This is a genomic window from Kocuria sp. UCD-OTCP (assembly GCF_000349605.1).
Lineage (GTDB): Bacteria > Actinomycetota > Actinomycetes > Actinomycetales > Micrococcaceae > Kocuria > Kocuria rosea.
This window is the reverse complement of the sequence record NZ_AOSQ01000028.1, coordinates 1-49,026: the sequence shown is the minus strand read 5'-3', so window position 1 is coordinate 49,026 and position 49,026 is coordinate 1. Positions and strand designations below refer to the sequence as shown.

At 74.0% G+C, this 49,026-nt stretch carries 47 protein-coding genes, 2 tRNA genes and 1 other RNA gene; 35 read left to right on the top strand and 15 right to left on the bottom strand.

Annotated features, from left to right (window positions below):
- Window positions 1-325 precede the first annotated feature (325 nt).
- Window positions 326-2,893, top strand: a complete 2,568-nt coding sequence (locus H488_RS29405) for an AAA family ATPase (protein WP_017833770.1) — start codon at window positions 326-328, stop codon at window positions 2,891-2,893.
- A 25-nt stretch (window positions 2,894-2,918) separates the two neighbouring features.
- Here the strand turns inward: H488_RS29405 and H488_RS29400 are convergent, their stop codons facing one another.
- Window positions 2,919-4,154 carry an MFS transporter gene (locus H488_RS29400; RefSeq protein WP_017833769.1) on the bottom strand — a complete coding sequence of 412 codons (1,236 nt, stop codon included), beginning with the start codon at window positions 4,152-4,154 and terminating at the stop codon, window positions 2,919-2,921.
- Between the two features lie 82 nt (window positions 4,155-4,236).
- Here H488_RS29400 and ftsY point away from each other — a divergent pair, with 82 nt between their 5' ends.
- From ftsY to H488_RS29280, 25 genes are all read left to right on the top strand, one after another.
- Window positions 4,237-5,382 carry a signal recognition particle-docking protein FtsY gene (ftsY, locus tag H488_RS29395; RefSeq protein ID WP_031283150.1) on the top strand — a complete coding sequence of 382 codons (1,146 nt, stop codon included), beginning with the start codon at window positions 4,237-4,239 and terminating at the stop codon, window positions 5,380-5,382.
- Window positions 5,383-5,590: 208 nt separating this feature from the next.
- Window positions 5,591-6,904 (top strand): ammonium transporter, encoded by a 1,314-nt coding sequence (locus H488_RS29390; RefSeq protein ID WP_081615781.1) that lies wholly within the window; start codon window positions 5,591-5,593, stop codon window positions 6,902-6,904.
- 51 nt (window positions 6,905-6,955) lie between these two features.
- The gene (locus H488_RS29385) at window positions 6,956-7,294 is read left to right on the top strand and encodes a P-II family nitrogen regulator (RefSeq protein WP_017833766.1); all 339 of its coding nucleotides are present in this window, start codon (window positions 6,956-6,958) and stop codon (window positions 7,292-7,294) included.
- A 198-nt stretch (window positions 7,295-7,492) separates the two neighbouring features.
- Window positions 7,493-9,076: a signal recognition particle protein gene (gene ffh, locus H488_RS29380; RefSeq protein ID WP_017833765.1), complete on the top strand. Its 1,584-nt coding sequence runs from the start codon at window positions 7,493-7,495 to the stop codon at window positions 9,074-9,076.
- A gap of 7 nt (window positions 9,077-9,083) precedes the next feature.
- A complete protein-coding gene (locus H488_RS29375; protein ID WP_017833764.1) occupies window positions 9,084-9,569 on the top strand; it encodes an NUDIX domain-containing protein in 486 nt (161 codons plus the stop codon).
- A gap of 71 nt (window positions 9,570-9,640) precedes the next feature.
- Window positions 9,641-10,948 carry a hypothetical protein gene (locus H488_RS0118475; RefSeq protein WP_017833763.1) on the top strand — a complete coding sequence of 436 codons (1,308 nt, stop codon included), beginning with the start codon at window positions 9,641-9,643 and terminating at the stop codon, window positions 10,946-10,948.
- A 65-nt stretch (window positions 10,949-11,013) separates the two neighbouring features.
- Window positions 11,014-12,522 (top strand): sensor histidine kinase, encoded by a 1,509-nt coding sequence (locus H488_RS29370; protein ID WP_017833762.1) that lies wholly within the window; start codon window positions 11,014-11,016, stop codon window positions 12,520-12,522.
- Window positions 12,519-13,208, top strand: coding sequence for a response regulator (locus H488_RS29365; protein ID WP_017833761.1), 690 nt, complete (start codon window positions 12,519-12,521; stop codon window positions 13,206-13,208). The genes H488_RS29370 and H488_RS29365 overlap by 4 nt, the downstream gene beginning before the upstream one ends.
- A gap of 160 nt (window positions 13,209-13,368) precedes the next feature.
- Entirely contained in the window at window positions 13,369-14,310 is a 942-nt protein-coding gene (locus H488_RS29360; RefSeq protein WP_017833760.1) for an ABC transporter ATP-binding protein, read from the top strand.
- Complete coding sequence (locus H488_RS29355; protein ID WP_017833759.1) at window positions 14,307-15,488, top strand: ABC transporter permease; 1,182 nt, start codon at window positions 14,307-14,309, stop codon at window positions 15,486-15,488. Before H488_RS29360 ends, H488_RS29355 begins: the two co-directional genes overlap by 4 nt.
- Before the next feature lie 181 nt (window positions 15,489-15,669).
- Window positions 15,670-16,104, top strand: coding sequence for a 30S ribosomal protein S16 (gene rpsP / locus H488_RS29350; RefSeq protein ID WP_031283142.1), 435 nt, complete (start codon window positions 15,670-15,672; stop codon window positions 16,102-16,104).
- Between the two features lie 2 nt (window positions 16,105-16,106).
- Window positions 16,107-16,349 carry an RNA-binding protein gene (locus tag H488_RS29345; protein ID WP_017833757.1) on the top strand — a complete coding sequence of 81 codons (243 nt, stop codon included), beginning with the start codon at window positions 16,107-16,109 and terminating at the stop codon, window positions 16,347-16,349.
- 139 nt (window positions 16,350-16,488) lie between these two features.
- Window positions 16,489-17,127 (top strand): ribosome maturation factor RimM, encoded by a 639-nt coding sequence (rimM, locus tag H488_RS29340; RefSeq protein WP_017833756.1) that lies wholly within the window; start codon window positions 16,489-16,491, stop codon window positions 17,125-17,127.
- The gene (gene trmD, locus H488_RS29335) at window positions 17,127-17,945 is read left to right on the top strand and encodes a tRNA (guanosine(37)-N1)-methyltransferase TrmD (protein WP_017833755.1); all 819 of its coding nucleotides are present in this window, start codon (window positions 17,127-17,129) and stop codon (window positions 17,943-17,945) included. The genes rimM and trmD overlap by 1 nt, the downstream gene beginning before the upstream one ends.
- Before the next feature lie 195 nt (window positions 17,946-18,140).
- Window positions 18,141-18,545: a 50S ribosomal protein L19 gene (rplS, locus tag H488_RS29330; protein WP_017833754.1), complete on the top strand. Its 405-nt coding sequence runs from the start codon at window positions 18,141-18,143 to the stop codon at window positions 18,543-18,545.
- A gap of 16 nt (window positions 18,546-18,561) precedes the next feature.
- Window positions 18,562-19,242, top strand: a complete 681-nt coding sequence (gene lepB, locus H488_RS29325; RefSeq protein WP_017833753.1) for a signal peptidase I — start codon at window positions 18,562-18,564, stop codon at window positions 19,240-19,242.
- 62 nt (window positions 19,243-19,304) lie between these two features.
- Window positions 19,305-20,210, top strand: coding sequence for a signal peptidase I (gene lepB, locus H488_RS29320; protein ID WP_017833752.1), 906 nt, complete (start codon window positions 19,305-19,307; stop codon window positions 20,208-20,210).
- Window positions 20,200-20,973: a ribonuclease HII gene (locus H488_RS36610; RefSeq protein ID WP_017833751.1), complete on the top strand. Its 774-nt coding sequence runs from the start codon at window positions 20,200-20,202 to the stop codon at window positions 20,971-20,973. The genes lepB (H488_RS29320) and H488_RS36610 overlap by 11 nt, the downstream gene beginning before the upstream one ends.
- On the top strand, window positions 20,970-21,314 hold the full coding sequence (locus tag H488_RS37165; protein WP_017833750.1) for a DUF2469 domain-containing protein: 345 nt from the start codon (window positions 20,970-20,972) through the stop codon (window positions 21,312-21,314). The genes H488_RS36610 and H488_RS37165 overlap by 4 nt, the downstream gene beginning before the upstream one ends.
- Window positions 21,315-21,426: 112 nt before the next feature.
- Complete coding sequence (locus H488_RS29305; RefSeq protein ID WP_017833749.1) at window positions 21,427-21,795, top strand: YraN family protein; 369 nt, start codon at window positions 21,427-21,429, stop codon at window positions 21,793-21,795.
- Window positions 21,796-21,969: 174 nt separating this feature from the next.
- Window positions 21,970-23,154 carry a hypothetical protein gene (locus tag H488_RS29300; RefSeq protein WP_017833748.1) on the top strand — a complete coding sequence of 395 codons (1,185 nt, stop codon included), beginning with the start codon at window positions 21,970-21,972 and terminating at the stop codon, window positions 23,152-23,154.
- A gap of 165 nt (window positions 23,155-23,319) precedes the next feature.
- The gene (locus H488_RS29295; protein WP_017833747.1) at window positions 23,320-24,891 is read left to right on the top strand and encodes a YifB family Mg chelatase-like AAA ATPase; all 1,572 of its coding nucleotides are present in this window, start codon (window positions 23,320-23,322) and stop codon (window positions 24,889-24,891) included.
- Between the two features lie 57 nt (window positions 24,892-24,948).
- Window positions 24,949-26,157: a DNA-processing protein DprA gene (gene dprA, locus H488_RS29290; RefSeq protein ID WP_017833746.1), complete on the top strand. Its 1,209-nt coding sequence runs from the start codon at window positions 24,949-24,951 to the stop codon at window positions 26,155-26,157.
- 9 nt (window positions 26,158-26,166) lie between these two features.
- On the top strand, window positions 26,167-27,117 hold the full coding sequence (locus H488_RS29285; RefSeq protein WP_017833745.1) for a tyrosine recombinase XerC: 951 nt from the start codon (window positions 26,167-26,169) through the stop codon (window positions 27,115-27,117).
- Window positions 27,118-27,426: 309 nt separating this feature from the next.
- Window positions 27,427-27,930 carry a DUF3145 domain-containing protein gene (locus H488_RS29280; RefSeq protein ID WP_031283140.1) on the top strand — a complete coding sequence of 168 codons (504 nt, stop codon included), beginning with the start codon at window positions 27,427-27,429 and terminating at the stop codon, window positions 27,928-27,930.
- A gap of 153 nt (window positions 27,931-28,083) precedes the next feature.
- Here H488_RS29280 and H488_RS29275 read toward each other — a convergent pair whose 3' ends face one another.
- The 6 genes from H488_RS29275 to H488_RS29250 form a co-directional block, all read right to left on the bottom strand.
- On the bottom strand, window positions 28,084-29,343 hold the full coding sequence (locus H488_RS29275; RefSeq protein ID WP_017833743.1) for a beta-ketoacyl-[acyl-carrier-protein] synthase family protein: 1,260 nt from the start codon (window positions 29,341-29,343) through the stop codon (window positions 28,084-28,086).
- 111 nt (window positions 29,344-29,454) lie between these two features.
- Entirely contained in the window at window positions 29,455-29,700 is a 246-nt protein-coding gene (locus H488_RS29270) for an acyl carrier protein (protein WP_017833742.1), read from the bottom strand.
- A gap of 208 nt (window positions 29,701-29,908) precedes the next feature.
- Window positions 29,909-30,976, bottom strand: a complete 1,068-nt coding sequence (locus H488_RS29265) for a beta-ketoacyl-ACP synthase III (protein WP_017833741.1) — start codon at window positions 30,974-30,976, stop codon at window positions 29,909-29,911.
- Between the two features lie 111 nt (window positions 30,977-31,087).
- Window positions 31,088-32,002 carry an ACP S-malonyltransferase gene (locus H488_RS29260; RefSeq protein ID WP_017833740.1) on the bottom strand — a complete coding sequence of 305 codons (915 nt, stop codon included), beginning with the start codon at window positions 32,000-32,002 and terminating at the stop codon, window positions 31,088-31,090.
- 78 nt (window positions 32,003-32,080) lie between these two features.
- Window positions 32,081-33,355: a PucR family transcriptional regulator gene (locus tag H488_RS29255; RefSeq protein WP_017833739.1), complete on the bottom strand. Its 1,275-nt coding sequence runs from the start codon at window positions 33,353-33,355 to the stop codon at window positions 32,081-32,083.
- A gap of 110 nt (window positions 33,356-33,465) precedes the next feature.
- Window positions 33,466-36,468, bottom strand: a complete 3,003-nt coding sequence (locus H488_RS29250) for a pyruvate dehydrogenase (acetyl-transferring), homodimeric type (protein WP_081615785.1) — start codon at window positions 36,466-36,468, stop codon at window positions 33,466-33,468.
- Window positions 36,469-36,921: 453 nt separating this feature from the next.
- Between H488_RS29250 and H488_RS29245 the strand changes: the two genes are divergently transcribed.
- The 4 genes from H488_RS29245 to H488_RS29230 all read left to right on the top strand — a co-directional run bounded on the left by H488_RS29245 (window position 36,922) and on the right by H488_RS29230 (window position 38,972).
- Window positions 36,922-37,338, top strand: coding sequence for a DUF3052 domain-containing protein (locus H488_RS29245; protein WP_017833737.1), 417 nt, complete (start codon window positions 36,922-36,924; stop codon window positions 37,336-37,338).
- A 35-nt stretch (window positions 37,339-37,373) separates the two neighbouring features.
- The gene (locus H488_RS29240) at window positions 37,374-37,832 is read left to right on the top strand and encodes a peroxiredoxin (RefSeq protein WP_017833736.1); all 459 of its coding nucleotides are present in this window, start codon (window positions 37,374-37,376) and stop codon (window positions 37,830-37,832) included.
- Window positions 37,833-37,863: 31 nt separating this feature from the next.
- The gene (locus H488_RS29235) at window positions 37,864-38,766 is read left to right on the top strand and encodes an NAD-dependent protein deacetylase (RefSeq protein ID WP_017833735.1); all 903 of its coding nucleotides are present in this window, start codon (window positions 37,864-37,866) and stop codon (window positions 38,764-38,766) included.
- 130 nt (window positions 38,767-38,896) lie between these two features.
- Window positions 38,897-38,972 (top strand) — tRNA-Val (locus H488_RS29230).
- Between the two features lie 43 nt (window positions 38,973-39,015).
- Here the strand turns inward: H488_RS29230 and H488_RS29225 are convergent.
- Window positions 39,016-39,300, bottom strand: a complete 285-nt coding sequence (locus tag H488_RS29225) for a hypothetical protein (protein ID WP_017833734.1) — start codon at window positions 39,298-39,300, stop codon at window positions 39,016-39,018.
- Between the two features lie 190 nt (window positions 39,301-39,490).
- Here H488_RS29225 and gndA point away from each other — a divergent pair, with 190 nt between their 5' ends.
- On the top strand, window positions 39,491-40,948 hold the full coding sequence (gene gndA, locus H488_RS29220) for an NADP-dependent phosphogluconate dehydrogenase (protein WP_031283136.1): 1,458 nt from the start codon (window positions 39,491-39,493) through the stop codon (window positions 40,946-40,948).
- A gap of 73 nt (window positions 40,949-41,021) precedes the next feature.
- Here gndA and epsC read toward each other — a convergent pair whose 3' ends face one another.
- From epsC to msrA, 3 genes are all read right to left on the bottom strand, one after another.
- Entirely contained in the window at window positions 41,022-41,606 is a 585-nt protein-coding gene (epsC, locus tag H488_RS29215) for a serine O-acetyltransferase EpsC (protein WP_017833732.1), read from the bottom strand.
- Between the two features lie 158 nt (window positions 41,607-41,764).
- A complete protein-coding gene (cysK, locus tag H488_RS29210) occupies window positions 41,765-42,700 on the bottom strand; it encodes a cysteine synthase A (protein ID WP_017833731.1) in 936 nt (311 codons plus the stop codon).
- Window positions 42,701-42,837: 137 nt separating this feature from the next.
- Window positions 42,838-43,434 (bottom strand): peptide-methionine (S)-S-oxide reductase MsrA, encoded by a 597-nt coding sequence (gene msrA / locus H488_RS29205; RefSeq protein WP_017833730.1) that lies wholly within the window; start codon window positions 43,432-43,434, stop codon window positions 42,838-42,840.
- A 104-nt stretch (window positions 43,435-43,538) separates the two neighbouring features.
- On the opposite strand from msrA, the gene H488_RS29200 reads away from it, so the two are divergent.
- Window positions 43,539-44,498 (top strand): Nif3-like dinuclear metal center hexameric protein, encoded by a 960-nt coding sequence (locus tag H488_RS29200; RefSeq protein ID WP_017833729.1) that lies wholly within the window; start codon window positions 43,539-43,541, stop codon window positions 44,496-44,498.
- Window positions 44,495-45,229, top strand: a complete 735-nt coding sequence (locus H488_RS29195; protein ID WP_017833728.1) for a zinc ribbon domain-containing protein — start codon at window positions 44,495-44,497, stop codon at window positions 45,227-45,229. The genes H488_RS29200 and H488_RS29195 overlap by 4 nt, the downstream gene beginning before the upstream one ends.
- A gap of 48 nt (window positions 45,230-45,277) precedes the next feature.
- On the opposite strand, the gene rnpB is transcribed toward H488_RS29195, so the two are convergent.
- Window positions 45,278-45,671, bottom strand: an RNA gene (gene rnpB, locus H488_RS36120) — RNase P RNA component class A.
- A 69-nt stretch (window positions 45,672-45,740) separates the two neighbouring features.
- Between rnpB and H488_RS29190 the strand changes: the two genes are divergently transcribed.
- Window positions 45,741-46,514, top strand: coding sequence for a YaaA family protein (locus H488_RS29190; RefSeq protein WP_017833727.1), 774 nt, complete (start codon window positions 45,741-45,743; stop codon window positions 46,512-46,514).
- An 18-nt stretch (window positions 46,515-46,532) separates the two neighbouring features.
- Here H488_RS29190 and def read toward each other — a convergent pair whose 3' ends face one another.
- The 3 genes from def to orn form a co-directional block, all read right to left on the bottom strand.
- Window positions 46,533-47,105, bottom strand: coding sequence for a peptide deformylase (def, locus tag H488_RS29185; RefSeq protein ID WP_017833726.1), 573 nt, complete (start codon window positions 47,103-47,105; stop codon window positions 46,533-46,535).
- Between the two features lie 98 nt (window positions 47,106-47,203).
- Window positions 47,204-47,277, bottom strand: a tRNA-His gene (locus tag H488_RS29180).
- Window positions 47,278-47,407: 130 nt separating this feature from the next.
- Complete coding sequence (gene orn, locus H488_RS29175; RefSeq protein WP_109244277.1) at window positions 47,408-48,025, bottom strand: oligoribonuclease; 618 nt, start codon at window positions 48,023-48,025, stop codon at window positions 47,408-47,410.
- A gap of 156 nt (window positions 48,026-48,181) precedes the next feature.
- Here orn and mptB point away from each other — a divergent pair.
- On the top strand, window positions 48,182-49,026 hold an 845-nt coding region (gene mptB / locus H488_RS29170; RefSeq protein WP_017833724.1), incomplete at its 3' end, for a polyprenol phosphomannose-dependent alpha 1,6 mannosyltransferase MptB.

The window sequence follows — 49,026 nt, the reverse complement described above, 5'->3', positions numbered from 1 at the left end:
CCCTACACGACGCTCTTCCGATCTTTCGGGTAGTTGGCCTTCACACCGTCGTCAAGGTCGATCACGACGTTCTCGGACGCCTTCGGGAAGAGCGTGTCGTGCTCGTATTCGTTCAGCTCCACGATCACCTTGCGGAGCCTTTTCGGGCGTGTTTTGAGTTCAGACGTGTGCTCTTCCGATCTCGGACCGGCTCGACGCCCAGGCGGCCCGCACCCGCGAGGAGCAGCACCAGCTCCTCGAGCAGGTCGAGGACGCCGTCGACGCCCTCGCCGAGGCCATCCAGGAGCGCGAGGACGCGGAGGCCGCGGCGCGCGACCAGGACGGCGTGGTCACCGGTCTGCTCCGGGCGGCCGCCGACCGCCGGGAGGGCACGGCCCGGCTCACCGGCGCGGTCGCGGCGGCCCGCTCCCGGGTCGAGGCGGCCGAGAACGAACTCTCCCGCCTGCACACCACCCACGCGGACGCCGGGCGGCGCCGGGTGCAGGCCGGCGCCGAGGCGGACAGCCTGGCGCTCGCGGCCCAGGACGCCGCCGGCGCCGCCGAACGGGCCCGCGCCCGCCACGAGCAGGACGCCGAGGCCGCCGCCGGCGCCCGCGCCGCCGCTCGGGAGGCCGAGGCCGCGGCCCAGGAGCTGCTGCGCGCCCACGACGCCCAGCGCGCCCGCGCCGAGACCCTGCGCGCCGCCCTGCGCCAGCCCGACGGCTCCGCGGCGGTCCTCGACGGGCACGCCGACGCCGTGCTCGGCGCCGTCGTCGACCTCGTCGACGTCGAGCCCGGCTGGGAGCGGGCGGTCACCGCCGCCATGGGCCCGTTCGCCGAGGCCCTCGCCGTGCGCTCCCACGGCGCGGCCGTCTCCGTCTTCGAGTCCCTGCGCGCCGACGGCGTGGGCCGGGTGCACCTGCTGGTGGCCGCCGGCGCCCCGGACCGGTCCGGCCCCGCCCCGGCGCTCCCCGACCGTCCCGGGGTCCGGCCCGCCGCCGCCGTGCTGCGGGACGGCGAGGGCGCCGGCCCGGGCGACGACGACGCGCGGCGCGGAGCGGCCGCCGTCCGAGCCCTGCTCGCCGCGACCGTGCTGACCGAGGACGCCGCCACGGCCGCCCGGATCGTGGCCGACCGGCCCGAGCTGACGGCCGTCACCCGGGGCGGCGACGTGTTCACGGGCAGCAGCGCCTGGGGCGGCGCCGCGGAGGCGGCCGGCACGCTCGAGACCCGCGCCGCGGCCGAGGCCGCCGAGGCGGAGCGGGCCGAGCTGGGCGCGGCCCTCGACCGGGCGCGGGCCGCCTCCGGCGCGGCGGCCGCGGCGCGGGACGCCGCCCGCCGGGCCGCCGAGAAGACCGCGGGGCTGCTGCGCGCCGCCGAGCGCACGGCGGACCGGGCCGCGTCCGAGCTCTCCCGGGTCCGGGCCGTGCTGGACTCGGCCGAGGCGGAGACCCGGCGCTACGACGAGCAGGTCGCGGCCGCGCGGGAGCACCTGGCCCGGGAGCAGGAGCGGCTGCGCGAGGCCGCCGAGCGGCTCGGGGCCGCCGAGGAGCACGGCGAGGAGGACACCGAGACCGTCCAGCTCGAGGCCGCCGCCCGCCGCGACGAGTTGCACCGGACCGCCACGACGGCCCGCACCGCGGAGACGGAGGCCCGGCTCGCCCTGCGCTCCCTCGAGGAGCAGGCCCGGGCCCTCGGCAACCGGGCCGCGTCCCAGGAGCGGGCCGCCGCCGTCGAGCGCCGGGCGCGGGAGGAGGCGGAGCGGCGGGCCCGGCGCCGCCGGATCCAGGCCCGCAACGCCGAGGCGGTGCTCGCCGGCGCCGAGCAGCTGCTCGAGCTCGTGGCGGCGTCCGCGGCGGTCGCCGCCGCGGAGCGGGACCGGGCCGAGGCCGTCCGCGCCGGGCTGGACGCGGAGCTGACGGACCTGCGCGCCGCCAACGACCGGCTCGCCGCGCGGCTCGCCGGGCTCACCGACTCCGTGCACCGGGACGAGCTGGCCCGCACCCAGCAGCGCGCCCGGATCCAGGCCCTGGAGGACCGCTCCCTCGAGGAGCTGGGGCTCACCCCGGACGCGCTCGTGGAGCACTACGGACCGCACCTGCTGATCCCCGACCCCGACCTCGACCCCGGCGCCGGCTCCGACCGCGCCCCCGGGGCGCCGCAGGACGACGCGCCGGCGGCGGCCGAGGACGGCCAGGACGCCCTGTTCGGCGTCGCGTCCGGCGACCCGGCCGAGGCCGCGGGAGGCGCCCCCTACGTGCGCGCCCAGCAGGAGGCGCGGCTGCGCCGGGCCGAGAAGGAGCTCGCCTCCCTGGGGCGGGTGAACCCGCTGGCGCTGGAGGAGTTCGCCGCCCTCGAGGAGCGCCACCGCTTCCTGGCCGAGCAGCTCGAGGACCTCAAGCGCTCCCGGCAGGACCTGCGCAGCATCATCCGCGACGTCGACGAGCACGTGGAGCGCGTCTTCGCGGAGGCCTACGCCGACACCGCCCGGGAGTTCGAGGGCGTCTTCGCCACCCTGTTCCCGGGCGGGGAGGGCCGGCTGCGCCTCACCGACCCCACGGACATGCTCAGCACCGGGATCGACGTCGAGGCGCGCCCGGCCGGCAAGAAGATCAAGCGGCTGTCCCTGCTCTCCGGCGGGGAGCGGTCGCTGACGGCGATCGCGCTGCTCGTGGCGATCTTCAAGGCCCGCCCCTCGCCCTTCTACGTCATGGACGAGGTCGAGGCGGCCCTCGACGACCGCAACCTCGGTCGGCTGCTGAGCATCTTCCGCCAGCTGCAGGAGACCTCGCAGCTGATCATCATCACCCACCAGAAGCGGACCATGGAGATCGCCGACGCCCTCTACGGGGTCGCGATGCGCGGGGACGGCGTGACCACCGTGATCGGGCAGCGGCTCGCCGAGCTGCGCTGAGCCCGCCGTGCTCGTGCTCGGGGCGCTACTGCCCGGCGCCGCGCACGGGCGGGGTCTCGGGCCGCTCCATCGTGTCCCGCACCGGCAGCCACGCCCCGGCGGCCAGCAGCATGATCGCCCCGGAGACCCCGAAGGCCCAGCCGAAGCCCGCGGCGTCCGCCAGCGCACCGGCCACCACGGGGCCGAGGATCTGCCCGGCGTCGGCGCTCATCTGGAACCGGGCCAGCACCGGTCCGCCGGCCCGGTCCGGTCCGATGACGTCGGCCACGGTCGCCTGCTGGCCCGGGTTCAGGGTCCCGGAGCCCATCCCGGCCACGAGCGAGAGGACCACGAACCACGGGACGTCCTGGACCAGGCCCAGCCCCATGGTCGCGACCCCGTTGAGCACCAGGCCCGAGAGCACGAGCGGCCTGCGCCCGAACCGGTCCGTGAGCCGGCCGGTGACCGGGAGGGTCATCGCGTTGCCCGCGGCGTAGACCGCCAGGGCCAGGCCGGCCACGGCCGGGCCGGCCCCCAGCACGGCCACCGCGAACAGCGGCACGAGTGCCACCCGGATCCCGTGGGCGGTCCACCCGTTGGCGAAGCTGGAGACCAGGGCGGAGCGGTAGGCCCCCACCCGGCGCGCCTCGGCCACGGTCATCACCGGCTGGTTCCGGCGGTCCGCGCCGGCGCCGAGCACCTCGTCCTTGAGCCGGAAGTGCACCACGGCCACGGCCACCAGGAGCGACACCGCGTAGATCAGGAACGGCGCCTGCATGCCGAAGCCGGCGAGCAGGCCGCCGACCACGGGGCCGAGCACCCCGCCCACCAGGAACGCAGAGGCGTAGTAGCCCGAGACGCGCCCGCGCATCCGCGGCGGCGCCAGCCGCACGATCAGCCCCATCGCCGAGATCGTGAACATCACCGAGCCGATCCCGCCGAGGCCCCGGAACAGCAGCAGCTGCCAGTAGGTCTGGGCGAAGGCGGTGGCCGCGGAGGACAGCGCGACGATGAGCACGCCGGTCACATAGGTCGGGCGCTCGCCGATCCGGTTCAGGATCCGCCCGCCCGCCGGCGCGAAGAGAAGGCGGGCCACGGCGAAGACGCTGACCACGGCCGAGGCCGCGGCCACCCCGACCCCGAAGGTCGTGGCGAACTGGGGGAGCACCGGGGCCACGATGCCGTAGCCGATCGCGATGACGAAGGCGGCGGCGATGAGCACCGTGATCTGCTGGGGAACGCGGTCGCGCTCGGGCGCGGCGGCGGCGGGCTGGACAGGCACCCGTCGAGTCTAGGACCCCGGGCGGCGGCCCGGCCCCGCGGCCCCCGGCCCGGGGACCGGGCGGTGTGAGAAGCTGGGCGACGTGGATTCGATACCCGTTCTCGCATACGTGCTCATCGCCGTCGTGGTCCTCGGTCTGCTCGGGCTGGTCCTGCTGCGGGGGCCCAAGGCGCCCCGCGGCGGCTACCCCTCCACCCGGGACCCCGACGACCTCGAGGGCGGCCCCGTCGCGGCCCCCGGGGACCTGGAGCCCGGCACCGCCCCGGTCCCGCCCGCCGACACCCGGCCGGCCCTCGACCGCCCCGAGTCCGCCGCGTCCCGGATGGCGCGGCTGCGCGGGCGGCTGGCCAGGTCCAACAACGTCTTCGGCAAGGGCCTGCTGGCCCTGCTCTCGCGCGACCGCATCGACCAGGACGTGTGGGACGAGATCGAGGAGACGCTGCTGCTCGCCGACCTCGGCACCGACTCGTCCATGGCCCTCGTCGAGGCCCTCCAGCGCCGGGTCAAGGTCGAGGGCACCAACGACCCCGCCCACGTGAAGGCCATGCTCCGGGACGAGCTCCTCGCGCTGGTCGACCCGTCGATGGACCGGTCCCTGGCCGTGGAGCGCAAGGGGCCGGTCCCCGCCGTCGTCCTCGTGGTGGGCGTCAACGGCGTGGGCAAGACCACCACCGTGGGCAAGCTCGCGCGCGTGCTCGTCGCCGAGGAGAAGGACGTGGTGCTCGGCGCCGCGGACACCTTCCGCGCCGCGGCCGCCGACCAGCTCTCCACCTGGGGCGCCCGCGTGGGCGTGCCCACCGTGCGCTCGCACGTCGAGGGCGCCGACCCCGCCTCGGTGGCCTACGACGCCGTGACCGCCGGCATCGAGCACGAGGTGGACGTCGTGATGATCGACACCGCCGGCCGGCTCCAGAACAAGGCGGGGCTGATGGACCAGCTCGGGAAGATCAAGCGGGTCGTGGAGAAGGCCGCCGCGGTCGACGAGGTGCTGCTCGTCATCGACGCGACCACCGGGCAGAACGGCATGACCCAGGCGCGGGTCTTCGCCGAGGTGGTCGACGTCACCGGCATCGTCCTCACCAAGCTGGACGGCACCGCCAAGGGCGGCATCGTGGTCGCCATCCAGAAGAGCCTCGGGGTGCCGGTCAAGCTCATCGGCCTCGGCGAGGGACCCGACGACCTCGCGCCCTTCGAGCCCGAGAGCTTCGTGGACGCCCTGCTCGACTGATCCGTCCCCCTTTTCCCCCACACGCCCGCCGCAGTTCACGTGCTCGTAACCATTGCGGCGGGCGTGAAACATGTCCGCAACCCCGCGCGGCGGCAGGCGAAACATCTCTCTCGGAGACTCGACAGTGAACGGTGAGCACCGGACGGCCCCTCGGGGAACGGGCCAGTGGCACCGGTGACCTGACAAGCTTCAGAGAGAGGTGCACATCGTGGAAATCACCGCTGGACACGTGTGGACGATCGTGGCGGCAGCCCTGGTCTTCTTCATGACCCCCGGACTGGCCCTGTTCTACGGAGGGATGACCCGCGCCAAGGGCGTCCTGAACATGATGATGATGAGCTTCATCTCCATCGCGTTCGTCTCCGTGGTGTGGGTCCTGTGGGGCTACTCCATGAGCGGCGGGGACCCGCTGCTGGGCGGACTCACGGGCAGCCCCGTGCCGTCCTTCGCCCTGGCCGACATCATGGGCACCGAGGACCTCCTCGGCGCCGCCTACGGCGGGACCTTCGCCATCATCACCGTCGCCCTGATCTCCGGGGCGATCGCCGACCGGGCCCGCTTCGGCGCCTGGGCCGTGTTCGTGCCCGTCTGGGCCACGCTCGTCTACGCCCCCCTGGCCTACATGGTCTGGGGCGGCGGGCTGCTCACCGAGGACGGCGCCGTGGGCTCCGCGATCGGCGAGGCCATCGACTTCGCCGGCGGCCTCGTGGTGCACATCAACGCCGGCGTGGCCGCGCTGATCCTCATCATGATCGTCGGCGCCCGCCAGGGCTTCGGCAAGGACCCGAGCCAGCGCCCCCACAACCTGCCGCTCGTGATGCTCGGCGCCGCGATCCTGTGGTTCGGCTGGTTCGGCTTCAACGCCGGTGCCGCGGGCACCGCCGAGCAGGCCGGCCTCATCTGGATCAACACCCTCGTGGCCCCCTCCGCGGCCATGCTGGGCTGGCTGCTCACCGAGCGCATCCGCGACAAGCACGCCACCTCCCTGGGCGCCGCCTCCGGCGCCGTGGCCGGGCTCGTGGCCATCACTCCGGCCTGCGCCAACGTCTCCCCGGTCTGGGCGATCGTGATCGGCTTCGTGGCCGGCATCTGCTCCGCCCTCGCCGTGGGCCTGAAGTACCGGCTGCGCATGGACGACTCCCTGGACGTCATCGGCGTGCACCTCGTCTCCGGCATCGTCGGCACCGTGGCCCTGGGCTTCGTGGCGCTGCCCTCCGAGGGCACCGCGGGCCTGTTCTACGGCGGCGGCTTCGGCCTGCTGCTCACTCAGGTCGTCGCGGTGCTCGTCTCGGTCCTGTACTGCGCCGTGCTCACCTTCGTCATCGCCATCGCGATCGACAAGACCATCGGCTTCCGGATCACGGAGCGGGACGAGATCGACGGCATCGACATCACCCAGCACGCCGAGTCCGGCTACGCCCTGGCAGGGGACGCCACGGGCTCCTTCAGCCCCGGCCGGCACGCCGCGGGCGAGGACGCCTCGTCCTTCGAGCCCGGCCGCTCCGAGCCGGTGCACAGCTGAGCCGTGCGGCGACCGCCGGCCCATCCCACCCTCACGAAAGGCATCCCTTCCATGAAACTCGTCACCGCGATCGTGCGCCCCGAGAAGTTCAAGGACATCAAGTCCGCCCTCGAGTCCTACGGCGTCCAGGGCATGACGGTCCAGAACGTGCACGGCTACGGGCAGCAGCGCGGGCACACCGAGGTCTACCGCGGCGCGGAGTACACGGTGGACCTGCTCGAGAAGGTCCGGGTCGAGATCCTCGTGGACAACCACCAGGCCACGGACATCGTCGACGTCATCGTCTCCTCCGCGAACACCGGCCGCGCCGGTGACGGGAAGGTGTGGGTCACCGACGTGCACCAGGCCGTGCGCGTGCGCACCGGCGAGCGCGACGAGACGGCGCTCTGACCCCACCCGTCCCGACGGCCGGCCCCCTCCACGGGAGGGGGCCGGCCGTCGTCGTCCCCGCACGGCGACGGGGCGGGCCCCGCGCCGCCCGGAGTTGCTAACCTTGGACACTGACCCGCCACACCGGGCCGGGCCGCGGCCCGCGGCGCAGACCGCGGGGCACCGGCCGCCTCCCTCGACGAAAGCAGCTTTCGACCCGTGTTCAATTCACTGTCCGACCGGTTGACCGCCACCTTCAAGAACCTCAAAGGCAAGGGACGCCTGACCGAGGCGGACGTCGACGCCACCGTGCGGGAGATCCGCCGCGCCCTGCTCGACGCCGACGTCGCCGTGCCGGTCGTGCGGGAGTTCACCGCCGCGGTCAAGGAGCGCGCCCTCGGGCTCGAGGTCTCCGAGGCGCTGAACCCCGGCCAGCAGGTCGTGAAGATCGTCAACGAGGAGCTGCAGAACATCCTCGGAGGCCAGACCCGCCGGATCCGGATGGCCAAGACCGGGCCCACGATCATCATGCTCGCCGGCCTCCAGGGCGCCGGCAAGACCACCCTGGCCGGCAAGCTCGGCAAGTGGCTCAAGGGCCAGGGCCACCGCCCCCTGCTCGTGGCCTCCGACCTCCAGCGGCCCAACGCGGTCACCCAGCTCAAGGTCGTGGGCGAGCGCGCCGGCGTGCCGGTCTTCGCCCCGCACCCGGGCACCACCTCGGAGTTCGACGACCCCACGGGCGACCCCGTGCAGGTCGCCCGGGACGGCGTGGCCCAGGCCCGCGCGCGGCTGCACGACGTGGTCATCGTGGACACCGCCGGCCGCCTCGGCATCGACGAGGCCCTCATGGACCAGGCCCGCGACATCCGCGACGCCGTCCGGCCCGACGAGGTGCTCTTCGTCATCGACGCCATGATCGGCCAGGACGCCGTGAACACGGCCCAGGCCTTCAACGAGGGCGTCGACTTCACCGGCGTGGTCCTGTCCAAGCTCGACGGCGACGCCCGCGGCGGCGCCGCGCTGTCCGTGGCCTCCGTGACCGGCAAGCCCATCATGTTCGCCTCCACCGGGGAGAACGTCGACGACTTCGAGCAGTTCCACCCGGACCGCATGGCGTCCCGCATCCTCGACATGGGCGACGTCCTCACGCTGATCGAGCAGGCCGAGAAGCAGTGGGACCGCGACGAGGCCGAGAAGATGGCCCGGAAGTTCACCGACCAGGAGGACTTCACCTTCGAGGACTTCCTCGCGCAGATGCAGCAGCTGCGCAAGATGGGGTCGATGAAGAAGATGCTCATGATGATGCCGGGCGCCGCCGGCATGCGCGAGCAGCTCGAGAACTTCGACGAGCGCGAGATCGACCGCGTCGAGGCCATCGTCCGGTCCATGACCCCGCACGAGCGGGTCGCGCCCAAGATCATCAACGGCTCACGCCGCGCCCGCATCGCGAAGGGCTCGGGCGTCACCGTCTCCGAGGTGAACCAGCTCATGGAGCGCTTCGCCCAGGCGCAGAAGATGATGAAGCGCCTGGCCCAGGGCAAGGGCGTGCCCGGCATGCCCGCCGGCATCCCCGGCATGCCCGGTGCGGGCGGCGGCCCGAAGAAGGGCAAGGGCAAGGGCGCCGCGAAGAAGGGCGGGTCCCGCTCCGGCAACCCCGCCAAGCGGGCGCAGGAGAACGCGGCCCTCGAGCAGCAGCGCAAGCAGAAGGCGCCCGCCGGATCGGCGTTCGGCGCGGCACCGGGGCAGCCGGACCCCGCGGACCTGAACCTGCCCAAGGGCTTCGAGAAGTTCCTGGGGCAGTGATCGCGCCGTGAGCTCCTACCTGTCCGAGACCGAGCTGAAGCAGTTCGTCGACTCGCTGCCCACCCGCCGCCTCGCCGCGGAGGCCCTCATCCGGGACCCCGAGGGCCGCGTGCTCCTCGTGGAGCCCAACTACAAGTCCGACTGGACCGTGCCCGGAGGCACCGTCGAGGCGGGGGAGGACCCCCGCACCGGGTGCTTCCGCGAGGTCGTCGAGGAGGTCGGCCTGCACCTGCCCGAGGGCCGGCTCCTCGTCGTCCACCACGGCGTGGCGATGGGCCTGTGGGGGGACTCGGTCTCCTTCGTCTACGACGGCGGCGTCATCGGCGCCGACACGCCCATCACGATCCAGGAGGAGGAGCTGCTCAGCCACCGCTGGACGGCGCCGGAGGACCTGGACCGGTACCTGCGGCCCGGACTGGCCCGCCGCCTGCGGGCGGGCCTGGCCGCCCTCGAGGACGGCACCACGGCCGAGCTCGTCGACGGGCCCCGCTGAGCGCCCCGGGGCCACCGGGCGCACGCCTCGAGCCCCCGGCCCGGCCCCGGCGACGGCGTAGCATGGACGCCATGACCTCACTCCCCGCCGACGACATCGCATCCCCCACCTCCGCGTGGGACCTGGTCCCGGCCACGGTGCTGTGCGCGACGGAGGACACCGCGTCCGAAGGACCCGGGCCGCGCCCCACCTGCGAGGGGATGCGCAAGGTCATCGCCCACCACCGCCTGATCAGCGCCTACGCCGAGGGCCCCCGGGCCACGCAGCTGATGTTCCTCGCCGACGCCGAGGGCCGGCTGGCGCAGGGGGCCGAGGACGGCTCCGTGCAGCCCGGCTGCACCCTCGACGAGCTCTCCGAGACCTTCGTGCGGATGACCGGCCAGCAGCTCCAGCCCGAGCACCCGGGGCTGCGCCGGGTGCTGCTCGTGCACCTGGACGCCCCCGAGCTGCCCGTGCTGGCGGCCCTGTCCGGCACCGGCTTCACCGCCGTGTCCCGGCACGGCTGGTCCGTGGTGGTCTTCGACGCCGAGGTCGACTTCTGGGCCGTGCGCACCGGTCTCGCCGAGACCGCCGTGGCGCTGTCCTCGGACGGGGCCACCCGCTCCTTCGAGGTCCTGCTCGCGGGGGAGGACCCGGCGTCCGTCACCGACCTCGATGCGGCCGACGCCGTGTGCGCCCTCGAGTGGGGCCCCGACTGGCTCCCCGCGGGCGGCGTGTCCGTCGAGGCCGAGCAGACGCCGGCCGCCCGGTTCGAGCGCGACCTCGTCCGGCTGTGCTCCGGCGGCACCTCAGACCTGCAGATCGAGTCCGTGGCCTCCGTCTTCGACCTGGACCCGGCCGAGACCAACCGGCTGCGCAACTACGTGCTGGGGGAGTCCACCGACCTGGTCCTGGAGTCCGTCCTGCAGCTGCTGGGCCTGCCCGTGCTCGCCGCCAAGGTCGTCGAGGGCCACCGGGAGCTCACGGCCACCGAGGGCGCCGAGCACTACGAGCCCACGGGCGTGGGCTCGGCCCTGCTGCGGGGGATGACCACCGAGCCCACCGGCGACGGGCTGTTCGCGCGGTACCAGCGGGCGCTCGTCCGCCGCCCGGAGCTGCTGCTGGCCGTCGCCGGCACCGAGACGGCCCTCGGGGTGGGGCTCGCCGGCGCGGCCCGGCGCGGCGGGGCCGGGGCGCGCGTGCTCGGCACCCTCTCCGCGGCGCTGCTCGCGGACGCCGCCGCGGAGAGCGCCTACTACGCCGCCCTGCGCGGCGCGCGCCGCCGGCGGAACGAGGAGCGGCCCGCGACCCCCGGGCCCACCGCCCAGCTCCCCGAGCCCTCCGCAGCCCCCGGCTCGCGAGCGCGCCTGCGCCGCTTCTTCGGCCTGCACCGCGGCTGAGCGCCGCCGCAGGATCCCCCGCGGGGCGGAAGTCCCGCGCCGCCGCCGCGGGCTACCGTGGGGGCGTGCACACCCGACCCACCACCGACCCGGACACCGACCCGGACGCGGGACCGGACCCGGCCCCCGTCCGGCGCGCTCCGCTCGCGGTGCGCGTCACCGCCTGGCTGAACGACCCCGAGGACCCGTTCTGGTCCCGGCCCGCGCCCACGGCGGCCCAGCGGCGCAACGACGTGCTGGCCGCCCTGGGCTTCCTGCTCGTCACCCTCCTCGCCTCCGTGCTGCTGCACAGCTACGCGGGGCTCGCCGAGGGGGACGAGCCCTGGCGCTTCTACCTCAGCACCGTGCTCATCGTGGTGCCCCTCGCCGTGCGCCGTCGCTACCCGCTGCCGGTCGTGGTCGCGTCCTCCGCCCTGTTCCTGGGCCTGACCTACGCGAGCCCCACGGCCGCCATGACGCTGCCCTTCCAGGGCGCCTACTTCGCGGCCCTCTACGCCGCCGTCGCCTGGTCGCGCGACCGCCAGGCCCTGTGGGTCGCCATGTCGGTGGTCGTGGGCACCATGGGGCTGTGGCTGCTCGGCGCCTTCACCATCACCAACGCCTACGCGGACTTCCTCTCCGGTCTGGGCGAGGTCGACGGGCCGCTGCCCCAGCTGCCGTCCTACGCGGTGTACACCCTGATCGTGAACGCCGTGTACTTCGGCGGGGCGGTGCTGGCCGGGCGCGCGTCCTGGCGGGCCGCGCTGCAGCAGCACCGCCTCGCGGCCCAGGCGCAGCGGATCCGGGAGCAGTCCGCCGAGATCGCCCGCCGCGCCGTCGTCGACGAACGGCTGCGCATCGCCAGGGAGCTGCACGACGTCGTCGCCCACCACGTGTCCGTCATCGGCATCCAGGCGGGGGCCGCGCGCAAGGTCCTGGACCGTGACCCCGCCGCCGCCACCACCGCCCTGCGCACGATCGAGACGTCCAGCCGGACCGCCGTGGGAGAGATGCGCCAGCTGCTCGGCGTGCTCCGCGCCGAGGGCGAGGAGGGCGCCCCGGGCCCCGGCGGAGGCGCCCCCGACGCCGCGCGCCGGCCGGACCCCGGCCTCGCCGACATCGCAGCCCTCGCCCGCCGGCACGCGGACAACGGGCTCGCGGTGGACGTCCGCACCGTCGAGGCCGTCCCGGGTGACCTGGACAGGATCCCGCCGGCCCTCGGCCTGTCCGTCTTCCGGTGCGCCCAGGAGTCCCTGTCCAACGTGATCCGCCACTCCACGGCCGGCACCGCGTCCGTCACCCTGCGCACCGGCCGCGGCCCGGAGGGGCAGCCGTGGTTCGAGCTCGAGGTCCTCGACGACGGCTCGCCCCGCCGCGGCACCGCCGGCACCGGGTTCGGCCTCCAGGGGCTGCGCGAGCGCGTCCGCCTGCACGGCGGCGAGGCGGAGATCGGGCCGCGCTCCGGCCGGCCCGGCTGGCGGGTCCGCACCCGCTGCCCCCTGCCCCCCGGCGGCACCGGGGAAGACGCCCCGGACGCGGCCGCCGACGCCGCCTCCGGCGCCTCGGACGGGATTCTGCGAGGATCGGAGGCATGATCCGTGTCCTGCTCGCCGACGACCACGCCCTCGTGCGCTCCGGCTTCGCCATGGTCCTGTCCGTGGAGGACGACATCGAGGTCGTGGCCCAGGCCTCCGACGGCGCGCAGGCCGTCGCCGCCGCCCGCGGCGGAGCCGTGGACGTGGCCCTGCTCGACGTGCAGATGCCGGTCATGGACGGCATCGAGGCCACCCGCCGGATCGTCGGGACCGGGTGCGCGAAGGTCGTGATCGTCACCACGTTCGACCGCGAGGACTACCTCTTCGACGCGCTCGCCGCCGGGGCCAGCGGGTTCCTGCTGAAGAACGCCGACCCGGACGACCTCGTGGAGGCCGTGCGCGCCGTGGCCGGAGGCCACGCGCTGCTCGCCCCCGAGGCCACGCTGCGCGTCATCCGGGCCCTGACCGCGGACGCCCCGGCCCCCGCCCCCGAGGCCGTTCCCGCGCCGGCCGACCCCCCGCCGTCCGACCCCGCCCGGCGCCGGGTCGTCGAGTCCCTCACCGAGCGGGAGCACGAGGTGCTGCTGCTGGTCTCGGACGGGCTGTCCAACGCGGAGATCGCCCAGCGGCTGTTCCTCGGGTCCGCCACCGTCAAGACGCACGTGTCCAACATCCTCGCCAAGACGGGCTCCCGGGACCGGGTGCAGGCCGTCGTCTTCGCCCACCGGGCAGGCCTCGTCGACTGAGCGGGCTCCGCCCCGGGACGGAGGCCGCCGGCCGCGACCCGCTCCCCGGGGCGCCCGCAATCCGCCCGGGTGGGGATCCGCCGGGGCCCCCGCGTTCGTAGGCTGACCACGAGCCGCCCGGCACCCACCGGGAGGACGCACCCCGAGAGGACCCGGGCCCATGAGCACCAGCACCACCCCCGCCGCGACCACGACCCGCTTCCGGAGCCGCCCCGAGGGGCACGTCCTGGAGGCGCGCGGCCTGAGCCGGTCCTTCGGGGGCCGCACCGTGGTCGAGGACGTCTCCTTCCGGGTCGAGCCCGGCCGGATGACCGGCTTCGTCGGCGCCAACGGCGCGGGCAAGACCACGACCATGCGGATGCTGATGGGCGTGCTGCGCGTCTCCGCCGGCGAGGTCCTGTGGGACGGACGTCCCGCCACCGCGGCGGACCGGGCCCGCTTCGGGTACATGCCCGAGGAGCGGGGGCTCTACCCCAAGCAGCCGGTGCTCGACCAGCTCGGCTACCTCGGCCGGCTCCACGGCATGGACCGCCGGGACGCCCTCGCGGAGGCCGGGCGGCTGCTGGAGCGCTTCGGCCTGGCCGAGCGCGGGAAGGACAGGCTGGAGTCCCTCTCCCTCGGCAACCAGCAGCGGGTGCAGGTCGCCGCCGCGCTCCTGCACGGGCCCGCCGCCCTGGTGCTGGACGAGCCGTTCTCCGGCCTGGACCCCGTGGCGGTGGACTCCATGGTCGAGCTGCTGCGCGAGCACACGGCCCAGGGCGTGCCCGTGCTCTTCTCGAGCCACCAGCTCGATCTCGTCGACCGGCTCTGCGACTCCCTGGTCGTCCTCTCCGGCGGCCGGGTCCTGGCCTCCGGCACGGCCGAGGACCTGCGCCGCACCGGTCCCCGCCGGCACCGGCTGCGCTGCGAGCAGGACGCCGGCTGGGTGCGGGACCTGCCGGGCGTGCGCGTCGTCGACGTCGACGGACCCGCCGCGGTGCTCGAGCTCGCGGACGCCGCCGCCCGCCGCCGCGTCCTCGAGACCGCCGTGCCCCGCGGGCTCCTGGAGTTCGCCGAGATCGTGCCCTCCCTGTCCGACGTCTACCGGGAGGTCACCCGATGAGCGCCCGCCCGCCCGCAGCCCGTCCCTGGTGGATCGTCACGTCCCGCGAGATCTCCGTCAAGCTGCGGGACCGGTCCTTCCTGCTCTCCACGGTGGTCACGGTGCTCCTCGTGGCCGCCTCGATCGCCGCCTCCGCCCTGTTCGGAGGCCGGGCCGCCGACCACGTCCTGGCGACCGCGGCGCCCGACGCGGCGCCCGTCGCGGCGCGGGCCGCGCAGGAGCTGGCCGAGCGCGGCGAGGACACCCTCACCGTGCACTCCGCCCACTCCCCGGACGCGGCCCGCGAGGCGGTGGCCGACGGGACCGCCGACGCCGCCCTGCTGCGGGACCTCGACGGGTGGACGGTGGTCGGCCAGGACGACGTCGACCCCGCCCTCGCGCGGGTCCTCGAGGACGCGGTGGCCGCGGAGATGCTGGCGGCCGGCGCCCGGGCCGCCGGGACGACCGCCGAGGAGCTGACCGCGGGTGCCGAGGTGCGCACCGAGCTGCTGTCCGGCGGACAGGACCGCGGCCCCGCACGGCTCGTGGTGGGCTTCGTCTTCGCGTTCCTGTTCTACCTGGCCGCCATCCTCTTCGGCATGGCCATCGCCAACTCCGTGCTCGAGGAGAAGCAGAACCGGGTCGTGGAGATCCTGGCCACCGCCGTCCCCGTCCGGCAGCTGCTCTACGGCAAGGTGCTCGGCAACTCCCTGCTCGCGTTCGGCCAGATCGGGCTCTACGCCGCGGTCGGCCTCGTCGGCGTCAACGTCACGGGCGCCGCCGCGGACGTCGGCTGGATCCTCGCCGCGTCCGGCTGGTTCGTGGCCTTCTTCGTGGCGGGCTTCGCCGCGCAGGCCTCCGTCTGGGCGGTCCTCGGCTCCCTGGCCTCCCGCTCCGAGGACCTCCAGACGAGCACCGGGCCGATCATGACGGTGCTCATCGGAGCCCTCTTCGTGGGCCTCTACGCCGAGGGCGCGTGGCTCACGGCCGCGTCCTTCGTCCCGGTCGTCTCCTCGGTGGCGATGCCCATCCGGATGCTGGACGGCGGCGTCGCCTGGTGGCAGCCCGTGCTGTCCCTCGCGCTGGCCCTCGCCGCGGCCTGGGTGCTGCTGCGCCTCGGGGAGCGGATCTACCAGCGCGCCGTGTTCCAGGGCGGACGCTCCCTCACGTGGCGGGAGGCCGCACGCCTCGAGCAGTGAGCGGGCAGCGCGCCGCCGGACGCCGGACTTGACGGCGTCTGGCATACTGGACGGGTACTCGATGCGTGCGGTCCCTCTCGCCGCACGTTTCTCGTGTCCACAGAACCCCTGTGACCGGCCCGCCCCACGGGAGCGAGACCAGGGCGTTCACCTCATCCAAGAACCAGGAGAGTCCACACCAGTGGCTGTTAAGATCCGTCTCAAGCGCATGGGCAAGATGCGCGATCCCCGTTACCGCGTCGTCGTCGTCGACTCCCGCAAGAAGCGCGACGGCCGCGTCATCGAGGAGATCGGCAAGTACCACCCGACCGAGCACCCCTCCTACATCGAGGTCGTCTCGGACCGGGCCCAGTACTGGCTCGGCGTCGGCGCCCAGCCGTCCGAGGCCGTCGCCGCCATCCTGAAGGTGACCGGCGACTGGCAGCGGTTCAAGGGCGAGGAGGGCGCCGAGGGCACCCTCCGGACGCGCGAGCCCAAGGCCGAGTTCGTCGCCCCCGACAAGGGCTCCGTGATCGTCCCCGAGGCGATCACCCCCAAGGGCGAGAAGGCCGAGCCGGCCGCCCCCGGTGCCGAGTCCGACGACGCCCCCGCGGCTGACGCCGAGAAGGCCGAGTAGTCATGCTCGCCGACGCGTTGGAGCACCTGGTCCGCGGGATCGTGGACAGCCCCGATGACGTCGACGTCCGTGTCAAGAGCGGGCGCCGGTCGGAGACCCTCGAGGTCCGGGTGCACCCGGACGACCTCGGGCGGGTCATCGGCCGCCAGGGCCGCACGGCCAAGGCGCTGCGCACCGTCGTGGGCGCACTCGCCGAGGACGGCCCGGTCCGGATCGACGTCGTCGACACCGACCGCACCCGCTGAGGCGCGCACCGGGCGCCCCGGCGTCCGGTCCCGCCGCCCGCACGGTCCCCGCATCCGCACCGGATGCGGGGACCGTCGGCTTTTCCCCGCCACCGCACCCCTCCCCGCGGCCACCCGGCCGCCGACCCCCAGGAGATCCATGAAGGTCCAGGTCGCCCGCGTCGGCAAGCCCCACGGCATCCGGGGGGAGGTCACCGTGCAGCTGTTCACCGACGCCCCGGAGGAGCGCTTCGCCCCCGGCGCCCGGCTGCTGCTCGAGCCGTCCGTCCCCCTCGCCCCCGAGGGCGTGGTCACCGTGCGCGGGGCGCGCTGGAACAAGGCCGTGCTCGTGGTGGCCCTCGAGGAGGTCCCCGACCGCAACGGGGCCGAGACCCTGCGCGGAGCCCACCTCTACGCCGAGGCGCTGGAGGAGGACCCCGAGTCCGACGAGTGGTACGAGCACGAGCTGGTCGACCTCGAGGTGCGCACCGGCCCCGAGGACGGGTCGGGCCCGCGGATCGGCGTGGTCACCGGGCTGCGCACCCTGCCCGTCCAGGACCTGCTGGAGATCGAGCTCGACGAGGGGCGGCGCGAGGCCGTGCTCCCCTTCGTCGAGGAGATCGTCCCGGTCGTCGACCCCGAGGGGGGCTTCGTCGTGGTGACCCCTCCGCCGGGGCTGCTCGAGCTCGGCCTCGACGACGGGAAGCCCGACGAGGGGAACGACGACGACGGGAACGGCGACGCCGTGAACCCCGGCACCGGGGACCCCGCGGACGGGGCGACGGAGGGCGGGCGCTGATGCGCATCGACGTCGTCAGCATCTTCCCCGAGTACCTCTCCGCCCTGGACCTCTCCCTGATCGGCAAGGCCCGGCAGCAGGGCCTCCTCGAGCTGACCGTGACGGACCTGCGCGAGTTCACGACCGACCGGCACCGCACCGTGGACGACACCCCCTACGGCGGCGGGGCCGGCATGGTGATGAAGCCGGAGCCGTGGGCCGCGGCGCTCGGCGCCGTCCTCGGCGGCGGACCCGCGCCGGCGGGGGAGCGGCCGGTGCTGGTCGTGCCCTCCCCGGCCGGTGAGGTCTTCACTCAGGCCACCGCCCGCGAGCTGGCCCTGCGGGAGCACCTCGTCTTCGCGTGCGGGCGCTACGAGGGCATCGACGAGCGCGTGGTCGACTGGTCCCGCGAGCACTTCGAGGTCCGCCCCATGAGCCTCGGCGACTACGTCCTCAACGGCGGGGAGGTCGCCGTGCTCGCCATGGTCGAGGCCATCGGGCGCCTCGTGCCCGGCGTGCTCGGCAACCCCGAGTCCCTCGTGGAGGAGTCCCACGCCGACGGCCTGCTCGAGTACCCCGTCTACACCAAGCCCGCGCTGTGGCGGGACCGGCCGGTCCCCGAGGTCCTGCTCTCCGGCCACCACGGCCGGATCGCCCGCTGGCGGCGGGACCGCCAGCTGCAGCGCACCGCCGCCCGCCGCCCCGACCTCGTCGCGTCCCTCGACCCCGCCGGCCTGGACCGCGCGGACCGCGCCGTCCTGGCCGAGGCCGGGTGGGTCGTCTCGGGCGGACACGTGGTGCGCGCCGGGGACGGCGCCTCCGGGGAACCTGTGGCATAATGTTCAGCTGTGTGTCTGCTGGGCACGCCCCTGCCGCAGGGGGATGAGCGACCAACAGCCGGACACCCGGGACCCCGAACAGGGCTCCCGTCACCACGTCTTGCGGATCCCGCACCCGGACCGGGCACCGCCCCGCCACCACGGATCCGTGCCGACCCACGTGAGCGACCTGCGGCGTTCACCAGGAGAGTCACCATGAACATTCTCGACCAGCTCGACGCCAAGTCGCTGCGCAGCGACGTCCCCGACTTCCGTCCGGGCGACACCCTCAACGTGCACGTCAACATCGTCGAGGGCAGCCGCTCCCGCGTCCAGGTCTTCAAGGGCTTCGTCCTCGGCCGCCAGGGCGCCGGCGTGCACGAGACCTTCACCGTCCGCAAGGTCTCCTTCGGCGTGGGCGTGGAGCGCACCTTCCCGGTGCACTCCCCGGTCATCGAGAAGATCGAGGTCGTCACCCGCGGTGACGTCCGCCGCGCGAAGCTCTACTACATGCGCGACCGCCACGGCAAGGCCGCCCGCATCCGCGAGAAGCGCGACAACACCACGGCCAAGTCCTCGAAGTCCGGCAAGGCCGTCAAGTCCGGCAAGTCCGGCAAGTAGGACAGCGCGCGCTTCGGTGTCCACCGGAACCCGCGCACGGGACCCCCGCGCCACCGGGTCCCACGCCGTTCGGCGAGAACGCCAGCCCCGTGCTCGGGGCTGGCGTTCCGTCGTCCTCGCCCTCCTGGCGGCCGTGCTGGTCACGGGTCTGCTGCGCGCCTTCGTGCTGGACGTCTACTGGATCGGGTCGGACTCGATGCAGCCCACGGTCGAACCGGGGGACCGGGTGCTCGTGGGCAAGCTCGTCGACGAGGACGCTCTCGAACGGGGCGACCTCGTGGTCTTCGACGGGCGGGGCAGCTTCGCCCCGCTGCACAGCGACGACCCGTGGCCCGTGCAGGTCCTGCAGACCCTCGGCCGGTGGAGCGGGCTCACCGGCTCGGACAGCGTGTACCTCAAGCGGGTCATCGGCACCCCCGGGGACACCGTCGCCTGCTGCGGTCCCTCCGGCCGCCTCGAGGTCGACGGCGAGGAGATCGTCGAGGACTACGTCCTCGACGGGGACCGGCCCAGCGAGGTCGAGTTCACCGCGGTGGTCCCTGAGGGCAGGCTCTGGCTGATGGGCGACCACCGGTCGGTGTCGGTGGACTCGCGCAGCCTGCTCGGCGCGCCCGGTGGCGGACTGGTCCGAGCGGATAAGGTCATCGGAGAACCCATTGCTGTTCTGTGGCCCCGGGACCGGGCCGGGCAGCTCTGACGCGATCCGCACGGATCCGGATCCGGACGCCCACAGGCGTCCGCCCAGGAAGGACGAGAGCAGTGGCCGACAGGACCCAGCCCGCCGGCGACGGCGTGCCCCAGGAGAACCACGGCGTCCACGGTGACGCCGCCGTTCCCGTCCCGGCAGCGCCCACCGCCGACGCGGAGCGCGCCAGCGCACCCCTCGACGGCGCCGAGGACGGGCCGGACCAGGCGTCGTCGCGCCGCGCGGGCCGGCGCTCCTCCGACCGGCGCTCCCGCAAGAAGCGCCCCGACACCTTCTGGGGCTCGGCGCGGGAGATCCTCCTCGTGCTGGTCTGGGCCGTGCTCATCGCGTTCGTGGTGAAGACCCTGCTGGTGCGGGGGTTCTACATCCCCTCCGGCTCGATGGAGAACACCCTCCAGCTCAACGACCGCATCTTCGTCAACGTGCTCGAGCCCACCTTCGGCCCGCTCGAGCGCGGGGACATCGTGGTCTTCGAGGACGCCAAGGGCTGGCTGCCGGCCCAGCCCGACAGCGGGGGCGGGCCGACCGACGCCGTCTACGACGCCCTGGCCTTCGTCGGCGTGCTGCCCGACCGCACCGACCAGCACCTCATCAAGCGCGTCATCGGGGTCGGGGGCGACACCGTGGCGTGCTGCGACGCCTCGGGGCGGGTCACCGTCAACGGGGAGGCCCTCGAGGAGCAGGACGCGTACCTCCACCCCGGGTCCGCGCCCTCGGAGCTCGAGTTCGAGGTCGAGGTCCCCGAGAACCACTACTTCGTGCTGGGCGACCACCGGGACGCGTCCGCCGACGCCCGGGTGCACCTGGCCGAGATCGCGGACAACGGCGCGTTCATCAGCCACGACGACGTCGTCGGGACCGCGTTCGTCATCGCCTGGCCGCTGGACCGGTTCCAGCTGCTGCAGAACCCGGACGAGGTCTTCGCCGACGTCGCCGACCGGTCCGCCGGTGGCTCCTGAGCCCCGGCCGGGCCGGCGCGCGGCGCCGCCCCGGGGCGGGGCCCCGGGGCTCGTCGTCGAGCGGTCCCTGCAGGAGCCGGACGGGCGGCTCGTCGGCGGGATGGACGAGGTGGGCCGCGGGGCCCTCGCCGGACCCGTCACCGCCGGGCTGGTCGTCCTGCGACCCGGGACCGGGCGCGGGGTCCCCGGGCTGCTGGACAGCAAGCTGCTCACCCCTGCACGGCGAGAGGCGCTCGTCCCCCGCATCCTCGCCTGGTGCGCGGCCGCCGGCGTCGGCCACGCCTCGCCGCAGGAGATCGACGGACTCGGGCTGACGGCCGCGCTGCGCCTGGCCGGACACCGGGCGATCGCGGCCGCGGCGCGGCGGGGGACGCCGCCCGACGTCGTGCTCCTCGACGGCGCGCACGACTGGCTCTCGGAGCCCGGCGCCGGGACGCTCTTCGGAGACCCCCCGCCCGCGGCGGACGGCCTCCCGGTGCACGGGTGGGAAGGACAGGTCGTGACCCGCGTCAAGGCCGACCTGACGTGCGCGTCCGTCGCCGCCGCCAGCGTGCTCGCGAAGGTCGAGCGGGACCGGGTCATGGGCGAGCTCTCCGCGGGCTGGCCGCAGTACGGTTGGGACAGCAACAAGGGCTACGGCGCCGTCCGGCACCGCCGCGCCCTCGAGGAGCACGGGACCACGCCGCACCACCGGCTCAGCTGGCGGCTCACGCAGGCGCCGCCCGCGGCCGCGCCGAGCACGATCGGAGACGGGACGACATGAGCGCCGAAGAACTCGAGAACTTCGAGACGGACCTCGAGCTGCAGCTGTACCGCGAGTACCGGGACGTCGCCGGGCTCTTCCAGTTCGTGGTGGAGACGGACCGCCGCTTCTACCTGGCCAACTCGGTCCGGGTCGAGCCGGTCGAGACGAAGAACGGGCTGTACTTCGACGTGGAGCTCAAGGACGCGTGGGTGTGGGACGTCTACCGCTCCGCCCGCTTCGTGAAGCACGTGCACGTCATGAGCTTCAAGGACGTCAACGTGGAGGAGCTCGCCCACGCGGACCCCTTCGCGGTGCCGGGCGCCGCCGGGCCCGTGCCGGAGGGGCCCGCGGCCCCCTGATCCGCCCTGCACACGGCCCCTGGGGCCCCTCGGCGGGGGACCGGCGGGGCGCACGATGAGGGCACCCGACCGGCCGCCGCCGGGACGGCGCCGCCGAGCAGGGAGGTGTCCCGTGTCCGAGGGACTGGGCGCGCGCGGCGAGCTGCTGGCGGCCGCCCACCTCGAGGCGCGGGGGTACCGCGTCCTGGAGCGCAACTGGCGCGCACGGCCCTCCCGGGACGGACTGCGGGGGGAGGCCGACCTCGTCGCGGAGCACGAGGGCTGGGTGGTCGTCGTCGAGGTGAAGACCCGCTCGAGCCTGCGGTACGGGCATCCGTTCGAGTCCATTACGCGGCAGAAGATCGTCCGTCTGCACCGCCTGGCGGCCGCCTGGGCGCGGGCCCACGACCGCGACCCCCGGGTGGTCAGGGTCGATGCCGTTGCAATTACTTTCGCACACGGCGGAGGACCGGAGATCGAGGTCCTGCGTCAGATCCAATGAGACGCGGCGCGCCCGGGCCCGCGTGACATGCCTCGTGCGACGTGCCAATGTTGAACCGTCGATGACCGGGAGTAACGACGGAGGTGTGCTGTGGTCGCTGCGGGACCGCTCGCCGCTCCACGACGCGCTGCGGCTCTCGCGGCGGCTGTCGCGCTGACCGCCACCGGGTGCGGCGTGCTGAAGGCCCCGGAGCCCGACGCGATCGCGCAGCCGGGCACCGTGACCACCGCGCCCAGCGGTCTCAGCCCGGGCCCGTACGCCCTCACCACCGACGAGGGCGCGGTCATCACCTTCGACCTGCCCACCGTGCCGGCCCCCGACGACGACGTCGAGCAGCTGCGGCGGGACCTGAACGTGGAGCCGGTGGTCTACGTGGAGCTGCACATCGACAACACCGAGGGCACCCGCACCGTCCAGATCGACGACCTCAAGGTGATCAGCCACGAGGGCGGGCAGTTCCCGTTCGAGCCGGTCGCCGAGGTCCTCTCCGACTGGGACCCCAACCGGTCCGGGGAGGGCGGCTTCTGGGGCGCCGACGGCTCCCCCCTCGACCCGCAGGAGGGCGCCCGGCTCGACGCCCGCACGCACGAGCTGATCGCCCAGTACACCGGTGCTGTCCCGGTCGGCGCCACGGGCCGGGAGCTCATGGTCGGCGACTTCGAGAGGCTGCCGAAGACCTTCGACGACATCGAGCTGTCCCCGTACCCCAACGACCGGTCACAGGACCCCGCCCCGGTCGGGCACGGGCCCGAGCAGCGCCAGTACCGGGCCGGGGTGCCGAAGCCGGCGCCCCGGGAGCGGATCGAGGCGGAACCGGCGCCGGCACCGGCGGCACCCGAACCCGCCCGTCCCGCCGCGCAGCCGCCTCGCGTGCCTGCCGCGCCGGTGCCGGCCGAACCCGCACCGGCCCCCGAGCCCGAGCCGGCGGCGCCGCAGCCGCCGGTGGAACCGGCGAACCCCCAGCAGCCGGTGGATCCGGTGATCCCTCCCGTCGTCCCTCCCGTCATGCCTCCCGCGGAGCCGACGCCGGAGCCCACGCCGCCGCCCGTTCCCCCGGTCACCCCACCGCCGGAGGAGACGATGCCTCCCGCCGAGAACCCCGACAGGGGCGAGGTCCCCACCCCGGGGCCCACCGCCGGCGCGTCGGCCTCGCCCTCGCCGAGCACCTCCAGGCGCTGGAACTGGCCCCCGCGCCCGGAGTCCACGCCGACGCCCGCGCCGTCGGCCTCGACCACCGCTCCGTCGCCCGCTCCGTCCCCCACGGCGACACCCACCCCCACGGCCTCCACGGGCGCTCCGTCACCGGCCGCGACGCCCGGGCCGTCACCCTCGCTCCCCAGCGGGGCCGAACTGGCCTGAGCCGGCGGACTTCTCCACCGTCGGGCGGGCGACACCGCCGCGCTCCGCCGGCACGGCACAGTCTGGGAACGAGGAGGTTCCCATGCACCGTCGTCGTCCCCTTCCGTTCCCCGTCCCCGGGCGCCGCCCCCGGGACCCCGTCGCGCCCGCCACCGGGGTGCGCTGATGGGCTTCGCACGCACCTGGGCGGTGGCCCTGGTCGGGCTCGACGGGTCGATGGTGGAGGTCGAGGCGGACATCGGGCAGACCCTGCCCGCCTTCTCCATCGTGGGGCTGCCGGACGCCGCGCTCAACGAGGCGAGGGAACGGCTGCGGGCGGCGGCGCGCAACAGCGGGATGCCCCTGAGCCCGCGCAAGCTCACGGTCAACCTGACCCCCGCGACGCTGCCCAAGCGGGGATCCCTCTTCGACCTCGCCATCGTGATGAGCGCCCTGCAGGCCGCCGGTGACGTGCCCGCAACCGGACGGACCGTCTTCCTGGCCGAACTGGGCCTGGACGGGGCGCTGCGGCCGGTGCGCGGCATCCTGCCGGCGGTCATGGCCGCCGTGCGCGCCGGGCACGAGCGGATCGTCGTCCCGGCGGCCAACGCGGCGGAGGCGGGGCTGGTCCCCGGCGCACGGGTGGAGGGCTTCGGCTGCCTCGCCGACGTGCTCGCCGGCGCCGGAGCCGATCCCGCCGGTCTGTGCCGGCCGGCACCTGCCGGGTCCGTCCCGGGCGGGGCAGCGCCGGGCCTGCCCGGGACGGAGGGCGCGGCGACCGACCCCGCAGCCCGCGCCGCACCGGATCTCGCCGACGTCGCCGGGCAGGCCGACGGGCGCCTGGCCCTGGAGATCGCCGCCGCCGGCGGGCACCACCTGCTCATGGTGGGCCCACCAGGATCCGGCAAGACGATGCTCGCCGAGCGGCTCCCGGGCCTGCTGCCGGACCTCGAGGACGACGCCGCGATGGAGGTGACGGCTGTCCACTCGCTCAACGGGGCCGCCGGGCGGTGCACCGCCCTGATCCGGCGCCCTCCGTTCGAGGCGCCGCACCACACCGCCTCGGCGGCCGCCCTGTTCGGGGGCGGGTCCGGGATCCCGCGCCCGGGTGCCGCCTCCCGGGCGCACCGCGGCGTCCTGTTCCTCGACGAGGCCCCCGAGTTCGACCGCGGGGTCGTCGACGCACTGCGCCAGCCCCTCGAGAACGGCCGGGTCGTGATCGACCGGTCCACGGCCTCGGCGGTCTATCCGGCCCGCTTCCAGCTGGTGCTCGCGGCGAACCCCTGCCCGTGCGGGCAGGCCGGGGGCCGCGGCGCCGACTGCACGTGCACCCCACGGATGCGCCGCAGCTACTTCGGCAAGCTGAGCGGTCCGCTGCTGGACCGGGTGGACCTGCAGATCGCGGTGCCGAAGGTCTCCTACGGCGAGCTCGCCGCCGGGGCGGGACAGGGGGAGAGCACGGCGGAGGTCGCCGTGCGCGTGGCCCGGGCGCGGGCGGCCCAGGCGGAGCGTCTGCGCGGCCTCGGGCTGCGCACGAACGCCGAGCTGGGGGGCAGCCTCCTGCACGGTGCCCTGCGTCCCCCGCGCCCGGTCACCGCCCCGCTGGAGCGGGCCATGGACCGAGGCTCGCTGACCGCCCGAGGGCACCAGCGGGTGCTCCGGGTCGCCTGGACGCTGGCCGACCTGGAGGGCCGGGGTGTCCCGGTGCTCGACGACGTCGACACCGCGCTGTACTTCCGCTCCCTCGTCCCGGCCTGAGCGCCGCCGCATCCGCCCCGTCCCGCCCCGTCCCGTCCGCGACAGGAAGGCCCCGCCATGCACTCCGCCCCGCCCGGCACACGCTCCGGCCACGACCCGCTGCTGCTGGCCCGCGCCGGGCTGTCCCGGCTCGTGGAGCCGACCGACGCCACCGCCATGCTGCTGCTGGCGGCGCTCGGACCGGTCGCCGCGCTCGAGATCGCCACGGGGACGCGCCCCATCGGCGCCGGGGAGCACCCGGTGTTCGTGCGGGCGGCCGCCGAGGCCGGGTACGGTCCCCGGCAGGTCGACCTCCGGCGCGCCCTGGCCCGCTGGGCGCCCCGGGCGGCGGACCTCGACCCCTCCGCCGACCTGGGGATCGCCGCCCGGGCGGGAGCGTGGTTCGCGATCCCCGAGGACCCCGACTGGCCCGCGGCGCTGGCCGACCTGGGCCTGTTCCAGCCGGTGGGCCTGTGGGGACGCGGCGACCGGCGGGTCCTCGGCTTCCCCGCCGCCCGCTCCGTCGCCGTCGTCGGCTCCCGGGACTGCTCGACCTACGGCCGGCAGGTCGCCCTGGATATCGCCGGCGCCCTGGCCGCCCGCGGCTGGACGGTGGTCTCCGGCGGTGCCCACGGCATCGACCAGGCCGCCCACTCGGCCGCGCTGGCCACCGGCACCGCGCACCCGCCCACGGTGTCGGTCATGGCGTGCGGGATCGACCGCCTCTATCCTCCGGGCAACCACGAACTGCTCCACCGGGTCGAGGCCGCCGGGCTGCTGCTGGCCGAGGCCGCCCCCGGGTGCACGCCCAGCCGCTACCGCTTCCTCCAGCGCAACCGGATCATCGCCGCCCTCTCCGCCGGCACGGTGGTGGTCGAGGCCCGGTGGCGGTCCGGGGCGCAGAACACGGCCCACCACGCGGACGGGCTCAGCCGCCCGGTTGGCGCGGTGCCCGGCAGCGTCCACGCCGGCACCTCCGCCGGCTGCCACCGGCTGGTGCGGGAGGGCACCGCCGTCCTGGTCACGGACGTCGACGAGGTGCTCGAGCTCGTCCAGCCCCTCGGGACGGCGCCGGCGCCCGACCGCCCCGCCCCGGCCTCCGTCGTCGACGGGCTCTCGGACCGGGACCGCGTGCTCCTCGACGCGCTGCCCCTGAGGGGGCGCAGCCGCCCGGACCACCTGTCCCGCGTCGCCGGCCTGTCCGTCCGCGAGGTGCTGGGCGGGCTGCGCCGGCTCGAGGAGCGCGGCCTGGCGGAGGGGGCGGGGGAGGGGTGGCGCCGCCGCTAGAATCGCCGCATGACCTCCGACGCCGCCCCGCTGCCCACGGCCGTGGTCCGGGCCCTGGAGCGGTACACGGACCACCTGGTGCACGAGCTGGCGCGCAGCCCCCGCACCGTGGACGCCTACACGGGCGACCTCCGTGCCCTCTTCACCTGGCTGCACGCCCGGTACGGGGTCGCCGCGCCGGCCGCCGTGGACCTGGAGATGCTCCGGGCCTGGCTGGCCGCCCGGCACGCCGAGGGGGCGGGCCGCTCGTCCATGGCCCGCTGGACGGCGTCGGTCCGCGGTTTCTTCGGCTGGGCCGCCGGCACCGGCCTGGTGGGCGCCGACCCCAGCCTGCGGCTCGTCGCCCCGCGCCGCCGGCGCCACCTCCCGGACGTCGTGCCCGCCGACGGGATGCGCGAGCTGCTGGACGATCTCGCGGCCCGCTCCACCGAGCCCGGGACCGCGGGGGTGGAGGGCGCGCTCGTCGCCCGGGACCGCGCCCTCCTCGAGCTGCTCTACGCCACCGGTGCGCGGGTGGGCGAGCTCACGGGTGCCGACGTCGACGACGTCGACCGCTCCCGCCGCGTCCTCACGGTGATCGGCAAGGGCGACAAGCAGCGCACGGTGCCCTTCGGCCGCCCCGCCGACGACGCGCTGCAGCTCTGGCTGGCCCGCCGGCCCGTGCTGGCCGCGGCGGGCAGCGGGCCGGCGCTGTTCCTCGGGTCCCGGGGCGGCCGGATCGACGCCCGACAGGTCCGGCGCGTCGTGGAGCGGGAGCTCGGCACCGTCCCCGACACCGCCGCCCGGGGTCCGCACGCCCTGCGCCACTCGGCGGCCACGCACCTCGTGGACGGCGGCGCCGACCTGCGCACGGTGCAGGAGCTGCTGGGGCACGCCTCCGTGGCGACCACCCAGATCTACACGCACGTCTCCGTGGACCGCCTGGGAACCGTCTACCGTCAGGCCCACCCCCGGGCCTGACGTGCGCCGGGGCGGAGGATCGCGGAGCAACACGGCGTCCCGGGTTGACGCCCGTGGAATGTTTGCAGTTGAATGAGTGGCGTATTGTACTCGACGTCCCGGACACGGCAACACGCTCGGAGCCGGCCGGAACGACGGGTGCGGCACCCGGGCGACCGGACGCCGCGCGGGCCTCGAATCCCCGCGGCGGGACGCGAGCCCGGACAACAGCATCGTCCGGTCGCGGCACGCTCGCCGCGGCCCGACGGGTGGGACCGCTTCCGTGCAGGGCGTTGGGGAAGACGTACCTACACGACGGAGGAACAGGTCATGTCTGCACCCACCACGCGCGGAGTGCTCTACGTGCACTCGGCTCCGCGAGCGCTGTGCCCGCACATCCAGTGGGCGCTGGAGTCGGTCGCGCGCCAGCGCACGGAGCTCGAGTGGACCCAGCAGAACGCCGAGCCCGGTTCCGTGCGCGCCGAGCTGGAGTGGTCCGGACCCGCGGGGACCGGCGCCCTCCTCGCCTCGGCGCTGCGCACGATGGGCCGCCTCCGGTTCGAGGTCACCGAGAACCCGTGCCGCGGCCACGACGGCGCCCGCTGGTCCTTCACCCCCGACCTCGGGATCTTCCACGCGACCACGGACGCCGCCGGCAACATCATGGTCTCCGAGGACCGGATCCGCTACGCCTACGAGACGGCGGCCGGCAACCCGCTGCTCGTCATCAACGAGCTCTCCCTCGCCCTGGGGGAGGCCTGGGACGAGGAGCTCGAGCCCTTCCGGCACGCTGCGGAGGGCGCCCCGGTGCGCTGGCTGCACCGCGTCGGCTGAGCCCCCGCGGCCCCGCCCCGCCTCCGGGGGCACGGGGCCCGCAGCGCGCCGGAGGGCCGTCCCGCGATCAGCGGGACGGCCCTCTTCCGTGCGTCCGAACGGTCTGCGCCCGGACGAGCTGCGCCCGACGGTGCGGGCGCGGCGGGCGTGCGCTCAGACGGTGCGGAACGCGGCGACCGCGTTGTGGCCGCCGAAGCCGAAGGAGTTGGACACGGCCACGAAGTCCCCGGAGGGAAGGTCGCGGGCGTCGGTGACGACGTCGAGGTCGATCTCCGGGTCCTGGTTCTCCAGGTTGATGGTGCAGGGCGCGGTGCGGTGGTGGACGGCGAGCACGGTGAGCACGGCCTCGACGGCGCCCGAGCCGCCCAGGATGTGGCCCGTCATCGACTTGGTCGCCGAGACGCACATGTCGTCCACCGCCGAGCCGAACGCCCGGCGCAGGGCGCCGGCCTCGGGGGCGTCGCCCTTGGGCGTGGAGGTCGCGTGGGCGTTGACGTGCTTGACGTCGGCCGGACCGAACTCACCGGTCTCCATGGCCTCCGCGAGGGCGCGGGCCGCCCCGCGGCCCTCCTCGTCGGGCGCGGTGATGTGGTAGGCGTCCGAGGTGAGGCCGGCGCCGGCGAGCTCGGCGTAGATCCGTGCGCCGCGGGCGCGGGCGTGCTCCTCCGACTCGAGGACCACGGCACCGGCGCCCTCGCCCATCACGAACCCGTCGCGGGCCGTGTCGTAGGGGCGGGAGGCGCGCTCCGGCTCGTCGTTGCGCTTCGACAGCGCCTGCATGGAGGCGAACGCCGCGATGGTCACGGGGTGGATCGCGGACTCGGCGCCGCCCACCACCACGAGGTCCGCCTTGCCGGAGCGGATGAGGTTCATGCCCTGGTAGAAGGCCTCCGTGCCGGAGGCGCACGCGGAGACGGGCGTGATGGACGCGGCCCGGGCCTTGAGGTCCATGCCGACGGCCGCCGCGTTGCCGTTGGGCATCAGCATGGGGACGGTGAGGGGCATGACGCGCCGGGCGCCGCGCTTCTGGAGGGTGTCGTAGGCGTCCAGCAGGGTCCAGACCCCGCCGATGCCGGTGCCGAAGGCCACGGCGAAGCGGTCCGGGTCGACCTCCTCGGAGGTCTCTGCGTTGTTGCCGGAGAAGCCGGCGTCGGCCCACGCCTCGCGGGCGGCGATGACGGACAGCTGCCCGGAGGGGTCCAGACGCTTGGCCTCGACCCGGGAGAGCACCTCGCTGGCGGGGGTCGAGACGGGCGCGGCGATCCGCACGCCCAGATCGTAGGTGTCCACCCAGTCGTGCTCGATGGCTCTGACACCGGAGACGCCCGTGGTGGCGCTGCGCCACAGCTCGGGGACGGTGCCACCGATCGGGGTGGTGGCACCGAGACCGGTGACGACTACTTTGCGGGTCATGACTGCACTTCCTCGTGTCCTGGGGTGATGCGGCGGGCGGCCCGCCCGGTCGCGGGTCGGTGCGGCGCGGCGGATCCTGCGGTCCGCCGCGCCCCGCACCGACCGGCCGGATCAGGCCTGGGCGTTGTCGATGAAGTTGACGGCGTCCTCGACGGTCTTGAGGTTCTTGACCTCTTCGTCGGGGATGGTCACGTCGAACTTCTCCTCGGCGTTGACCACGATGGTCATCATCGAGATGGAGTCGATGTCGAGGTCCTCGGTGAAGGACTTGTCCAGCTGGACGGCCTCGGTCTCGAGGCCGGTCTCCTCGTTGACGATCTCGGCCAGGCCGGTCAGGATTTCCTCTTTGCTCGCCATGGTGGCTTCCTTTCTCTGCGGCTGCCGGAGCAGCCGGTGGTGACGTGCGCCCCGGGCAGGTGCCGGGTGCATCTGTCCCGGTCGGGCCGTGGGCCCGGACCGGGGGACATCGGGTGTGCGGTTCAACCCTACGACGACTCGCAGGGCCCCGCGGCGGCACCGACACGTGGGCAGGACCCCGGGGGCCCGGTCCGCGTGCCGGCGGCGGTCAGGGGAGGACGACGACCTGCGCCCCGTAGACGAGGCCGGCGCCGAAGCCGATCTGCAGCGCCAGCTTCCCGGACAGCTCCGGGTGCTCGGCGAGCAGGCGGTGCGTGGCGAGGGGCACGGAGGCGGCGGACGTGTTGCCGGAGTCGGCGATGTCCCGGGCGATGACCACGGACTCGGGGAGCTTGAGCGTCTTGGCCATCTGGTCGATGATCCGCATGTTCGCCTGGTGGGGGATGAAGGCGCTCAGGTCCTCGGGCCGCACCCCGGCCACGTCCATGGCCTCCTGCGCGCGCTTGGCGACCTCCCACGAGGCCCAGCGGAAGACCGTCTGCCCGTCCTGGCGCAGGGTCGGCCAGAGGGCGGCGTCCTCGCGCACCGCGCCGGTCTCCGGGTCGAGGAGGTCGGGGGACTGGGCCCGCTCGCGCCCCTGCTCCACCGCCCGGATGTCGGTGAGCGGGTGGGTCATCCGGATGGCGTCCCACTTGGAGCCGTCGGAGCCCCACACGGACGGGCCGATGCCGGGGGTGTCGGAGGGGCCGATGACCACGGCGCCCGCGCCGTCGCCGAGCAGGAAGGAGATGGAGCGCTCGCTGTTGTCGATGACGTCGGAGAGCTTCTCCACGCCGATGACCAGCACGTAGTCGGCCGCGCCCGAGCGGACGAGCGCGTCGGCCTGGGCGACGCCGTAGCAGTACCCGGCGCAGGCCGCCGAGATGTCGAAGGCCGGTGCCGGGGTGGCGCCCAGGCGGTCCGCCAGGGCCGCGGCGGCGGACGGCGTGAGGTAGGGGAAGGAGATCGTGGAGACGATGACCGCCCCGAGCTGCGAGGCCTCGATGCCGGCCGCGGCCAGCGCCTCGCGGGCGGCGTGCTCGGACATGTCGAGGACGCTCACGTCCTCGGCGGCGCGGTGCCGGGTCCTGATGCCGGTGCGCTGCTGGATCCACTCGTCCGAGGACTCGATCCACTGGCAGACGTCGTCGTTGGTCACCACCACGTCCGGGCGGTAGACGCCCAGGCCGAGGATCCGGGAGTGCGCGTTGGTCTGTTGCTGCTTCAGGGTCACCACAGGGGTCGTTGCTCCTTCGTGCGGCCGGGCGGGACGGACGGGCCGGCTGGGCGGGGCGGAACGGCTGCTCCGGCCTCGGGACGGGCGGCGCACGAGGTGCGCGCGCGGACGTCAGTCAAGAATACTCCTGGCCTGCTCCAGCTCCGCCGCGGAGTTCACGGCCAGGGCCGGGACGCCCTTCATGCCCCGCTTGGCCAGGCCGACGAGGGTGCCCGCCGGCGGGAGCTCGACGAGCTGCTCGACGCCGCGCTCCAGGAGCGTCCGCGTGCACAGGTCCCAGCGCACGGGCCGGCAGACCTGGGCCACGAGCGACTCGAGGTTGGCGGCGCCGCCGCTCACGGGCTCGCCGTCGGCGTTGGAGAGCAGCGGGTGCACGGGGTCGGCGGGCGAGAGCCGGGGGACCAGCTCGTGCAGGGGCTCCAGGGCCGGGGCCATGTGCTCGGTGTGGAAGGCGCCGGCCACCTTGAGGGGGATCACCCGGGCGCGGGCCGGCGGGGCCGCGGCGAGGGCGGCCAGCTGCTCGAGGGTGCCGGCGGCCACGGTCTGCCCGCCCCCGTTGGCGTTGGCGGGCGTCAGGCCCGCGGCCTCGATGGCGGCGAGGACCTCGTCCTCCTTGCCGCCGAGCACGGCGCTCATGCCGGTGGGGACGGAGGCAGCCGCCCGGGCCATGGCGTTGGCCCGGGTGCGCACGAAGGCCATGGCGTCGGCCTCGGTGAGGGCGCCGGCCAGGGCGGAGGCGGTGATCTCACCCACCGAGTGCCCCGCGAAGACCAGGTCGTCCCGGCCGGGGCCGATCCGGTCGCTGAGCAGCCGGCCCGCGACGAGGCCCGCGGCGACGATCAGGGGCTGGGCCACCGCGGTGTCCTTGATGGTGTCCTCGTCGGCCTCGGTGCCGTAGTGCACGAGGTCGAGTCCTGCGGCCTCGCCCAGCTCCTCGAGGTGGGCGCGGACGCCGTCGAGGGCGAGCCATTCGGTGAGGAAGCCGGGTTTCTGGGAGCCCTGTCCGGGGCAGACGATCGCGATCACCGCTACAGCTTCGCAAGGATGGGCCCCCGCGCGGTGGCCCGGAGGCCACCAAGCCCGGCGGCGGTGTTTGTAGGGATGCTACAAGACGGGTCCCACGGCGGGGGCGGAGGTGTCGATGGGGGCGCACGAGTCCGCGAGCCGGCCCGCCACGAGGGCGCAGTGCAGCACGAACGCGTCGCGGGGGACCAGGGGGTCCCAGCCGGTGAGGTCGCTGATCCGGCGCAGCCGGTAGCGCACCGTGTTGGCGTGCACGAACAGCTCCCGGGCGGTGGCCTCGAGGGAGTGGCCGACGGAGACGTAGGCGGACAGGGTCTCCACGAGCCCGGTCGCGGAGCGCGTCAGCGGGCGGTAGACCGACTCGACCATCGCCGTGCGCGCGCTCTCGTCCCCGGCCATGGCCCGCTCCGGCCACAGGTCCTCGGAGTGCACCGGGCAGGGCGCCGCAGGCCAGGCCGGCGCCACGGACAGGGCGGCGTGGGCGAGCCGGGCGGCGCGTCCCGCCGCGAAGACCGTGGGGGACTCCGGGCCGTAGGCCACCGGTCCCGGCCCGAACGCGGCGGCGAGCTTCTCGAGGGCGAGGTCCCGGTCGGACAGCCCTCCGAGGATGAGCACGAGCCGGTCGCCCTGGATGGAGACGAGGGAGTCCTGCGCGTGGCGGCCGGCGAGCCTGCGCAGCCGGGCCACGGTGGACGGGCCGGCGCCCTCGGGCGCGGAGCCCGTGAGCACGGTGACCGGGCCCGTCGAGGTCCAGCCCAGGGCCGCGACGCGGGAGCGCAGCGCGTCGGAGTGCTCCCCCCGGAGGATCCCGTCGACCACGAGGGACTCCAGCCGGGCGTCCCACGACCCGCGGTTCTCGGCGGCGCGGGCGTAGACGTCCGCGGCGGCGAAGGCGATCTCCCGCGAGTAGCGCAGCACGGCCTCCCGCAGCGCGGCCTCGTCGTGGTGCTTGGCGAGCTCCGGGACCTTCTCCTCCACGACGTCCACGACGATCCGCAGCAGCTGCAGGGCGTGCTGGAGGGAGATGGAGCGGGTCAGGTCCGTGGGGGCGCCCCGGAAGACCTGGGTGAGCACCCACAGGGGCTCCTCCGGGTCCTCGTACCAGCGCACGAACGAGGAGATGCCCCGCTGGGCCACGAGGCCCAGCTCGGAGCGCTCGTCGGCGCGCAGCTCCTCGAACCAGCCGAGGTCCGTCTCGAGCCGGCGGGTCGCGACCGTGGAGATCGCGCCCAGGTTGGCCTTGAGGTTCTCGAGCGTCCTGGGGTGGGGAGGGGCGACGGGACGGTGCCGGTCGGTGGACCGTCTGCGCGAGGGGCGCAGCCAGCGTGTCGTGGTGTTCCCGTCCTGTCCAGCCATGCCTCCGAGCTTAGAGCACCGGATCGCCGCCCCGGGCCCGGGACGACGACGGCGCCCCGCCCACCCGGACGCGGGTGGGCGGGGCGCCGTGGTGCACCGGAGGGCTCGGCTCAGGCGTCGCCGCCGGCGTTGCCGGAGGTGCCGGCGGTGACGTCCTTGAGCGAGTACTTCTCGATCGCCTCGCCGGGAGCGCGCCAGTCGACCTCGCCGCGCTTGGCGAGCATCTCCAGGGCGCGGACCACCATCGAGTGGGAGTCGATCTTGAAGAACCGGCGGGCGCCGGCGCGGGTGTCCGAGAAGCCGAAGCTGTCGGCGCCCAGGGACGCGAACTCGTTCGGGACGAACTGGCGGATCTTGTCCGGCAGGTCCGCGCTGAAGTCCGAGACGGCCACGACCGGGCCCGTGGCCCCGGCCAGCTGCTGGGCCACGAACGGGGTCCGCGTCCCGTCGCCGGGGTTGAGGAACGCCTCCTTCTCGGCGGCCAGGCCGTCGCGGCGCAGCTCGACCCACGAGGTCACCGACCACACGTCGGCGGAGACGCCCCAGTCCTCGGCGAGCAGCTTCTGCGCCTCGAGCGCCCACGGCACGGCCACGCCGGAGGCGAGCAGCTGCGCCCGGGGCCCCTCGTTCTCGGCGGGCTTGAGCAGGTAGATGCCCTTGAGGATGCCCTCGACGTCGACGTCCTCCGGCTCGGCCGGCTGCTGGTACGGCTCGTTGTAGACCGTCACGTAGTACATGACGTTGTGGTCCTCGTCGCCCGTGCCGTACATGTGCTCGAGGCCGCGCCGGACGATGTGGGCGATCTCGTAGCCGTACGCGGGGTCGTAGTGGATGACCGCCGGGTTGGTCGCGGCCAGCAGCGGCGAGTGGCCGTCGGCGTGCTGGAGGCCCTCGCCGGTGAGCGTGGTGCGCCCGGCGGTGGCCCCGATGATGAACCCGCGGGTCATCTGGTCGGCGGCGGCCCAGANGCCGTCGGCGTGCTGGAGGCCCTCGCCGGTGAGCGTGGTGCGCCCGGCGGTGGCCCCGATGATGAACCCGCGGGTCATCTGGTCGGCGGCGGCCCAGAAGGAGTCGCCGGTGCGCTGGAAGCCGAACATCGAGTAGAAGATGTAGACCGGCACCATGGGCTCGCCGTGGGTGGCGTAGGCGGTGCCTGCGGCGGTGAACGCCGCCACGGAGCCGGCCTCGTTGATCCCCGCGTGCAGGATCTGGCCCTGTGGGGACTCCTTGTAGGCGAGCATCAGCTCGCGGTCCACGGAGAGGTAGTTCTGCCCGTTGGGGTTGTAGATCTTCGCCGTGGGGAAGAACGAGTCCATGCCGAAGGTGCGGGCCTCGTCGGGGACGATGGGCACGATCCGGTGGCCGAANGGGTTGTAGATCTTCGCCGTGGGGAAGAACGAGTCCATGCCGAAGGTGCGGGCCTCGTCGGGGACGATGGGCACGATCCGGTGGCCGAACTCCTTCTCCCGCAGGAGGTCCTTCAGGATGCGCACGAAGGCCATGGTGGTGGCGGCCATCTGCTTGCCGGAGCCCTTCTTCGCGGACTTGTACGCGGCGTCCGTGGGCAGCGTGATCTCCTGCTGCTCGTGCGGGCGGTCGGGGACGAAGCCGCCGAGCTCCTTGCGGCGCTCCAGCAGGTACTTGACCTCCGGCGAGTCCTTGCCGGGGTGGTAGTAGGGCGCGCCGTAGAGGTCGCTCTCCAGCTCCTCGTCCGAGATGGGGATGCGCAGGTGGTCGCGGAAGGCCTTGAGGTCCTCCAGGGTCAGCTTCTTCATCTGGTGGGTCGCGTTGCGCGCCTCGAAGTGGCTGCCCAGGCCGTAGCCCTTCACGCCCTGCGCCAGGACCACGGTCGGCTGGCCCTCGTGCTCGGTCGCGGCCTTGTAGGCGGCGTAGACCTTGTGGTAGTCGTGGGCGCCGCGCTTGAGCTCCCAGATCTCGTCGTCGGTCATGTCCGCGACGAGCTCCTTGGTGGCCGGGGACTTGCCGAAGAAGTGGTCGCGGATGAACCCGCCGGACTCGGCCTTGTAGGTCTGGAAGTCGCCGTCGAGGGTCTCGTTCATGATCCGGACGAGCTCGCCGTCCTCGTCCTTGGCGAGCAGCTCGTCCCACTCGCGGCCCCACAGCACCTTGACCACGTTCCAGCCGGCGCCGCGGAAGAAGGCCTCGAGCTCCTGGACGATCTTGCCGTTGCCGCGCACCGGCCCNACCACGTTCCAGCCGGCGCCGCGGAAGAAGGCCTCGAGCTCCTGGACGATCTTGCCGTTGCCGCGCACCGGCCCGTCCAGGCGCTGCAGATTGCAGTTGACGACGAACGTGAGGTTGTCGAGCTTGTCGTTGGCGGCCAGCTGCAGCAGGCCGCGCGACTCCGGCTCGTCCATCTCGCCGTCGCCGAGGAACGCCCACACGTGCTGCTCGGAGGTGTCCTTGATCCCGCGGTTGTGCAGGTAGCGGTTGAACTGCGCCTGGTAGATCGCGTTCATCGGCCCGATGCCCATGGACACGGTCGGGAACTGCCAGAAGTCGGGCATGGAGCGGGGGTGCGGGTAGGAGGGCAGCCCGTTCGGGGCCTTCGTCTTCTCCTGCCGGAACCCGTCCAGCTGCTCCTCGGTGAGCCGGCCCTCGAGATAGGCTCGCGCGTAGTTGCCGGGGGCCGAGTGGCCCTGCCAGAACACCTGGTCGCCGCCGCCGGGGTGCTCCGGGCCGCGGAAGAAGTGGTTGAGGCCCACCTCGTAGAGGGTCGCCACACCGGCGTAGGAGGAGATGTGACCGCCCACGCCGATCTCCGGGCGCTGGGCCCGGTGCACCATCACGGCGGCGTTCCAGCGCAGGAACGCACGGTAGCGCCGCTCGATCTCCTCGTCGCCCGGGAACTCCGGCTCCTGGTCCACCGGGATCGAGTTCACGTAGTCCGTGGTGGTGACCATCGGCACGCCCACGCTCTTCGCGCCGGCGTGCTGGAGGAGGGCGCGCATGATGTACTGCGCCCGTTCCGTGCCCTGCGTCTCGATCAGGCCCTCGAAGGACTCGATCCACTCCCGGGTCTCCTCGGTGTCGGAGTCCTTCAGGTTGTTGGTCAAGCCACTGAGAATGTGGTGGTTGCTGGATGAAGGCACGTTCAACCTCTCTTCGTCGAGTTGCCCGACGGATCCCGGGCGGGTGCGCGCGCGAGGGCGCGGCCGGGACGTCCGACAGTCTCAAAATACCCGTTGCCCGTTCCGCTGTCCGAACGCCACCCGGAAGGGGCGGACGTCCGGGAACCGGGCCCGTTGTGCGGATCGCGCCGCCGGGGCCGTCTCGGGCGTACGGGGTGTCTGTGGGGACCATGCTTCCACACCCGGGGCGGGCCGTCACACGGCGTGTCAGCCCACGCGTCACCCCCATGATTCGGAGGCGCTCACCGTGCGGGAGCTTGAAAGAGTCCCTGATCCGGTGTTGTCTGGACGGTGAAGCCGGTATCCGGCCCGCCACCGTGCCCCCGCGGTCCGCCGACGGGCAGGCGGAGCCCAGCACCGGTACGCAGTGCGTGGTCGTCGTTCGTCGGCCCGATCCCAGAAGGAGCAAGAACAGTGAGCGAGGCCAAGACCACCGCGGGTGACGCGGTAGTCCAGCTCGGTTTCAAGGATGGCGACTACATCCAGGAGTTCGGATACGACGAGGACGTCGACCTCGACCTGAGGGACGGCATCGAGGAAGTGATCGGGTCGGACCTGCTGGACGAGGACGACCAGGAGGTCGTCGACGCGGTGCTCCTCTGGTTCCGCGAGGGTGACGGTGATCTCGTCGACACGCTGGTGGACGTCACCACCACCCTGGACGAGGGCGGCGTGGTGTGGGTGCTGACCCCCAAGGCGGGCCGCGACGGCTACGTGCCGCCCGCGGAGGTCCAGGAGGCCGCGCCCACGGCGGGCCTGCACGTGACCACGACCGCACGCGTCAGCGCGGACTGGGCCGCGACCCGGCTCATGCCCAAGCGCAACGTCTGACCGGGCGTCCCGGACCCCAGCGGAGGAGACCACGCATGCTCGAGATCGGCGCGCCCGCCCCGGACTTCACCCTCAAGAACCAGTTCGGCGAGCCGGTGACCCTGAGCGCCCTCCGCGGCCGCCCCGTGGCGATCGTGTTCTACCCGTTCGCGTTCTCCGGGGTCTGCACCGGCGAGCTGTGCCGGCTCCAGGACAGCCTCTCCGTGTTCGACGACGCCGGGGTGAAGCTGCTCGCGGTGTCCGTGGACTCGAAGTACACGCTGCGGGCGTTCGCACGGGAGGAGTCCTTCGACTTCGATCTGCTGTCCGACTTCTGGCCCCACGGGGAGGTGGCCCAGCGCTACGGGGTGTTCGACCCGGTGGCCGGTCTGGCGGAGCGGGCCACCTTCGTGCTGGACGCGCAGGGCGTCGTCGTCGACGCCTTCCGGTCGGAGCGCGGCACGCCGCGGGAGCTCGAGGCCTACCGCACCGCCCTCACCAAGCTGCACGGCTGAGCCCGGCCGGCCCGGTCCCCAGCGAGCAGCGATGCCCACCGTCCGCGCCGGCTACGGCGCCCCCGAGCACCCCGACCAGTTCCCGGACCCCGACGCCGCCGGGCTCGAGGCGGGGCTGGCCGGTGCGGCCGCCCTGCTGGGCGGGCGGCGGACCGCCGTCCTGACGGGCGCGGGCATCAGCACGGAGTCCGGGATCCCGGACTACCGCGGCCCCGGCTCCACTCCCCGCACCCCCATGACCTTCGACGAGTTCATGGGCAGCGCCGCCATGCGCAGCCACTACTGGGCGCGCAACCAGTACGGGTGGCGCCACCTGGCGCGGGCCCGGCCCAACGCCGGGCACGCGGCCCTGGCCCGGCTCGAGGAGTGGGGGTCCGTCACGGGCGTGGTCACCCAGAACATCGACCGCCTGCACCAGGCCGCGGGGTCCCTCAACGTCGTGGACCTGCACGGGCGCTACACGCAGGTCGGGTGCATGCGCTGCGCCACCCGCATCCCCCGGGCGGTGCTCTCAGACCTGTTCGACGAGCTCAACCCCGGCTTCTACGACTCGATCTCGTCCCCGGACGACATCGACTTCGCCCCGGACGCCGACGCGGTGGTGCCGCGAACGGCCGGGTTCCGGGTGCCGGACTGCCCGGTCTGCGGCGGGGTCCTGAAGCCCGACGTCGTGTTCTTCGGGGAGAACGCGCCCCGGCACCGGGTGCTGCGCGCGCTGCGCATGGTGGACGCCGCCGACGCCCTGCTGGTCGTGGGCTCGTCCCTGACCGTGAACTCGGGGCGCCGCTTCGTCCGGCACGCGGTGCGCGCCGACGTGCCCGTGGTGATCGTCAACCACGGGCGCACCCGGGGGGACGCCGCGGCGCGGCTGAAGGTCGACGCGTCCGCGACCGCCTTCCTGGTGGGGCTCGAGCAGCGACTCGCCCGGCCGTAGGGCGGACCGCGAATATGGCGAACGTCACGCCGGGCCGGGCCCGCACCCGGTCGGCACCGGTGCGCCCCGGCGGGTAGCCTGTTCGGGAACCGGGTGCCGGCGGTTGCGAAAACCGCCCACCCGGTTGTCAGGGTCTTTAGCTCAGCTGGTAGAGCGCCACGTTTACACCGTGGATGTCATCGGTTCGATCCCGGTAGGACCCACCACGAGCTGGTCGGCACCGCCCGCGGGAGCCGGCGCGGAGCGCGGTCAGCGGAAGTAAACCTGTTTGTTCCCGGGCCGGGTGCACAGGACCACGATGCTGCCTGTGCGATCGGCCTTCCGGGCCCGCGCCGCGTAGCTGGAGGCCGTGCCCCCGCACAGCCGCGACGCCCCCTCGGTGACCTGGGCGATCGTCGCCTCATCGAGCACCACTTTGGTGCCGAGGACCAGGTCGACACTGCCCTCGGCGGCCGCCGCAGGTGCGAGCCCGGCGCCCGACCACAGTGCGGCACCGGCCACGGCCACCGTCAGTGCGCTCTTCCACGCGTCCATCCCGGCCCCCCGGCTCGTCGTGTTCCAGCACTAATGTAAATGTAGGAGCCTCCGGGGGCGAACGGAGATTGTGACGGGGCTCGTTTTCCGGATGTCGCCGTCGGCCCTCCCAGGCCCTCCTTCCCTTGGGGATCGCGGCAACAAGTGCGCACCGGACGGAGCGCCCTCCCGGAGTTTGTAGGCTGGGGGCATGGCAGCAGAACAGAAAGCTCAGATCGGGGTCACCGGCCTCGCGGTCATGGGCGCGAACCTCGCCCGCAACTTCGCCCGGCACGGTTACACCGTCGCCCTCCACAACCGCTCGGTCGAGAAGACCGACGCCCTGCTCGACGCCCACGGCGACGAGGGGACGTTCATCCGCACGGAGACCCTCCAGGAACTCGTGGACGCCCTCGAGACCCCCCGCCGCATCCTCGTGATGGTCAAGGCCGGCGCCCCCGTGGACGCCGTCATCGAGCAGCTCGTGCCGCTGCTCGAGAAGGACGACATCATCATCGACGGCGGCAACTCCTACTTCCAGGACACCCGGCGCCGCGAGCGCGAGCTCGCCGAGAAGGGCCTGGACTTCGTGGGCATCGGCGTCTCGGGCGGTGAGGAGGGCGCCCTGCTCGGGCCCTCCATCATGCCCGGCGGACCCCGCAAGTCCTACGACTCCCTCGGCCCCCTCCTCGAGGACATCGCGGCCAAGGCGGAGGACGGCACGCCGTGCTGCGCCTGGATCGACACGGACGGCGCCGGCCACTTCGTGAAGATGGTGCACAACGGCATCGAGTACGCCGACATGCAGGTCATCGGCGAGGCGCACGAGCTGCTGCGCTCCGTCGCCGGGCTCGAGCCGGCCGAGCAGGCCGACGTCTTCGAGCAGTGGAACCGCACCGAGCTGGCCTCCTACCTCATCGAGATCACCGCGCACGTGCTGCGCCAGGTCGACGCCCGCACGGACCAGCCCCTCATCGACGTGATCGTGGACGCCGCGGGGCAGAAGGGCACCGGCCGCTGGACCGTCCAGGAGGCCCTCGAGCTCGGCTCCCCGGTCACCGCGATCGCCGAGTCCGTCTTCGCCCGGGCCCTGTCCTCCGCCGAGCCGGAGATGCGCCTCGAGGCGCAGCGCGTGCTGCCCGCCGGCATCGGCGGCACCACCGAGGACGTCGTGCACGACCCCGAGTTCGTGGAGGACGTGCGCAAGGCCCTCTACGCCTCGAAGCTGGTCAGCTACGCCCAGGGACTCGACATGCTCACCATGGCCGGCCGGGAGTACGGCTGGGACCTGGACCTCGCGACCATCGCGGGCCTGTGGCGGGAGGGCTGCATCATCCGGGCGGAGCTGCTCGAGGTCATCATGGAGGCGTACAAGGGGGACAAGCAGCCGCTGAACCTGCTCTTCGCCCCGGAGTTCGTCGCCGCCGTCGAGGAGGCCCTGCCGTCCTGGCGTCGCGTCGTGGCCCGGGCCGTGGAGCGCGGCATCCCCGCGCCGGTGTTCGCCACCACGCTGAACTACTACGACTCGCTGCGCCGGCCCCGGCTCAACGCGGCCCTGACGCAGGGGCTGCGCGACTTCTTCGGCGCCCACACCTACCGGCGCACCGACGACGCCGAGGGCACCTACCACACCCTGTGGAGCGGGGACCGCTCCGAGGTCGTCTCCTGACCCGGACCCCGCACGACGCCGGCCGGCCGTCCCCGTCCCGGGGGCGGCCGGCCGGCGTCGCAGCGGGGCAGGGTCAGATCCACATCGCAGGGTCGATGTAGCTGGAGGGGTCCACGAGGGGCTGCTGCTTCTCGGGGGTCCGCGGGCGGACCTTGCCGGGGATCCCGGTCACGATCGAGTCCTCCGGCACGTCCTTGACCACCACGGCGTTGGCGCCCACGGCGGAGTCGGCGCCGATCTCCACGGGGCCCAGGATCTTCGCCCCGGCGCCGATCACCACGCGGTCGCCCACGGTGGGGTGCCGCTTGACCTTCTCCAGGGAGCGCCCGCCCAGGGTCACCCCGTGGTAGATCATCACGTCCTCGCCGATCTCCGCGGTCTCCCCGATGACCACGCCCATGCCGTGGTCGATGAAGAAGCGGCGCCCGATGGTCGCCCCCGGGTGGATCTCGACGCCCGTGAGGAAGCGGCCGAGCTGGGAGACCGTGCGGGCCAGCAGCCGCCGGTCGGGGTGCTGCCACAGCCGGTGGGACAGGCGGTGGACCCAGATGGCGTGCAGACCCGAGTAGTTCAGGGCGATCTCCACCCTGGACCGCGCGGCCGGGTCGTGCGTCCGGGCCGTCTGCAGGTCCTCGGCGAGTCTGCTCCAAAAACTCACGGTCTTCCTCTGTTCTTCCGGGGGCGGGGGTCCTGGCCCGCCGGGACCGGCGGGACGTGCTGGGGCGCGGACGGGAACGATCCGCCCACCACCGGGAGCAACGTCACCGGCAGGCGGCGCTATTCCCGGCGGGGACGGGTCGTGGTCAGCGGCGCGGCTCAGCCCCGGATGTCCTCGTAGAGCAGGGTGGAGATGTAGCGCTCGCCGAAGTCGCACACGATGGCGACGATCAGCTTGTCCCGGTTCTCCTCCTTGGCCGCCTCCTGCAGGGCGGCCCACACGATGGCGCCCGAGGAGATCCCGCCGAGGATGCCCTCCTTGGTGCCCAGTTCGCGGGCGACCCGCACGGAGTCCTCGACCGTCACGTCGTAGACGTCGTCGTAGATCTCGCGGTCCAGGATGTCGGGGATGAAGTTCGCGCCGAGGCCCTGGATCTTGTGCGGACCGGCCTTGCCCTCGGTGAGCAGGGGCGAGTCGGCGGGCTCGACGACGACGAGGCGCACGTCCGGCTTCTGCTCGCGCAGGTAGCGGCCCGCGCCCGTGATGGTGCCTCCGGTGCCCACGCCGGAGATGAACACGTCGACCTGGCCGTCGGTGTCCTCCCAGATCTCCGGGCCCGTGGTCGCGTAGTGGATGGCCGGGTTGGCCTCGTTGGCGAACTGGCTGGCGAGAACCGCGTTGTCGGTCGTGTCGACGATCTCCTGGGCCTTCTCGACGGCGCCGCGCATGCCCTCCGCACCCGGGGTGAGCACGATCTGGGCGCCGTAGGCGCGGAGCATGACCCGGCGCTCCGTGGACATGGTCTCCGGCATGGTCAGGATGACCTTGTAGCCGCGGGCGGCGCCGACCATGGCCAGCGCGATGCCGGTGTTCCCGGAGGTGCCCTCGACGATCGTGCCGCCCGGCTTCAGCTGGCCGGACTTCTCGGCGGCGTCGATGATGGCCACGCCGATCCGGTCCTTGACGGAGTTCGCCGGGTTGTAGAACTCCAGCTTCACGGCGACGTTGCCGGGCAGGCCCTCGTCGAGCCGGTTGAGGTGGACGAGCGGGGTGCGGCCCACGATCTCGGTGACGTCGTTGTAGATCTTCGGCATGTGCGTACCTCGGTTTCTGCGTGGTCGGTTCTCTGTCGGATCTGGGTGCTGCTCGGGTCGTGCTGCGGCCGCCGGCGCTCTGGGGGGCCCGCGGCGGCGCGGTCCTAGCTCAGCCTAGCCAGGCCCCGCAAGCGCTACTACGCGGTAAGCCACGCGGAGTAACGTTTCCGGACCTTCGCCAGCTTGGGGTTGATGATCACCTGGCAGTAGCCGTTCCAGGGCTGCGCGGCGTAGAAGTCCTGGTGCTCGGGCTCCGCCTCCCAGAACGGGCCCAGCGGCTCCAGGGTCGTGACGATCGGCTGGTCCCACGCCGGCTGCGTGCGACGGATCGACTGCTCGAACAGCTCCCGCTGGGCCCCGTCGGCCCAGAACATGGCGGACCGGTACTGGGTGCCCACGTCGTAGCCCTGCCGGTTGAGAGTGGTCGGGTCGTGACCGGTGAAGAACAGGTCCAGGATCACGTCCGCCGGCACCACCGACGGGTCGAAGGTCACGGCGACCGCCTCCGCGTGGCCGGTGGTGCCCGTGCACACCGCGTAGTAGTCGGCGCGTCCGGGGTCGCCGCCGGTGTAGCCGGAGACCACGGAGGTGACGCCCCGGGTGATCCGGTAGACGGCGTCGAGGCACCAGAAGCACCCGCCCGCGAGCACGAACGTCTCGGTCGCGGCGGGGTCCGCCGCGGCGGGGCGGGGATCGGGGGCGGGGCGTGCGTCGTCGTGCGCGGAGAAGGCCATGACCCGTACAACACCGCGCGGCCCGCATCATTCCCGCACCAGCCCCAGGCGCCTCCGCGCCCGCCTCGGCGGCCGGCGCGGAACGGGCTCCTAGACTGGGGCGCATGAGCGAGCAGAGCACGTCCCCGCCCCGGCCCGCCCCCACCCTGTCGGAGGTGCTGCAGACCGTCGAGCGGCTGTGGCCGATGCACCTGCAGGAGCCCTGGGACGCCAGCGGGCTCGTCACCGGCCGCCCCGACCAGCCCGTGCGCCGGATCCTGTTCGCCGTGGACCCCGTGGCCGAGGTCGTCTCCGAGGCCGTGTCCACCGGCGCCGACCTGCTGGTCACCCACCACCCCCTGCTCCTGCGCGGCGTGACGTCCGTGGCCGCCGACGGCTTCAAGGGCGCCGTGGTGCACGAGCTCATCGAGCACCGGTGCGCCCTGCTCGCCTGCCACACCAACGCGGACTCCGCCCCGGACGGCGTCTCGGACGCCGTGGCACGGGCCGCCGGACTCACGACGACGACGCCCCTCGCGCCGCACCCCGCCGATCCGGCCGTGGGCATCGGGCGCGTGGGGGACCTGGCGCGGCCCGTGCGCCTGCGGGAGCTGGCCCGGCGCCTGGCCGACGCCGTGCCGCCCACCGCCCACGGGGTCCGGGTGGCCGGGGACCCCGACGCCCTCGTCCGGCGCGTCGCCGTGTGCGGGGGAGCCGGGGACTCGCTCTTCGACGAGGTGCGGTCCTCCGGGGCCGACGTCTACGTGACCGCGGACCTGCGCCACCACCCGGCGTCCGAGGCGCGCGAGGCCGCACTGGGCCCCGGCGCCGGCGGCACCCCGTACCTCGTGGACCTCTCCCACTTCGCGAGCGAGTGGCTGTGGCTGCCCGTGGGCGCCGCCGCGCTGCGGGAGGCGCTCGCGGCGCGCGGCCACGACGTCCAGGTCGACGTCTCCGAGCGGTGCTCCGACCCGTGGGACTTCCGCCTCGACCACCCCGGCCACGACGGGTCCGACCCCGTTCGCTCCGGCCACGACCGTTCCGCCCCCGACCCCGCCGCACCGACCGCAGGAGGACCCGCATGAGCACCGCCACGCCCGAGCAGCAACGAGCCCTGCTGGAGCTCGAGCGGGTGGACGCCCGGCTGCGCCGGATCGCCGCCCGGATCGCGGAGCTGCAGACCGACCCCGAGGTCGCCGCCGCGCTGCAGCTCCGGGCCCGGGCGATCGCCACCGCCAAGGAGCTCGGATCTGCCGAGCAGGACGTCCGGGACCGGCTGGCCGCCGCCGAGCAGAAGGTCGCCCGCGTCCAGGCCTCGATCGAGAAGGACCGTCGGCGCCTCGAGCAGGGCGGCTCCGCCAAGGACCTCATGGGCCTGCAGCACGAGATCGACACCCGCACCCGGCAGCTGGCCGAGGCGGAGGAGGCGGAGCTGGAGGTCATGCAGGAGCTCGAGGACGCCGTGGCGCACCGCGCCCGCATCACGCCGCGGCTCAAGGAGGCCGACGCGGAGGCCCGGCGCCGGGTCGAGGCCCGGGACGCGGAGGGCCGCGCCCTGACGGCCGAGCGGGACGAGCTGGCCGGCACGCGCCCCGCCGCCGCGGAGGGCGTGGGGCACCCCGGGCTGCTGGCACGGTACGAGAAGATCCGAACCGGGCGCGGCACCGACCGGCCGGCGGCCGCGGAGCTGCGGGGCACCGCGTGCGGGTCCTGCGGCACGGCGCTCAGCCCCACGGACGCCGCGACGTTCCGGGCTGCGGCGCCGGACGAGGTGCTCACGTGCCCCGAGTGCGGGGTTCTGCTCGTCCGCTCCTGAGGTTTCACGGTGCCGCTCGTGCACGGAGTGCGCGGTGCGGGGGAGCGGGGGACAGGCCGGCCTGTAAGCCGGGTTCTGTGCGCACGGCCGGTCGCCCGTGCCGTGCCGGTGACCATCCATCTAGGCCCACCGTTGCCGGTGGGCTCGAGCGGCCTACCCGGGTGCTCGGGCGAGCAGCCCTCGGACGCACCCTGTCTGGCCTTGCTCCGGATGGGGTTTACCGAGCCGCGCCGGTCACCCGGCGCGCTGGTGGTCTCTTACACCACCTTTTCACCCTGACCCGCCGCCCGGACGGACCGGGGACGGGCGGTCTGTTCTCTGTGGCACTTTCCTGCGGGTCTCCCCGAGTGGGCGTTGCCCACCATCCTGCTCTGCGGAGCCCGGACTTTCCTCGCGCCGCGACAGCCGGAGCTGCGCGGCCCGCGGTCACCCGGCCGACCTGTCCGAGGCCCATCCTACCCGCCGGTCCGGGGCGCCCGGACCGGCCCGCGGGGTCACTAGACTGCTGCGAGTGCTGATCCTCCTCCCTCCCTCCGAGACCAAGACCGCCCCCGGCGCCGGCGCCCCCGTGGACCCCGCCGTCCTGTCCTTCCCCGAGCTCACCGCCGCCCGGGAGCAGGTCCTCGCCGAGCTGGCCGCGACGAGCGCCCGAGAGGACGCGCTCGAGGTGCTGGGCGTGGGGGAGCGGCTGCGGGGCGAGGTCGAGCGCAACACCCGGCTGGGCGCCGAGCCCGCCGCACCGGCCCTCAGCGTCTACACCGGGGTGCTCTACGACGCCCTCGACCCGGCCGGGATGACCGGGGCGCAGCGGGCCGCCGCAGCAACCTCCCTCGTCGTCGTCTCGGCGCTGTGGGGCGCGGTGCGCCCCGACGACCGGATCCCGGCCTACCGCCTGTCCATGGGTGCCGAGCTGCCGGGGCTCGGCAGGCTCGCGGCGCACTGGAAGCACCACCTGCCCGCGGTGCTGGAGCCGGCGGCCGGGGACGGGCTCGTCGTGGACTGCCGGTCGGCCGCCTACGCGGCGGCGTGGCGGGGTCCCCGGGCCCGGACGGTGGGGGTGAAGGTGGTGCGGGAGCGGAGCGGTAGGCGCCAGATCGTCTCGCACATGGCCAAGCACACCCGCGGCCTGCTGGCCCGGCACCTCGTCGAGCGCGCCGCCTCCGGCGAACGCCTGGAGACGCCGCTGGACCTGCTCTCGGCGGCGCAGGAGCGCTGGCGGGCCGAGCTGACAGAGCCCACGGCCCGGTCGGCGGGCGAGCTCGTCGTCGTGCGCACCGAGGACTGAGTCCGGTGCGCGGACGGATCAGTGGCCGAACGGGTCCTCGTCGACGCCGGGGGTCCAGGTGTGGCCGCCGCGGCCCCAGCCCTCGGCCTTGACCGCCTTCCGGGCCTTGCGGGACCACTTGTCGTTGAGCCGGTCCACGTAGAGCTTGCCGTCCAGGTGGTCGTACTCGTGCTGCATGACGCGGGCGAACCACCCGGTGGCCTCGAAGTCGACCGGACGGCCCTCCACGTCGAAGCCGGCGACCCGGACCCAGTCCGCCCGCTTCAGCGGCCAGCTGTAACCGGGCACGGACAGGCAGCCCTCGGACTCCTCGTCCGGGTCCGGCGCCTCCTGAGAGATCTTCCCCGGCGTCAGCACGGGGTTGACGAGCACCCCGCGCGGCGCCACGTCGTCGTCGTTCTGGAACGTGTAGGTGAAGATCCGCAGCCCCACGCCGATCTGCGGGGCGGCGAGCCCCACGCCGTGGGCGGCGTCCATGGTCTCGTACATGTCCGCCACGAGGGCGCGCAGGTCCTCGTCGAACCGCGCCACCTTGGCTGCGGGACGGTGGAGGACGGGATCGCCGGTGATCACCACGGGACGGACGGCCATGACGCACTTCCTTCGACTTGCCGGGGCCTGCGCCCCTTCGAACCGGTTCGGGAACGACGAAAGGCCGCCCCGAGTCAACGGGACGGCCTTTCACAGTGGGTGAGCGACGGGGGTTGAACCCGCGACCTCCTGGACCACAACCAGGCGCTCTGCCGAACTGAGCTACGCCCACCATGAACGCCCGCCGGAAGACCGTGCTTCCGCTGGGCAACGCATACGAGTGTACCGCATTCCCGGAGGGCTCCGGACCACGCCGGGACCCCCGCCCGTCCGGGCCGGGGTCCCGGCGCCGGACGGGGGACTCAGGCGCCCGTGCGGGACGCGGCGATCTCCGCGGCGATGCCCTTCGCGGTCACCGAGTCCGGCCCCGGCTCGGCGGCGAACACGGCGCGGCGGTAGTACCGCAGCTCGTCGATCGAGTCCCGGATGTCGCCCAGGGCCCGGTGGTTGCCGGTCTTCGGCGGGGCCTGGAAGTAGGCGCGCGGGAACCACCGGCGGGAGAGCTCCTTGATGGTGGAGACGTCGATCACGCGGTAGTGCAGGTGCGCCACGAGCTCCGGCATGTCGCGCACCAGGAACGTGCGGTCCGTGCCCACCGAGTTCCCGCCCAGCGGGGCCTTGCCGGGCTCGGGCACCCACTCCTTGATGTAGGCGAGGACCTGCTCCTGCGCCTGCTCCATCGTCAGACCGGAGGGGAGCTCGTCGAGCAGCTTGGAGGAGGTGTGCATGTTCCGCACGAAGTCCCCCATCTGCGCCAGCGCCGCCTCGCCCGGGCGGATCACGACGTCGACGCCCTCCCCGAGGACGTTCAGCTCGTCGTCCGTGACGAGCGCCGCGACCTCGATCAGGGCGTCGTCCTCGATGGACAGCCCCGTCATCTCGCAGTCGATCCACACAATGCGTCCGTTCGAATTAGCCACCCGGACAATCTACCGTGCCGCCCCGACGCCGCCGGTCGCCGCCGGGACCGGTCGGGGACTCCCCGAGGAGCCGGGGATAGGATCGGGGCGACCACGGGTCCGTGCTGCGCCCAGCCGGGGCGCCCGCAGCCACCGGACGGGCGCATCGGGAGAGCAGTGCAGACCACTTCGACGACGCCGGCGCCGGGCGAGGGACCCGACGGCGTCCGGCCGCCGGCGGATCCCCGGAGCTCGTGGTACGACTCCGACTCGCTCCTGCGGACGGTGCTCATGGGCACGCTCGGGTCGCTCATGCTCCTGGTCGGCTCCCTGGGCGTCGGCTGGCTCGCCTCCGTCTCCCCGCTGCGGCAGGCGCCGGTCATCATCGGCATGCGCTTCACGACCACCGGGGTGATCGTCTCCATCCTCCTGCTCGCCGTGGGCGGGATGCTCCTGATCCGCGAGTGGCTGCGCCTGGGGCAGAAGCTCAACACGTGGGGACCCGGCAGCGGCCGGTGGGTGCTCATCGCCATCGCGGCGTGGGCCGCCCCCATGCTCGTGACGATCCCCCTGTTCAGCCGGGACGTGTACTCCTACATCGGCCAGGGCCGGGTGATGGCCAACGGGCTGAACCCCTACGAGCACGGCGTCTCCACGATCGACAACTTCTTCCAGCTCGGTGCCGACCAGATGTGGTCGGAGTCCCCGCCGCCCTACGGGCCGCTCTTCCTGTGGCTCGAGCAGTTCGTGGTGGCCGTCACCGGCGCGGACCCGGACGCCGGGGTGCTCTGGTTCCGGGGGATGTGCGTGCTCGCCGTGATCGCCTGCATGTGGCTGGTCCCGCGGCTCGCGCGGCTGCACGGCATCAACCCGGCCCGGGCCCTGTGGCTCAGCGTGGCGAACCCCCTGTTCCTCACGAACTTCATCGTCTCCGTGCACAACGACGCCATCATGATCGCCCTCGCCCTCGGCGGCACCTACGCCGCCGCGGTGCACCGCAACTGGAAGGGCGGTCTGCTCGG

Bases quoted from the DNA above. Each gene is read 5' to 3' on its own strand.
- H488_RS29385 (WP_017833766.1), top strand. From the start codon at position 6,956: ATGAAACTCGTCACCGCGATCGTGCGCCCCGAGAAGTTCAAGGACATC.
- H488_RS0118475 (WP_017833763.1), top strand. From the start codon at position 9,641: ATGACCTCACTCCCCGCCGACGACATCGCATCCCCCACCTCCGCGTGG.
- H488_RS29365 (WP_017833761.1), top strand. From the start codon at position 12,519: ATGATCCGTGTCCTGCTCGCCGACGACCACGCCCTCGTGCGCTCCGGC.
- H488_RS29360 (WP_017833760.1), top strand. From the start codon at position 13,369: ATGAGCACCAGCACCACCCCCGCCGCGACCACGACCCGCTTCCGGAGC.
- H488_RS29355 (WP_017833759.1), top strand. From the start codon at position 14,307: ATGAGCGCCCGCCCGCCCGCAGCCCGTCCCTGGTGGATCGTCACGTCC.
- H488_RS29345 (WP_017833757.1), top strand. From the start codon at position 16,107: ATGCTCGCCGACGCGTTGGAGCACCTGGTCCGCGGGATCGTGGACAGC.
- rimM (WP_017833756.1), top strand. From the start codon at position 16,489: ATGAAGGTCCAGGTCGCCCGCGTCGGCAAGCCCCACGGCATCCGGGGG.
- trmD (WP_017833755.1), top strand. From the start codon at position 17,127: ATGCGCATCGACGTCGTCAGCATCTTCCCCGAGTACCTCTCCGCCCTG.
- rplS (WP_017833754.1), top strand. From the start codon at position 18,141: ATGAACATTCTCGACCAGCTCGACGCCAAGTCGCTGCGCAGCGACGTC.
- H488_RS37165 (WP_017833750.1), top strand. From the start codon at position 20,970: ATGAGCGCCGAAGAACTCGAGAACTTCGAGACGGACCTCGAGCTGCAG.
- H488_RS29295 (WP_017833747.1), top strand. From the start codon at position 23,320: ATGGGCTTCGCACGCACCTGGGCGGTGGCCCTGGTCGGGCTCGACGGG.
- dprA (WP_017833746.1), top strand. From the start codon at position 24,949: ATGCACTCCGCCCCGCCCGGCACACGCTCCGGCCACGACCCGCTGCTG.
- H488_RS29285 (WP_017833745.1), top strand. From the start codon at position 26,167: ATGACCTCCGACGCCGCCCCGCTGCCCACGGCCGTGGTCCGGGCCCTG.
- H488_RS29280 (WP_031283140.1), top strand. From the start codon at position 27,427: ATGTCTGCACCCACCACGCGCGGAGTGCTCTACGTGCACTCGGCTCCG.
- H488_RS29275 (WP_017833743.1), bottom strand. From the start codon at position 29,343: ATGACCCGCAAAGTAGTCGTCACCGGTCTCGGTGCCACCACCCCGATC.
- H488_RS29270 (WP_017833742.1), bottom strand. From the start codon at position 29,700: ATGGCGAGCAAAGAGGAAATCCTGACCGGCCTGGCCGAGATCGTCAAC.
- H488_RS29255 (WP_017833739.1), bottom strand. From the start codon at position 33,355: ATGGCTGGACAGGACGGGAACACCACGACACGCTGGCTGCGCCCCTCG.
- H488_RS29240 (WP_017833736.1), top strand. From the start codon at position 37,374: ATGCTCGAGATCGGCGCGCCCGCCCCGGACTTCACCCTCAAGAACCAG.
- H488_RS29235 (WP_017833735.1), top strand. From the start codon at position 37,864: ATGCCCACCGTCCGCGCCGGCTACGGCGCCCCCGAGCACCCCGACCAG.
- H488_RS29225 (WP_017833734.1), bottom strand. From the start codon at position 39,300: ATGGACGCGTGGAAGAGCGCACTGACGGTGGCCGTGGCCGGTGCCGCA.
- gndA (WP_031283136.1), top strand. From the start codon at position 39,491: ATGGCAGCAGAACAGAAAGCTCAGATCGGGGTCACCGGCCTCGCGGTC.
- cysK (WP_017833731.1), bottom strand. From the start codon at position 42,700: ATGCCGAAGATCTACAACGACGTCACCGAGATCGTGGGCCGCACCCCG.
- msrA (WP_017833730.1), bottom strand. From the start codon at position 43,434: ATGGCCTTCTCCGCGCACGACGACGCACGCCCCGCCCCCGATCCCCGC.
- H488_RS29200 (WP_017833729.1), top strand. From the start codon at position 43,539: ATGAGCGAGCAGAGCACGTCCCCGCCCCGGCCCGCCCCCACCCTGTCG.
- H488_RS29195 (WP_017833728.1), top strand. From the start codon at position 44,495: ATGAGCACCGCCACGCCCGAGCAGCAACGAGCCCTGCTGGAGCTCGAG.
- def (WP_017833726.1), bottom strand. From the start codon at position 47,105: ATGGCCGTCCGTCCCGTGGTGATCACCGGCGATCCCGTCCTCCACCGT.